This window comes from Photobacterium angustum (genome assembly GCF_002954615.1).
Taxonomy (GTDB): domain Bacteria; phylum Pseudomonadota; class Gammaproteobacteria; order Enterobacterales; family Vibrionaceae; genus Photobacterium; species Photobacterium angustum_A.
Genome location: NZ_MSCJ01000001.1, coordinates 2,018,501 through 2,076,171 on the forward strand (window position 1 = coordinate 2,018,501; position 57,671 = coordinate 2,076,171).

Below are 57,671 nucleotides of genomic sequence, written 5' to 3' on the forward strand. Positions count from 1 at the left end.
AGTAGCAAGCAATACTCCCCACCAGCCCAACTTTCAAAATAGACTTAATTAATTCAACCCAACTTTGCATACCAAACATCCGCTTTATTCCACTGAGCGGATTCATTTTTGATAATTTAGGCATAGCTGCTTGAGTGGAAAAGCGAACGCCACCTACACCAGCAGCCCCAATAAAAGCGGCAACAAACAAAAAAATAAGTACTAAAAATAAAGGCGCGAGAATATAAACAATCGCATCTAAAATAATGACAAATAAACGATCAAGATCGAATATATCGTCGCGTGTTAAGCTAAACATTGCCGTCATAATATGACTCAGTGCTTTACTTAGCCCTTCTCCAAACCACATTAACCCAACAGCACCAGACACTAATACCGCAACAGACGCTAATTCTCTTGAGCGCGGAACTTGACCTTTCTCTCGCGCCTGCTCAAGCCGTCTGGGCGTGGCGTCTTCGGTACGTTCTTGACCATCAGAATCAGACATACTGATTTACTCCCAGTCTTAACTTAACAATCAATTCGGATCAAACTACACACTTGATCTAAGCCAACTTGCCATATTGCTTCATATTGAGGCACGATGCCGAGTACAATAAACCAGCTAATAGCAAGACCGAGTAATAACGCAAATGAGAAACCTAACGAGAAAATATTTAGCTGTGGTGCTGCTCGAGTCATTACGCCAAACGACAAGTTCACCGTTAGCAGAGCAATCACCCCCGCTAGCGCCATATTCACGCCCGCTTTAAACATATGCCCAAACCAACCTGCAAGCTGATAATAATCTTTTGGCTGCAGCATAGCCTCACCTATCGGCAAGGTTTTAAAGCTCAAAACAACAGCATTTAACATCTCTAAATGCCCATCTGTTGCTAAGAACAATAAAATGGCCAAAAACATATAAAACTGTCCCAATACGGGCGTATTTTGACCATTCGCAGGATCAACCATTGAAGCAAAACCTAAGCTCGATTGCATACCTAATATTTGCCCAAGTAAGACAAATATTTGAGTAATAAACTGTGTTACTAATCCCATTGCTACACCAATGATTAATTGTTGCGTGGTAACAATAAATCCAGCTAAAGAAAGTAACTCAATATCTTGTGGGACTTTAGGTAAAACAGGCAAGACCGCAAATGTAATCGCTAAGGCTAAATATAAGCGAATTTTAGGCGATACAAAACGTGCCCCAAAAAACGTCATCGCCATCATCATTGATGAGATACGTGTAAAAGGCCAAAAATAATTCGCTATCCAATCAAGTAAAAGATTTGCGGTGTAATGCATAATCGACGGCTGCTCGTTTGCTAATAAAGCAACTGTGGAATTTGATCAATAATGCGATAGAAATAATCCATCAGCATTTGCGTCATCATATGACCAAAAAACATCAGTGCGAGTAACGTCACCACTAAACGGGGTAAGAAACTCAATGTTTGTTCATTGATTGAGGTTGCCGCTTGAAATACCGCAACAACTAAACCAATTAACAGTCCTGGAATAACAATTGCGCATACCATGATAAGTACCATGTATAACGCTTCTTGAAATATCTCAACAAAAGCTTCTGGCGTCATAAAAGCATCCTTTTTATCCGATGTTTATTCACATTAGGTGCCAAAACTACCTGCCAGTGTGGATAAGATCAGGTTCCAACCATCAACTAAAACAAACAACATTAACTTAAACGGTAACGATACAATCATAGGTGAAAGCATCATCATACCCATCGCCATTAAGATCGATGCAACAACCAAATCAATAATTAAAAATGGTAAAAACAGCATAAAGCCGATTTGAAACGCCGTTTTAAGCTCTGAAGTAATAAACGCAGGGATCAATACCGTTAGCGGCACCGTCTGCGGATCATCAGCTGTTGAGCCAGACATATTCACAAACGTTTCTAAATCTTTTACCCGGGTTTGTTTAAGCATAAATTGGCGCATCGGATCTTCAGCTTTTACTAACGCTTCTTTCGCCGTTATTTGCTCATTAATATAAGGCTGAACAGCATCTGCATTGATCTTATCAATCACAGGAGACATCACAAAAAACGTTAAGAACATCGCTATACCGATGATCACTTGGTTAGAAGGTGTTTGCTGTAAACCCATGGCTTGACGCAGGATCGACATTACCACCACGATACGGGTGAAAGAGGTCATTAAAATAACCATCGCTGGCAAAAAGCCTAACGCGGTCATTAACGCTAAAATTTGCAGGGTGACGGAATAATCTTCACTACCATCAGGGTTTACTGTCACCGATAATGCCGGTATTCCCCCACCATTACGGGCTGCTTGTAAATGACCTGATGTCGTTTCTGCACTCATTGCTGTCGCCGTCGTACTATTAGCCACATTCGCTTCAACCGCATGCGCTATATTGATTGACGATAACAACACAGAGATAGCAAGAAAAACTATCAAAGTGACAAGGGTGAATTTATTTTTTAACATTATTTTTCATTAGCTTGCTAAGCTGAGAAGCAAAATCTCTGCTTGGCGATTCGTCCATGTTTAAAGGCTTATCCAATTTACTCAGCAAAGAAATATTATGTTGAGTAATACCCACCAACATTTGCTCTTCACCTACTTGCAATAGCACGACTCTTTCTCGTTGCCCGACAGCCAGCTGTGTAATTACTTTTAAACCCGAGTCATTACCACTGATCCCAGCCACTCGCATACGTTTTAATAACCAAGCTAAGAAAACAATAATCGCAATCACAAGCAGTAAAGAAGCCAGAGTGGTTGCAATATTTAAGTCAGGCGCTTGCCTTAATGGTGGCGGCGCTTTTTCAATCGTTTTCTCAACAACGGCTGTTTGTGCAAAACAGGATAACGTGAAAAATAATAGCGATAATGCTGTAACTATCTGGCCTACAATCCTTTTCATGACCAGCCTTAACGTAACTTTTTAATACGCTCAGTTTGGCTGATCACATCAGTCAAACGAATACCAAACTTGTCATTGACCACAACCACTTCACCATGTGCGATAAGGGTTCCATTGACCATCACATCTAATGATTCACCCGCAATACGATCAAGCTCAACCACTGAACCTTGGTTTAATTGTAATAGGTTACGAATACTGATTTGCGTACGTCCGACTTCCATCGAAATGGTAACCGGAATATCCATAATAGTATCAAGCTTACGACGTTCATCATCGGTGATCGGTACCGTTTCATCAGTCAGCTCTTCTAGTGGTGCTGGTTGCACATCATCCGCTTGCTCTGCTAATGCTGCAGCCCAATCATCTGCCATTTGTTGATCATTATTATTTGACATTGTCATCGTCCTTTTCTTATTCGTTACTATCGCTATTAATATTAAGTAATGCCGTGCCTAGCTCATCACGGTCGAGAAACGCCAAATCAGTTTTCACCATGTCGGGACGTTGTAGTTTCTCACTAATTTTCAATGCTACATTGTCACCAGAGCGCCCCATTTTGGCGTGATAAGTCGGTAAATCTTCAACAAAAATGGTCGCTTGCTCAGGCATATCAATAGGGATCACATCACCAACTTGTAGCTCCATCAAATCACGTAACGATAAATCCACATCCAGTAATTTGGCGCGAAGATTAACGGGCACATCCATGATTTCATCACGCAATGCTTTACTCCAACGCACGTCAGTGTCCATCTTGTCACTTTGCACACCCGCATCGAGTAACTCACGGATTGGTTCAACCATCGAATATGGCATGACGACATGAAAATCACCGCCGCCACCATCAACTTCAATATGAAATGAGCTCACTACTATCACTTCTGTTGGGCTCACAATATTAGCCATGGTCGGGTTTACTTCTGAATCTAAATATTCAAACTCAACCCCCATCACCGGAGACCATGCTTCACGGTAATCTTCAAACACTAGCTTAAGCAGCATTTGTACAATGCGACGTTCGGTTGGGGTAAATTCACGACCTTCAATTTTGGCGTGAAAGCGACCATCGCCACCAAAGAAGTTTTCTACCAGAATAAAAACGAGACGCGCTTCCATCGTAATAAGCGCGGTTCCTTTTAATGGGCGAAAGCGCACCATATTTAAGCTTGTTGGTACATACAGTGTATTTTGATACTCACCAAATTTAATCATCTGTACGCCGTTGATCGACACTTCCGCCGTTTTACGTAGCATATTAAACAGGCTGATACGCATATGGCGCGCAAAACGCTCATTGATAAGCTCAAGTGTCGGCATCCGACCACGAACAATGCGGTCTTGTGATGAAAAATCAAAAGTAGCAACATCATTCGCTACATCGTTATCATGAAGTTCATCTTCTGGCTCATCGACACCATGAAGTAGCGCATCAATTTCATCTTGGGTTAATAAATCACTCACTGTAAACCTACTGCATTACAAAACCAGTAAAAAGAACCCGCTCAACTGCAGGTGTTCCAGCCACTTTAACCATTGTTGCTTTCACAGCTTCAAGCGCTTGTTGGCGTAACTGATCACGGCCATTAGGGCTACGTAACTGCTCAACGGTTGCGACACCGAATGCTTGAAGAAGAGTACTTTCAATTAACGGTATGTGCTGTTTCGCCAAGGCTTCATTTTTATCGCCACGTACCATTAATTGCACTTTAATTTGAACCACTCTATCTCGTGTATCACCCGTAACATTGAAAGTAAAAGGTTGAGGTAATACAACATAGTAAGCTGACATTACAGGTGCTGATGACGCTGTATTTTCTTGAACTGTTGCAGCCACTTGTGGCGACTCTTTAGCGTCATCACCATTTAGCAACCAAAAGCCAATGCCTGCCGCCAATATTACAATTACGGCTACTGCACTTATTAACATCAGCTTTTTCTTGCCCATCGCCATTTTTATTCCTTTTTGTCTTTATTTTCATTAATTAAATTATTAGCAATTGTTAATTACGCATAGTAATCAACCCGATCTTTATTTTTTGTTACAAACATCTCAATCGTATCAAGATGTTTATCTGAATTAGTCTCATTAGTGCCTGCAAAAGATTCATCATGGGCAGTGCCTGATGATTGCCCCCCAGAATGCTGCTGTGAGAACTGCTGCGCAAATTGACTTGAACTATCTTGCTGTACAGAGCCTTGCGCTAACTGTAAGCCTTGTTGCTGCATCATCTCACGTAGCCTTGGCATTGCTTGTTCAACCATATCGCGTGTTTGGCTGTTATTAACGGTAAATTGCACTGAAGCTTGATCTTGATTCAAGGCTAATTTTATTTGAATTTTGCCGAGTTCTGGCGGATCTAATCGGATATCAATTTGCTTTAAATTCTTTGCCATCATCATATTAATGCGCTCAGAAACTTGTTCTCCCGCCTGCTCTTTTGTCAGCAATAAAGGCGACTGAACCTGCGTATTCGCATGTTGTAAGTCCATTTTCATCGCATTGGCTTGTTGGTTACCCATGAGTGCCGATAATGGTTGTGAAGAGATACTGTCTTGCTCTTTTTCCTGACCATCAACCAGGGTTTTTCTAACCGATTCCATCATTCCATTGGTTGCGATCAATTCAGAATTTTTTTCACCAGAAAGAAACGCATTCACCACATTATTTTCAGCTTTTACGCCAGATAACGTTGATTTTAATTCTGGATCGGTTGTGGACTGGGAAAGCAGCGCCGCCTCATCACTTGTTTCCGCTTTCACTCCAGAGGTTACAGCATGCCAGCCCATTTTTAGCTCACTCGGTTTCACATCCGCCTGTAGTACTTTCTCTTTTTCAGTTAGCTCATTTTGCTTGATTGACGCTATTTCAGAGCTATCTAATACAAATTTGTCACCTGAGAATTCAGGTTTCACATCTAAAGACTCATCAGATGATGTCATTTGCTCTGACTGTGGCGGCAAAGCTTTGCCCCCTTCTGAAGATTGTTGACTAAATTGCTGATTTGATTGATTCAAACGTTGAAGAAAATCCGCGCCTTCAAACATCACTTTTTCAACATCATCAATATTTTCGCCATCGTCAACATTATCAACACTGGCGATATCCTCACTATCAGCAATAGATACAACTTCATCTGAAACAACCTCACCTGAAACAGCGTTATCAGGGACTAACTCAGCGTTAGATTCAGTCTCGATAGCTAAATCATCAGAGACAATGTTCGCTTCTTCTCCAGTTTCAACATCTGTCGATTTTTGTGTTTTTTGTTCTATTTTTAAATCGCTTACCGATGTTTTCTCTGTTGATGCCGCTTGTAACTGAGAATCAAACGAAGCATCTTTATCACCTTCGTTTTTTTCTACTGTTTTAGTATTTGAAGATCCCGCAGGCGTGGCTTTTACGTGCGGTGTTGATAAGGGATTTAATAGATTCATAGCCAATTCAAACCTAGTACTGGGCGTGGAGAAAATAAAACGTAACCATTTGATCTTCCGACGACAAAAAGAGATAAGTAGGAGTAATGCAAAAACTAAACCAGTTACTCATCAATAAGGTTATTGTTGTAACCTTCGCGCAAACTGCAACGTAACAAATTCATCCATCATTTTTTGCTCTTGCTTATCAAGCCACTGTTTATGCTCGCGTTCGCGTTTTTCCACCAGCCATTCAACCGAGCGTCTTTTTTGCTGCATTTCTTGCCAGTGCTGAGAGCACTTTTGAATTTGTTCTTCAAAGTACCCTCCTGCTTGCTTTTGCTTTTCTAATGTTTGATCCAGTTGCGTTAAAAATTTCTGTAAATGACTATATTGGCTTGCTGTTAAGCCTTGTTGACCTCTTACAGATAACTGATTGAGATAATCCAATCGATATTTTTCAATCTGTGCTAACTGTTGTAAGTAATTTTGTTGCTCAATACGGGCTTGGTTTAGCGCTAAACTTGCTTGATGCTCTTGCTCTTTCGCTTGCTCGATGATTAATCCTAGCGCGTTAGACATACTTAATTTCCTTATCCATGATCACCTGCAATTAACCACCTAATGTTGAGCGCAACATATTGACGCACATCTCATAGGGCACTGACTCTTTCATTTCTTGTTGCAGATAAGCGTCTAATTTCGGTTTAAAACTAAAAGCTTGATCAATCGTATTATCGGTACCAGGTTTATAAGCACCAATGGAGACTAAATCTTGATTTTTACGGCATATAGAAAGAATTTGACGTACCGCTTTTGACATCAACATGTGCTCTTCACTCACAATCGCAGGCATAACACGACTCACCGAACGTTCAACATCGATCGCAGGATAATGTCCAGCGTCTGCCATCTCACGAGATAACACAATATGGCCATCTAAAATCGCACGAGAGGCATCTGCAATAGGATCTTGCAAGTCATCACCTTCACTAAGAACGGTAAAGAAAGCCGTTATAGAGCCTTGATTTTCATTACCATTACCCGCGCGTTCCACCAGCGCAGGTAACTTTGCAAATACCGAAGGTGGATAACCTTTGGTTGCTGGCGGCTCACCAACAGACAATGCGATTTCACGTTGTGCTTGTGCAAAACGGGTCAGTGAATCCATCAGGAGTAATACGTCAAAGCCCTGATCGCGGAAATACTCAGCAATCGTCAATGATGTTTGGCAACCTTTTAAGCGCATTAATGGTGAAGCATCAGCTGGTGCCGCCACCACCACAGATCGCGCACGGCCTTCAGGCCCTAGGCTTTCTTCAATAAACTCTTTAACTTCACGACCACGCTCACCAATAAGGCCAACCACAACAATCTGAGCACTGGTGCCACGAGTCATCATGCCTAAAGTCACAGACTTACCAACACCCGAGCCTGCAAACAGACCAATACGCTGGCCTTTACCTACCGTCAAACAGCCATTGATAGCTTTAATACCCACATCAAGCGGCTCTTTGATTGGTTTACGGGCGAGAGGATTGATAGGAGTGGCATTAAATGAAGCTCGATGCTCGGTAAAAATAGGTCCTAAGCCATCGAGCGGATTACCAACTCCATCAATAACCCGACCTAATAATTCTGGACCAACGGGTAGACCACTATTGTGCAGAATTGGCGTGACTTTAGCGCCTGGCATCACCCCAAGCAGCTGTTCACTTGGCATGAGAAACAAGGTTTCACCTGAAAAGCCAACCACTTCAGCTTCAAGTTCACCATTTAATGTTTCTACTTTACACAAACTACCAACAGGAGCGCGGCAACCTATTGCTTCAAGTGTTAAACCTACAACTCGCACTAAACGTCCAGAAGCAACAGGCTTACACCCCGTCCCTTCCGTTTTATACTGACTTAACCGTTCGGCTAGTGAGGCTGTCATTTAGATTGATCTCGAATGCTACTATTAACCGCTTCAAAGCTACTTAAAGAGTGACGAATGCGATCTTCGATAAAATAATCAACCGAAGTATCATGGCTATTTAATTGCAGATCACCACGATTTAAACTTGGCTCAGCAATAAGTTTCCATTTACGCTCTAACAAGTCATCATCACTAAAATTTTGTTTTACTAAGGCTACATCTTCAGGATGCAGATTCATCGTAATATCACGATTTGCAACAGGTAACGTCGCCACCACTTCACGAATCGTATTTAAAATCACTTGTGGGTTCGTTTTCACTTCCACTCGGATCAACTCTTTCGCTAAACCTAAAGCAAGTTGCATCACCTGCTCTTCAACGTCGCGATCAACTTGTGCAATTGGCGCTAATAACTTTTCAGCCACTGACGCCAAATGATTCACTTGTTCTGTTATTTGTTGTTGGGCTTGCTCTAGCCCCTGTTGTAACCCTTGCTCTTTGCCTTCAACAATACCAGATTCAAGCCCTTCAGCGTGGCCGGTTTTAAACCCTTCACTGTGTCCAGCTTGTCGTCCTTGTTCTATTCCTTCGTCATACGCCGATTGCTGCATCGCTTCTAAATCAGCAGCCGTTAATGGCGGAGGCCCCGCTTCTTCTTCAGGCTCGAATTCTTCAATAACAGGACGAGGCTGGTAATTAAAAGCGTTGTCACTTTGCTCTGGACGCTCTTCTGAATAATCAGGGTATGCCCAACGTTCTAATTCTTGCGCTTGATGATCTGAAACTCGATAAAAGCCACGTCGACGTTCATCACTCATAACGACCACCTGCTAGTTCAACAATTGGGATAATTTTATAGGTACTCATCTGCACCGCCACCGCCGCCACCAAGCATAATTTCACCTGTATCAGAAAGACGACGAGCAATGGTTAGAATTTCTTTTTGCGCCGCTTCTACATCAGCAACACGAATCGGCCCCATTGCTTCTAATTCTTCACGTAGCATTTCTGAAGCACGCTTGGACATATTGGCGAAGAACTTATCACGCAGCATATCATCAGCACCTTTTAGTGCTTTTTGTAAGAGATCTTGTGGTACATCACGGAGCAAGGTTTGAATACCGCGATCATCGACTTCTGTTAAGTTATCAAATACGAACATTAAGTCTTGGATCTGAGTAGCGGTATCTTCATCCGTTTCACGGATCTGATCCATCAACAAACCTTCAACATTATTATCGAGGTAGTTCATGATCTCAGCTGCGGCTTTCAAGCCGCCAATTTTAGCCGCTTGCGCACCTGCTTGACCGGCAAACTGTTTCTCCATGATATCGTTCAATTCATGCAATGCTGCTGGTTGTACTTCTTCTAAGTTCGCAATACGCATCATCAGATCTAAACGTACACGCTCAGGAAATTGCGCTAATATTTCCGCAGATTGTTCCGGCTCTAAGTACGATAAAACAATGGTTTGGATCTGCGGGTGCTCATTAAGAATAATGCTCGCTACTTGACGAGGATCCATCCATTTCAGCGAATCTAAGCCACGAGAGCCACTGCCCATCAGGATTTGATCAACAAGGTTATTCGCTTTGTCTTCACCTAACGCAGCAACTAATGTGTTACGTACGAAATCTTCGCTGCCCATGCCAATGCTGGTGTATTTTTGAATATCTTCGAGAAACAATCGGTGTACACCGGAAACTTTCTCTTGGCTAAGATCTGTCATACTCGCCATCGCACCACCCACACGCTGCACCTGTTTAGGTTCAAGGTGACGAATAATACTGGCGGCATCTTGCTCACTAAGGCTAAGCAGTAAAATTGCGGCTTTTTCTGTCCCGCTTAGCGTACTTGGATCAAATTTATTTTCACTTATAGCAACATCATTAGCCATCTTCATTCACCCAACTTTTAACCACTTGTGCTGCGAGATCAGGTTCATTATCCACCAATGCTCGGACGGCTTTCAGTAAGTCTTCATCTTTATGTAAATTTGGTAAATCTAAGCTACTAGAGCTCAATTCAAATCCTTCACCACCATCCAACTCTGCGCCAATAAGCCCAACAGAATCCGCTGAGTTTGCCATAACTGGCATACCATTTTCGTCTAATGGCGTGCCATCTGGCGCTTGGTTTGGATACAACAGCTTACGCATTGCTGGGCGTACTAATACCATGATCACCACAATAATAACGAGCGCCGCTGCAATCCAACGTACCCAGCTACTAAAGTTCGGGTTTTCCCAAATAGGAAGATCAGCAGCTAATTCAGATTCTGGTAACGCAAAAGGAACAGAAAGCACTTCAAGTAAATCCCCTCGCGCTTCTGAAAAACCAATACCGCCCATTAGCAAACGACGAATTTTAGCAATTTCCGCTTCTGAAACAGGTACGCGAGTCACATCACCCGTTTTAGGATCCGTGATGGTCTTATAATCTACCGCTACAGATACCGTTTGACGGTCAATAACCCCCGTTTGTGCACGCTTATGACTAATCGTGGTATCTAATTCATAGTTACGGGTAGATTCTCTATGTACCGAGCCATCACTACCGTTTGTACCCGACTGCATGTCTTTCACATTCTGAGGAATAGCCGATTCAACAGGCGGCTGATTACTTAATGCGCCAGGAATACCGGCAACTTGGTTACCACCATTAATATCTTCCAGCGTAAATTCACTGCGTGTTGCCGCCGTTGATGGATCATAGCGCTTACGGGTTTCTTCTAACGCCGAGAAGTCCATTGCAACATCAACTTGCGATGTATAATTACCCAGCCCTAAAACAGGCATTAAGATAGCATCAATTTTTTCGCGTAATGCTTGTTCCTGTTTACGCTCTAATTCGTATTCTTTACGTTTCGCTGTTGTACTAGGGTCTTCAGTACCAGAGCTCAATAACCGGCCATGTTGATCGGTTACCGTGACTCGCGTTGGACGAAGCCCAGGTACCGCTGTTGCCACCATATCAACAATGGAATCCACTTCTTGTTGGCCTAATGAACCACCAGAAGATAAGGTTAAAAAGACTGTTGCCGTCGCTTCTTGGTTATGACGAACAAACACACTTTGTTTTGGTGTCGCCAGTAAAACCTGCGCTTTTCGTACTTGGCTAATTTGTTCAATGGCACGGGCTAATTGACGTTCACGGCTGAGCTTTAAACGCTCACTTTCCATTCGTTGTGATACACCAAATCCCATGTCTTGCAATAAAATATCATCGCCTTCTACCGTCTGAGCATTTAATCCAGTACGGGTTAAATCCAACTTAATCGCGCTGTATTCATCAGCAGGAACACGGATTGTATTGCCATCTAATTGATATTCAATTTTCTTTTGATCAAAGTGATCGAGGATTGGAATTAATTCTTCGGTTTCATAAGTGCCTAATGGGCGCATCTCAGGCTCTTTGATCCACATTGTTACCAACACAATTAGCGCGACACAAATTGCCACCGATAGCACTAGAATAACTTGACGTAATAAATCCAAGTTACCCAAAATACTATCAGTCGAAGAGGCTTTCTTCTCTGAAATATCAGCACCTTGCCCCGCCCCCACATCATCATGTAATACAGGTGCGGAGCCATTGCCCGATACCGCTAAAGGTTGATTAATGTTTTCTTCTGCCACGACTTTTACCCATAAACTGCAAGAATAACGGTGTTACTTTCCATACTTTAAAAAGTCAGGCTTATACCGGCATATTCATTAATTCTTTGTACGCTTGTACCATTTTATTGCGAACTTGTACGGTTGCTTCAAACGCCACACTAGACTTATTTCTTGCAATCATGACATCGGCTAATGAAACGCTACGGTCACCTTGATCGAAACGCGTTGCCAACTCACTTGATTGCCCTTGTAGCTGGTTCACTGATTGCAATGCATCACTCAAAAGGTTGCCAAAATCAGAGCTCACCTGTTGGGCTGTTGCAGGGGAAGTGGTGTTTTGAGCATCCAGTCTCATTGCTTGCATTTCTGCTTGTAATCCGTTTACTTTCATTCCGTGATTCTCTCTATCAATGTATTTATTTTAACCGCTCACTACGCAGGAATTTCAATACCTGCATCACGCATTTTCGCCAATTTATAACGCAAAGTTCGAGGGCTGATCCCTAACTGCTCTGCCACATCTTTACGGCTGCCTTCACAGGCGATTAAAGTATCTAAAATAATGCTAAATTCTTGTTCACGTAACTCACTACCCAGCCCTTCCCCCGTTGCCGTCGGTTTAGGACGAACTGCCACTACGCAAGGTTCAGGCTCTGGCACACTTTGAGGTATTTCCGTATCTAGCCAATCAAAATGTTCTAATAAAATATCTTGCTGTTGAATGTGGTTGTTATCGCAAAGAATTAACGCGCGTTGAATAACGTTATCTAATTCTCGCACATTCCCAGGCCACGGGTATTGCACTAATTTATCTTGTGCAGCTTGGCTTATACTTGGTACCACATTTCCTTGTTTGATACTGTGTCGCTCTGCAAATAATGTCGCTAAAGGCAGAATATCGCCCTGACGTTCAGCTAAAGCAGGCCAAGCAATTGGGAAGACATTAAGTCGGTAGTACAAATCTTCACGAAAATGCCCTTCTGCCACATAAGTTTTAAGTTCACGGTTACTGGTCGCAAGAATACGTACATCTAACTTAATGCTTTTGCGACCACCTAGACGTTCAACTTCACGTTCTTGCAATACACGCAATAATTTTGCCTGTAAGCCTAAATCCATTTCACTGATTTCATCAAGCAATAAGGTGCCACCTTGCGCTTGCTCAAATTTACCCGGACAGGCTTGAATCGCCCCCGTAAATGCACCTTTTTCATAGCCAAATAAAGTTGCTTCAAGCATGTTTTCAGGAATGGCAGCGCAGTTAATGGCAATAAAGGGCCCATCTTTACGCTCGGAATTATCATGGATATAACGAGACAGTACTTCTTTCCCTGAACCACTCGGCCCTAGCACCATCACATTCGCTTCCGTTTTTGCTACCTTATCAGCAAGTGCTAATAACTTGATACTTTTCGGATCAGCAACAACGGTTTTACTGCTTTGTTTTTTTATCGGCGCATAACGCCCGACCATGTTTAACAGCACTTCAGGGGCAAAGGGTTTTGCCATATAATCAATCGCACCTTCACGCATCGCCGCGACTGCATCTTCAATATTGGCGTAAGCCGTCATTAATAATACTGGGATTTTAGGCCAATTTAATTTAATACTGCGAAGTAATGCTAATCCATCCATCCCTGCCATTTGTACATCAGAGACAACGATATCAACCGTTTCCGACTTCATGATCACTAAAGCATGCTCTGCGCTTTCCGCTTCAATCCATTGATAGCCAGCTAACGCTAACGTATCAACCAACGCTTCACGTAATCCTTCGTCATCTTCGACTACTAGGACTCTCGTTTGATTCATCTCTTCTCTCCATGAGTATGCTCTGGCACTTTAATGCTCACGATGCGGCTAACTGTGATTACATATTCTGCTGTGAGGCAGTAGGAAGGGTTAAAGTAAAGCATGTCCCTTTACCTAACTCTGATGTTAAAGACAACTTGCCACGATGTGCGAGTGCCACCATTTGAACAACGGCTAATCCCAACCCTGTACCTTGTTTTCGAGTGGTAAAGAAAGGCTCTAAGACTTTAGTTTGGAGCTCTGTCGCAATACCGGGACCATTATCAGTGACAGATAACAAAATTTCGTCACCTACGGCATAACAAGACACTGCAACAGTACAGCCTTTACCTGACATTTGGATAGCGTTTGTAATTAGGTTACTGATAGCGCTCGCCAGTGCATTTTCATTGCCTAAAATCGCCAGTGATTCATCATCGCAGTCAATACTAAAATCAACATTTTGGCTCATCACTAGCGCTTCAACCATGTTTTCCATGCTATTAAGTAAACTTTCTAATGAAAAACAATTAACCACTTTATTATCACCACCTTTTGCAAACAGCAGCATATCATTAACTTGTTTTTCAAGATCTTGAAGGCGATCAACAAGTTTACCTTGGAAACGTTCACGGGTTGTTGCTGGCAAATTAGGCGCCGATAAATTAGCGGCGTATAGCATCGCACTCGATAATGGCGTTCTAACTTGGTGCGCTAAGGATGCAACCATTTTGCCTAAGGACGACAGTCGCTGCATTTCACTTAACCGTGATTGCAATTGGCGCGTTTCTGTCATGTCTGTAATTACAATTAACTGTCCAGCAGAAGAGGCTGAAATAGCTAATTTTACCTTCGCTCCAGAGCGCAGTGAAATTTCGTGTCCATCATCTTCCTGAGGCTGAAAACAACGCTGGATGACATCTACCCAGCGTTCGCCTTCAAGTGGCTCGCCTAGTAAACGTAATGCTTCATTATTGGTTTCACAAATAATGCCTTTAGGATCGAGTAAAATGACACCAACAGGCATCACTTCCAGCACTTGTTGATAACGTTCAACTTGTTGTTCTAATGCCCCAATCACAACCGCTTTATCATCCATGCATGAAACCTAATAACAAAAAAATCCAATGTAATTTATAAAAAAGCAATTTACATGCCACATATTATTCTTTTAAATCATGTAATTACAAATTAATTATGACAAAAAAAGAATGTCAAAAAAATGACATCGCGTTAGAGTTTTATGGAATTGACTAAAAAGATACAGATTGGCAGCAGTTTTTTGAGAGGTTGTTGCTAAAAATAAATTAAAAGAAAGGGATTATTAGCCCGTTCTATTGAAAGTGATGAATTAACAACCTGCTATTAAGATTGCTATAAGGAATAAAAAAGCCGACGTCAAATTAATGGCATCGGCTTTATATGAATTAATGACGCTCTATTAGCCTTCTTTATTCAGACCATATTTACGCATTTTTTCTACTAACGTGGTACGTCGCATACCGAGCATATCAGCAGCCCTTGCAACAACACCTGACTGAGCATCTAACGCTTGCTTAATCATATCAACTTCAAGATCAGCCAGCATTTCTTTTAGGTTCAATCCTTCAGGAGGAAGCTCACTATTTACACCTGCTTGCTCATCTTCATACGATGAAAACATACTTGCTAACGCTTCTTGCTCTAATTCCTCAACACTTGGTTGAGAACTTTCTGGCGTAAAGTCAGGAAGCTGGCTGTAGCGATACTTAATCGGCAGATGATTAGTATCCACCATTTCACCTGGATACAAGATACACAAACGCTCAACAAGGTTTGCAAGCTCACGTACGTTACCCGGCCAGTTATGCTCCATTAATGAGTTAATCGCACGCGGTGTGAAGTGAATACGTTTCGCACCTTCAGCTTCCATACGTGTAAGCAACTCTTGAAGTAATAAAGGCAAATCTTCGATACGTTCACGCAATGCGGGCATATCAATAGGAAAAACATTAAGGCGATAGTACAAATCTTCACGGAATAAATTCTCATGGATCATTTTGTCTAAATCGCGGTGTGTTGCTGCAACGATGCGTACATTGGTTTTAATGGTTTGACTACCACCAACACGTTCAAAACTGCGTTCTTGCAAAACGCGTAGTAGCTTAACTTGCATCGACATCGGCATATCACCGATTTCATCAAGAAATAACGTACCACCTTCTGCTAATTCAAAACGGCCTTTACGTGCAGAAATCGCACCTGTAAATGCCCCTTTTTCATGACCAAACAATTCACTTTCGAGTAAATCTGGCGGGATAGCACCACAGTTAACAGGAACAAACGGACCTTTACCACGCGAAGAGTGATAATGAACATTACGCGCGACAACTTCTTTACCAGTACCAGATTCGCCTAATATCAGCACACTTGCATCACAAGCAGCCACTTGCTCCATAAGGTGACGGATCTGACTAATTGCAGCACTACTACCAACCATGCTACGGAATAACGTATTTTTACGCCCTAGCTGAGGAACTTGGTAAGCGCGTTTACCCATGTATTCTTGGCAATGACGGAAAGCATCAACGAGTTGGTTATAATGCAAAGGTAATTCTAGATCGCCAACATAATTCGCTAAACCAGAAAGATGAGCACGGTGATTTCCAAGCGATACAACAGGAATATGGGCATGAATTTTTAATGTATCTACGATATGAGATAAATTTTTATTTATTTCAATATTACCCAATAAACATGCACCCCATGACTGCTGCCATAATGAAGCATCAATATCTTGTGACGAGATGATTTCACACTGTTCACCGACAAACCCCAGAATTACACTGAGATCATGACGTTGCTGTTGATCGTCTTCAATAACGAGTGTCTTTGCTAAACCTTGCATAGAATGGATATAGCCTGCCTTCATAAAATGATGTAATTATTGGCTTATTTGATGGAAATGCGAACCACTACCAATATTATTGGCATCTATTGTAATTAAACCATAGGATAAGGCAATATTTGATAACGGAAAGGTGTGATACCAATACAAGGATATATAAAATAATAGGACGAATATTGCTCATTTACAGCTATTCATCCTATATTTGAAGAGTTATTACCATTTATTATAGTGTTGTCCTGCTTATATGCATTTTAACACTTAACTCTATGAATTAACTCGCTTCACTTAAATGATGATACTCAGTTGGGATTTGATCCCACGCTGATTTAATTTCACGTAGCATACCAATCACATCATCAATTGGCTTAGTTTGGTTTTCGGCATTCGCTCGGCTGATCTCAGTTGCCATAAACTCATATAGCGCATCAAGGTTCTTAGCAATATCACCACCTTCTTCCATTGATAAGCAGTCACGCAGGCTTAATACGATATCTAATGCTTTGCTTAAACGCTCACATTTAACCGCAACATTGCCTTGCTCCATTGCCGCTTTTCCTTGAATTAAACGCTCAATCGCCCCTGCATACAGCATTTGAATAATACGGTGAGGAGAAGCACTGGCTAATTGTGCGTTTACTGAAACTTTTTTATATGCCTGAAGAGAGCCACGCATGATGTAATCCCTTATTTAATAAGTGAAATCAACAAAACCAAGAAGACTACGAACCGTTTTGTTGAATATTGCTGTACAGTGATAACGATTTTTTGCTCTTTTTAGAGCGGACTAATCGCTCACCAATAATATCTTTGTGTTTCTGAATTAAGCTTTTTAATGCTTTAGTACGTGCCACTACATCATCAAAAACGGGGCGAGTTAAGTTAGGTTGGTCTAAGATCTGCTCGACTTCTTGATGACGTAATGACACTAAGTTTTCTAACTGTTTCGGAAAGTCATCGTTATATTCATCAGCAGTTAATAGTTGCTCTATTTGCTGCTCTAGTTGCGTTAACTGTTCCATATTTATCCTTAATCAAATGACACCAATAAACTCAACATACTATTAAGCTGATTATTCATTTGGCCTATCGCTTCATCCATCGCTAAAAACTGTTTATAAGTGCGATCTTCATAAGCTTTCATACGTTTATCAAGTTGCATCATGTCATCATCTAATGACTTCTGACGCTCTTTTAATGTGTCTTCTTTTACCGATAAAGCACCGTCGGTTTTATCGGTAAAAGTGTCTAATAACTTATCGGCTTTGGCTAAAAATCCCGTGTCTTCTTGGCCGAAAAACTGCCCAATAACATTAAAGTTTTCGCTAATAATGTCATCAAGTTTATCGCTATCATCTTCCAGCTCTAACGTGCCATCACGTTGTACGGAGATACCAAAATCAGATAACTGATACAATTTGCCGTTTACTTCAATCGGCTCGTTCATCAAGCCGCGCATTTGGCTAAGTACTGAACGGGTTAAACTGTCACCATTCAATGCGCCAGCTCGGTTTGGATCATCTGGCTCTTTATCTGGATCAAATCCCGTTAAACGATCGGTCGTTGAAATTAAACCGTTGTAGGCATCAACAAAAGATTTTAGTGAGTCTTTGGTACTCTTTTCATTATTTTCGATGGTGATTTTTACAGACTTAACATCAACATCATCGGTTTCAGCGTTACCTGAACCTGACGTTCCCGTCAGCTTTTTCAGATCTAACGTCACACCTTCAATCACATCTTCAAAGGTATTATTACTGCTGGTCACGGTAGTAAAGTTATCAATCTTAATGCGTGCATCTTGCGCTTCTTGCATTTGATCAACTTTACTGTCTGTCATCCCTTCTTTGTAGGCCAGTGATGCTAATTGCCCCGTCATACCAGACGTATCAATTTCAATTTTATTTTCAACACCAGTATCTTTAGATGAGAAAACGATTTTAGAGCCGCCCTCTTCACCAGTATTGATCACCGTCGCCGTTAAACCTGGGTTATCTTCTGCATTGTTAATCGCATCAACAATAGAAGATAAATCATCGTTATCTTCATTAATGTTTAAGGTCATCGACTTATCGCCAACCTTAATCACTATTTCACCACTACCGAGTGAGGCTTCAGGGTCGCCGCTAAATAACTCTTGCCCCATTAACTTGTGAGACTGCGCCATTTGCTCTACGTTAATGGTATAAGTACCATTTTTCGCTTTCGCATCCGCTTTAACCGATACGTAATCACTATTATCGGAGGTTGCTTTTTGGCTAGAGAAAGCATCGTCTTTACCAAACTTCTCCAACATGGTTTGAATGCTACTCATAGACGATTTAACTTGCCCATAAGCACTAAGCGAGACATTAACCTTTTTTTGTTGGTCAGTAATACGATCCGCTTTAGGCTTTCGTTCCGCCGCTACTAATTGTTGCGTCATGCCTGCGACATCTAAACCCGATGCCATACCCGCAGCACTTAACCCCATCGTAAATACCTCTTAGACTATTTTGCTCAGCGAGCTCAGGGCATGCTTGGCTAAATTTTTGTTTAACTCTAGCAATTCCTGTGCCGGAACTTGACGAATAACTTCACCACTTGCTTTATCTACAATAGTGGCAATTTGCTCACCGGTTTCTTCATCTTGATAGAAGCGTAAGCTGCGGTTAAATTGTTGTAAAACCATCTCGATCTGCTTAATTCTCTCTTGATCGGAACGGCTATCTTGCAAAGATGAATTAAGGGGATCGTCAACGTCAGTTCGGTTAACAGCATTTACGTGTTCAGTGGGCGGCAAATCATTGCCTAGCGATGTTTGAGACTCTGAAGCGGCGTTTGACGAGGTTGTTTGAGTGGTCGATTTACCACTGTTCTCTTTTACTAATGAGTGAGAAAGTGTGTTGTGAGGTATTGAAGTAGGATTGATCGCCATAGTCATTTTCCTCTAGCGATATAGCCAAAATACAATAATGCCCCGCTAAAACTAACGGGGCATCAATAAGACAGATTAACCTAGTAGGCTAAGTGCTGCTTGTGGGATTTGCTTAGCTTGAGCAAGAATTGAAGTACCTGCTTGCTGTAGGATCTGACCTTTGGTCATGTTGATAGTTTCAGAGGCGAAATCAACATCTTTGATACGGCTGTTAGACGCATTAACGTTTTCGTTGATGTTAGCCAAGTTGCTCATAGTATGGTTCATACGGTTTTGGAATGCACCAATTTCCGCACGCTTTTCATCCACTTGCTCCATAGCGGCATCAAGTACATTAATCGCGTTTTGTGCGCCTTCTGCTGTTGATAGATCTAAGCTTGCTACAGATTCAGTTGTTGTAGCAGCGCCAATATTCATTGCCTGTGTTTCTGCAGTTCCATCAAATTTAGTTGTCGAATACTCAATAGACGCAACAGATGTATCAACTTTCATTCCTGAAAAGTCAACACTAAATGCTTTTTCAGTTACAGCTGCAACACCACCAGTTGTAATAGATGTTCCTGTTTTTGTAGCGTCACCAGCTAAAGCTTGAGTACCAGTACCATCAGCGCCAGCAATTGTTGCTGTTGTACCTGCGTTTGTACCTGCTACTGTTGCCTCAATTGCAACTTCGCTACCATCTGCTGATGAGATGCTAAAGCCATCACCACTACCATTTGCAGTTAAGGTAATATTCCCTGAACCATCAAATACTGTTTCTAACTTCGCTTGAAGTGTTGCTTGGTCTGCAACATCTGCACTAGCCAAAGAAATACTTTGCCCACCAATATTGAAATCTACGGTTTCACCACCATTCATTGCTAAACCACTAACAGTAGATGTACCAGCTGTTGCCGCAGTTGTTTCACGTGTTGTTTCAGTAACAGCAATATCACTTACACCATCAATATTATTTAATTTATTTTGTAAATCATCTGCTGTCATATCCTTTGTGATATCGACAGATTGGCTATTACCATTAATATTTAGTGAAAATGTTTCATTGCCTGTAGATGAACCATTTTTTAGTTCAACAGCACTAGGGCCTGCATCTAAGTTTTTATAGTCACGACCAAGTGCATGCGATGATACATCCATCAAACCTAGCTCTTGAGTTTCATTGGCGTTAGCACCAATTTGGAATGACTTAGAACCAAATGAACCATCAAGCAGGTTCTGACCACCGAAGCTTGTGGTATCAGCAATACGGTTCATTTCGCTTTGTAGCTGACCCATTTCTTTCTGCATTGCTTCACGGTCTTTATCTGAGTTTGAACCGTTCGCAGACTGTAGCGCAAGCTCACGCATACGCTCCATGATTGTGGTTGACTCTTGCATTGCACCTTCAGCAGTCTGTGCCATTGAAACACCGTCGTTGGCGTTACGCATTGCTACGTTCAAACCGTTAGTTTGGTTTGTTAGACGGTTAGAGATTTGAAGACCTGCTGCATCATCTTTCGCAGAGTTAATACGAAGACCAGATGATAGTTTTTGCATGCTGTCGGCAACGCTACTGCTAGCACTGTTTAGGTTACGCTGGGCAGTCATTGCTGTTACGTTGGTATTAATTGTAATAGCCATAAGGTGACACTCCTTGGTATGATCTTTCCCAGACGTGTTGCCGGGTTAAAAGAGGTTTTTCTAACTTGTGCTAAGGTTAACGGCACGTTTTTTCGAAGCTTTAGATTTTTTTTAAAAAAACTTCAATTAAAAGCAAAAAAAACACAAAATCATTAATTATCAATAAATTAAAAACACTCAACATTAATAACCCATCTCTTTAACCACGTTCTTTAGATCACAAAAAAAACGGCAAATAATTGCCGTTTTCAATATCACGCATGTTATTAGCAATCATTTATAAGTAGTTAAATAACGATAATTGCTTAGTTTTGCTGAACGCAGATTGTGATGCTTGCAATGCCATCATTTGTTGGTTCATTTCCATTATCGCTTTACTGTAATCCAAATCTTCTAAACCACTTTGTGCGCTATTTAAGGTCAGTTCAAAATCGAGATGCTGTTCTTGCTGCCTTTCCACTTGCTGCATAATAGTGCCCACTTCTGAACGGCGCTGACTAACATGCATGAAACTACTATCAATATCATCAATTACCCGCTGTAACGTCGCTTCAGCCGCCGCTGACGAGGTTGGTTTTTCAGCGTTATCTATCGCATCTTGTAATGAATCAAAAATATTGATTTTCTGCGCAGGGTTAAGGGTTAATTTATCGCCGACTTCAACATCATCAAGGGTAATCGATACGCTACTACCATCCGCTGCCGTGTACTGGATCCCTTTTTCTGGATCGTAATCCTGATCTGCAACCACTTCTTTTCCATCAAGACTTAAATTGTATTGCATGACTGTTTTTTCACTGCCATCAGGCTGCGTGACGACCGCCTCACTAAAAGCAATGTCAATCGGTTGAGCTTTAGTAAAATCAGAGGTTGTTGCACTGAGTACATGTAATTTTGACCCACTACTTAAATCACTAAAGTCGGGGCGAAAGTCACCATACGGATTAGGAATTGATGTAAAGAGTTGATCGCCAGGTAAACTGGTTTTCACTTCAACTGACTTATCTATTTGGGCATAGCGCGATTGGCTATCACCTTGATAATTCATTTTACCATCAGTGCCTTTTACAAACGGTTGGGTATCCATTTGATTACCCGCAAACACATAGTTCCCTGATTCGTCGCGGCTATTGGCAAGCTCTAACAAACCATCACGCAAACTGGTTAATTCATCTTTAAAAGCAGTGCGATCATTTGATGCCATCGCACCGTTGATCATCCGAAGTACTTTTTGCTTGGTGGCATCAAGGTTATCTTCCACGCCAGCAATAGAGCTTTCCATCACCCCTAAGCGATTATTCGCCATGGTGATCGCGCTTTTATATTGATCTATTTGAGTTAACTGTTGGCGATAGTTTTGAATCGTCACCGAAGACACAGGATCATCACCTGCGGTTTCAACCCGTTTACCTGTCGATAATTGGTTATTACTCTCGTTTACTTCACCTTGCTTACGCATTAGGTTCGAGGTCAAACTTTGATACTGACTGGCAGTAGAAACACGATTAATCATTATTTACTCCTACTTATACTGCGCGCATTAAGGTATCAAAGGTTTCTTTTGCTACCGACATGATGCGTGATGATGCCATGTATGACTGTTGAAACTTCATCAAGTTTGCCGCTTCTTCGTCAAGGTTAACCCCTGATAGATTAGAAACACGCTCAGAAGCGGCATCAAAATCTAATTGATTCACTTCGGCTGTTTTATCCGCATTACTTTTCATCATACCGATGTCGGTTGCCAAGCCTTCGAATAAATCAATCACACTTGATTTACCCTCGTTCATGGTTTTTTCATGCTGAATTTGCTGCATCGCTAAAAAGTTGCTGTTGCCGCCTACCGCACTGCTTCTTCCTAAACTCACTGTAAAGTTATCACCGGCCTGACCATTATCGGTGAGTGAGAATGTAGGGGTTGCTTGACCAGCAAAGGTAATTTCTTTATTGGCGTTCGTTAGTGGATAAGCTAACGCTTGAACAGGAGTACCGCTGCCATCATCAAGATCAACTAAGGTATTTGTTTGAGTGTTTTTAACCGTTAATTTATCTGAGTTTTTTATCTCTAAAGTGAAAGTATCACCAACCGCAGCTCCTGCTCCAAGTGTCGCGACACTCACTTGGCTACCATCACTGGCAACCATAGTTAAAGTATTACCTGTTGTAGTGAGTGGGTAATCAAGATCTGTCACTTCTGCGCCAGTATCATCAATCAGTTTCACCACATTGCCTAAATCATCAGCCATGCTGATTTTATCCCCAGTGGCATTTAAACTAAGGGTATATTTGCCTTGGGCAGCTTCCGCCGCTGCACCTTTGATCGCATCAAATTGTGCAGCACCAGTATTGCTTGTGCCATCGGTTGCCGTTAAATCTGCACTATTGATAATATCTATTTGATAATTACCCGCGACAGCATCTGGTGTGTTATCTGTGACGGTAGTTAATGCCGCTGTTCCCGCATTATTTGGGTTAGCCTCTATCAGTGCGGTTTGACGGTGCCCTGCTAAGCCACGAGGATCTGACATCTCTACGCTAATGTTTGCCGCACCGCGACGCATAGGTTGAATAACGACGGTTTCGCTTTGCCCTGTAGCTGGAGGATTACCCATAACAGCATTCATGGTTAGCGTTAAACCATCAACATTCACTTCAACCGGTAATGTATCTGTTGAAGAAATAAGTGCGCTACCATCAGGCTTTTTCATTTCATTGCCTGAAGGATCAAACAATGTAAAGCTGTAATCAGTTCCATCAAATTCTGTGGTTAATTCATAATCACCAGTTTTCAGCGCGTTTACATCATCGATTTTTACATCAATGTCTGTTTGACTACCTAACGGCTTTAATACTCGCTCTTTGACTAAAGTAGGGCTATTAACATCACTAAATAAGGCGCTGCCTGTTGCACCTGTTAAATCTGTACCAGATTGCTGTAAATCATTTATTTGCTTTGAGAAGCCAATCGCCATCCGCCCCATTTCATCTAGGCTTTTATCTATTACATCATCACGAATAGATAGCATGGCACCTAACCCACCACCAATATCATCACTTTTAATTGGCTTAGCTTGGTTACCATTGATTAAGGCTATTTGTTTATCTTCTAAATCAGGATCGCCATTGACCATTTTTAATTGTGACGATTCAACGCCAGAGACCAAGGTATCACCACTACCAATAATGACTTTATCTGCAAGGCTGCCTTTATCCGCCAGTACTGTCACTTTGGTATATTTGGCTAATTCATTGATTAGGCCACGCTGTTTATCCAGCAAGTCATGGTTTTGATCGCCATCAGGCATTTCTTGCAAACTGGTATTGATAGCGGCAATTTCTTGCCCTAATGCGTTTACACGATCAAGTGTCACACCCAATTGCTCATTCACATCACGGCGAATATTGGTCAACATTTCATGGGAGCTATTAAAACTTTTTGCCGCTTGATCGGCATGGTCTAACACGGTTTGACGAGAGCCAAGATCGTTAGGGTGATCTGACAATGAACGTACCGAGTTATAAAAATCATTCATGCTATTAACCGTGTTAACAGCACTTTTTGAGGTGAAGTCATCCAACATCATCATATGTTGTTGACGAACATCTGAAGCTTCAAGCTGGGTGGTAGAGAGTGTTAATTCACGGGCAGCAAACTGATCGTAAGCACGATTAACGCTATCAATATAGGCACCGCTGCCGTAATAGTTACCGCCGCTCCATTGTGCATCGGCCGCTTTTTGATCGACAACCTGACGGCTATAACCTGCGGTATGCACGTTACTAATATTATGGCTGGTTACATCAAGTTGCTTTTGCGATGTACGCAAACCACTGATACCAAGCTGCATTAAATCCGACGCCATATTGATTCCCTAACTCATTAACAACGTGATGTTTTTATATCAATCTTAATGACGCTTATTCATATAAAGCGCACATTACGATAGCTTCTTTGCAAAAATCGAACCAATTAAAAATAATAATGGTATTTTTAATTAAACTATTATTTTTGAGTATTTAATGATGGTAATAAATCGCTATTTGTTTATAATTTAAAAGCTCAACCCAAATTAAAATAAAACATTAAGGATAGTGATTATGAACTTATTAGTATCAGGATTAATTGGTTACGCATTAAAAGAAGTTGTTGTACCACTAGTGAGTGATCATTTTGACGATAAAAAAACAGAAGAAAAGCAAGTACCTGAAAAAGAAGTAGAAAATGCTTTATTTGAAAGTAACGACCTAATAAAAATGGTATCAAACATTATTGATATTGTTGTATAACTCTATATTTAAGATACTAAAAAACTTCCATCAAATATTATTTGATAGAATATAAATGTTTTATTTTAATTCGCTTTTATTTATATATCCCTTCTTTTTACATTAATGTTTTCACCTTTTTCATTACTGCTAATACTTTATTACTGTAATTAGGATCGGTGGCATATCCTGCTTTATGTATTTCACGAATAAATTGATTCGGCTCACCACTGTGTTTTAACGCAGTTGAATAACGTGGGTTCTGTTGTAAGAACTTCACAAAATCTTGAAAGCTATCTTGATAAGAACCATAAGATCGAAACGCCGCATTTTCTTGTACAGCAACACCGTTATGATATTCCAATGTTCGCGTGGCAACCTTTTGCCCACTCCAACGTGGATCAGCTTTGATATTAAATAGGTTGTTACTTGTTCCTGCCGCATTTTTGATCACTTTTTTACCCCAGCCTGTTTCTAACGCCGCTTGCGCTATCAACATTGCGGGATCGGTTCCCAAAGCGCGTGCCGCTTTAGTCGCATACGGTGCCATATGATCAACAAATGCTTGTGGCGTTTCAAAACGATCAGGTTCAGGTTGTCGTAATGGTGGCTGAACATCAGCTGTTTGTAATCGCTGCTTATATTTTTCTAATACCTGTTGTGCCGCAACACTGTTGTGATCTTCTCGTTGCGGTAGTTTTAATGGCTGGGATTTATTATCGATTGGGCGAATCTGCAGTGGATCCGTATTGTCTTTTTTCGGGAATAAATCTGTTGTTGGTGTATGCGGCTTTTGCTCGTTATCTTCGCCACCCAATTGCTTAACAATCATATCAGCCAAGCCCAAACTTCCAGTGGTGCTTAGCTGAGATGACATCTGCTCATCATGCATTTGCTGATAAAACTTGCTGTTATTGCTGCTCATTAAATCAGATTCAAACGCTTCGTTCGCTTCGCGCATTGACTTAAATAACATCTGAGTAAAGATAGACTCAAACTGATTAGCCGCCTGACGCAATGATCCCTTTGAATCTTCGCCAATACCCGCACGTAGACGGTCTAGGTTACTAATATCATGGACAAAACCGGGATCAATTTGCTTCATATTACAATCCTTGTTAATTACTTTTTACTTAAATCATCAGTGTTAAATAATGATTAACTGTCCTTCAATGGCACCCGCTTGTTTCAGCGCTTGCAAAATTGCCATTAGATCTGATGGCGCGGCGCCCACTTGATTCACCGCTCGAACAAGCTCATCTAACGACACGCCCGGCTCAAACTTAAACATGCGTGCATCAGATTGTTGTACGTTGATATTACTGTTCTCAACCACGGTCGTTTCACCACCAGCAAAAGCGTTGGGTTGACTCACCTGTGGGTTTTCTTTAATGGATACTGTCATGCCACCATGCGTAATTGCCGCAGGCTTTAACTTCACATGCTGGCCAATAACAATGGTACCAGTACGTGAGTTAACGATAATTTTGGCTGAGCCTTCTGCAGGATCAAACTCTAAGTTTTCAACTGTTGATAGGAACGCAACTCGCTGGCTAACATCGCGTGGTGCTCGCACTTTTATTGATGTTGCATCGACAGCTGATGCCATTTGAGGCCCTAAAAACTGATTAATAGAATCTGCCATACGTTGTGCCGTAGTAAAATCTGAATCATGCAGGTTAAAGGTTAAGTAATCACCGCGTCCAAATGGGTTTGGTACTTCTTGTTCAACCATTGCACCGTTAGAGATTCGACCTACCGTTGGCGTATTACCGATAACTTTAGAGCCATCTGCCCCTTCTGCACTAAAGCCACCAACGACCAATGTACCTTGAGCTATTGCATAAACCTTGCCATCTAAACCTTTTAAGAAAGTTTGCAATAACGTACCACCTCGTAAACTCTTGGCAGAACCAATAGAAGATACCGTAACATCAATGCTTTGACCTTGTTTGGTAAAAGGGGGCAAAGTGGCATTAACGGCAACAGCGGCAACGTTTTTGATCTTTGGCTTTGTACCTACCGGCAATTGAATGCCGAAATTTTGCAGCATGGCATTAAAGCTTTGATCGGTGAAAGGTGTTGTCTCGCCCGTACCAGGTAAACCAACGACTAAACCATAACCGACAAGTTGGTTACTACGAACTCCTGCAACGGAAGCAACATCTTTGATACGTGCCGCATCAACAGTGCCAGATAATAAAATTAATCCAGTAATAATAATTGCGCGAAAATTCAATGGATTCTCCTGTCCCTGACGCTATGTTTTGACAAAAATTGGCTGATTAGAAAGCAACGTTAAAGAAACGTGATAACCAATTTTGCTCTTGAATATCTTGGCGATCACCTGTACCTGAGTATTGGATCCGCGCATTAGAAATACGTGTTGATGCAATAGTATTATCTTGGCTAATATCGTCAGGTCTAATATGTCCGCTAACCCGAATATATTCTTCGCCAGTGTTAAGCATTAGCCATTTTTCACCACGTACAACCAAGTTACCGTTATTTAAAACCTCAACCACTTCAACTGAAATAGAACCTTTAATACTGTTACTTTGATCGGCAGAAGTAGAGCCTGCAAATGTGTTATTGTTCGACATGCCATAAGACAAGCTATAATCACGAATGGTGACGGGTTTACCCCCTAGCTCTATTGGCTTCATATTTAAATCGGTAGATTTATCTAAATCTGAGCTTGCACTCTTTTTCGCTGCGGTTTTTTCTTCTAATAAAATTGTGACGATATCACCAATACCACGAGGCTTAGTGTCGTCATACAGATCTTGTACTTGTGATTGATTAAACAAAGAGCCTGTTGCTGTTGCGTAATGCTCAGGTTTATCTTGTGGACGAACAGGATTCCAAGCGGGATCGCCCGCTTCTGGATCTTCGCGTTTACGGATCCGATCAATAAGCCCTTTCGACTCTTTCTCTTTACCTTCTACCGCATCAACATTGGTGGTGGCTTTTTCAATATCACTGCCAGCAACATCAGGTGGTGTAGATACACAGCCTGTTAATGCCAAACTTAATAGAAGTAATGATCTTTTCATCCACTGACGATTCATTTTATTTACCTGAGCGCAATTCATTCATTACCACCAATCATTACAATTGCTGGTTAACGTAACTCAACATCTGATCAACAGTTGAAATCACTTTCGAGTTCATCTCATAAACACGTTGTGCTTCAATCATATTCACAAGCTCTTCCGTTACGTTTACGTTGGACGTTTCAAGCATAGATTGGCGAATAGAGCCGTATCCTTCTAAGCCCGGTGTCCCTTCTTGAGGATCGCCGCTAGCGCCTGTTGGTAAGAATAAGTTCTGACCGATAGGCTCCATACCGCCTGGGTTAATAAAGTCGACGGTGGTAATTTGCCCTAACACTTGGTTTTCTTGCTCACCACGAATACGGGCAGAAACTTCACCATCAGTACCAACAGTAATGCCTACCGCATCTTCAGGTACCACAATCTCAGGCTGTACAGGATAGCCACTACCACTGGTAACTAATTGACCTTCAGAGTTAATCGTGAACTGACCATTACGGGTATAACCTATGTTGCCATCAGGTAATAGCACTTGGAAAAAGCCATCACCTTCGATCATCATATCCATAGCGTTATTAGTGGTTTGAGTATTACCTTGGGTAAAGACTTTTTGTGTCGCAACCACTTTTGAACCCGCTCCCAACATTAAACCTGTTGGTAGTGTTGTATCTTGGGTTGACTGGCCACCCGGTTGATTAATATTTTGATAAAAGAGATCTTCAAAAACCGCGCGACCTTTTTTAAACCCAACAGTTGAGGCGTTAGCCAAGTTGTTAGAGATAGTCGAGATATTTGTCTGCTGCGCGTCAAGACCGGTTTTACTTACCCATAGTGCTGGATGCATTGTTCTGTCCTTTTAATTAGCCAATACGCATAAGAGAAGAAGAGGCTTTATCCATTTCTTCTGCGGTTTTCATCAGTTTTACTTGCATTTCAAAGTGGCGCTGAAGATCAATCATGCTGGTCATTTCAGAAACCGCATTCACGTTACTGCCTTCAAGCATACCTTTCGCCAGTGTTACACTGGCATCTGCATCAAGCGGAATACGCTCGCCGATGGATTTAAATAAACCATCAGTATCTTTAAACAGCGCTTGGTTATCAGGTTTAACCAATTTAATACGATCAACAACTGCAATTGCATCAGGCGGCGCACCTTGTGGTAAAACAGACACCGTACCGTCTTTACCAATTTCAATTTTACTGATCGGAAGTGGGATAAAAATAGGACTGTCGTTTTGGCCTAACACCAATTGACCATTACTGTTTTGTAACATGCCTGTTTGATCAATTTTCAAATGTCCAGCACGGGTGTAAGCTTCTTGGCCTTTTACATCCATAACAGCAAGCCAACCATCGCCTTCTACTGCAACGTCTAAATCCCGCCCTGTATTGATCACTGAGCCTTGTGCAAAATCATTACCTGGACGTTCAGCCATTGAAAACACACGGCTAGGTAGACCTTCACCATAGGCTTGCATACTACGCGCCTGTTGTAAGTCTGCACGAAAGCCTGTTGTACTGACATTCGCCAAGTTATTGGCATGTACTTGCATACCATACATATCTTGTTTTGCGCCACTCATGGCAAGATACAGAGCACGATCCATTTTTTTGACACTCCTATTATCTAACAGCATCAATAAAGCAAAAACTACGCCAATTATATTTATTGTTTAATAACAGTGTATTGAGAGAAAAAGAGAAGGAAGATAATACAGGAGGGAAAAAAATTGCCGCTTCAACGAAAAGGTAAAACGGCAATAGGACTGTAAAGGATAAACCTTAACGAATTTGTAGAATATTCTGTTGTAGCTGGTTATTCACATCTAGTGCACGAGAGCTCGCTTGGAAGTTACGTTGCGCGGTGATCAAATCCACCAGCTCTTGGGTCATATCAATATTTGATTGTTCAAGCGTTCCGCTTTTAACAGAGCCAAATGAGCCTTGAGATGCATCACCCCAAATCGCCTGACCTGATTCTTGGGTGGTATTCCAAAGCGTACCACCTAACTGTGCTAACCCTTGCTCATTAGAAACGCGCGCTAAGGCAACACGTCCTACAACGATATCTTTACCATTTGAATAAGACGCCAAAATATTGCCTTCAGGATCGATATCAACTTTCGATAAATAGCCTGTTGTCGCGCCGTCTACATCTTGGAATTTACGCACTTCAAACGCTGAAGCATATTGAGTGGGATCATCATAGTTCATGGTTAATGATTGTGTAGGATCAGCACCACCGACATCAATACCAGCAGAAGCAAATGTCTCCATTTGAATATTTAATGGGCTTGCTGGTGTTGGTGGTATTGCAGGTGTTGCTGTTGGATCACCAGGGTCTCCTGGATAAGGCTGACCATTTTGATCAAATCGCATACGATAACCTGTCACCACTGGAGCAGTAGGATCTGTATTATCAATAACTTGATAAGCAGGAGGTATTTTTGTCGGATCTGGTTTTAATAATCGCTCTTCGCCACTGTTATTAGTAACAGTTTGGTGTACTTCCCATGTATTAGCATTGGTTGGAACGGCATTAGGATCATATTTAGCGACATAATAAGTCGTCATTTTATACGGTTTACCTAATGAATCGTAAATCGTTGATGACGTAGATTTATTGAAAGAATCTGGGTCTTTAAAATCAAATGAATTGCTTTTTGGTGCTGTTTCTTTATTGGGTAAATTCAAAGACACTTTGATCGTGCCTGACTTTGTTGGCTGACCAAACACATCATCAATTTTCATCGATTTTGCTTCATAAGAAGCCACGGTATTTGAATCTTTATTGACAGGGTAACCTAATAAGAACTTACCTTCAGAGTTAACTAACTCATTTTCATTATTTAAATGAAATGCACCATTACGGGTAAGGTTGTTATTCGCAGGTTCATTTTTATTATCTGCCACAGCAAAAAAACCCGAACCAGAGACACGTAAATCTAACGGGTTATTGGTGTAAATACTGGAACCTTCGTGGAACTGCTGAGCAACTGTTGAGGTTTGTACGCCCCCACCCGTTGTGGTTTTTGCATTAGAGAAAATCGAATTAGAATAGACATCACCAAATTCAGCACGTGATTCTTTAAAACCAAAGGTGTTGGCATTGGCTATGTTATTACTGGTGGTATTTAGATCTTTTTGAGCTGCACCTAAACCGCTCAACGCAATGTTCATACTCATATTCGATTATCCTTTTTGTGTTGCTTTGCCAATTTGTAGAACATCAGCCAACTGAACTGGCTTATCGAAGCCAGCAAGATTTAACATCACCTGACCGTCGTTATTCCCTAATAAAACGCTATTCACGTTTGCGTGTGTAAGCACTTCAAAATTCTGGCTTTCGCCTTTTACATTGCCTGACACAGAAAACTTATACATTCCTTGCGGCATAATGTTGCCATCATCATCTTTGCCATCCCATGTAAAGGGATGTTCACCGGCTGATTTAGCACCAAGACTCATGGTTTTGACCAATTCACCTTGTTCATTTTCAACGCGCAACATAGCGTTATCAACGCTTTGCGTTAAACGCGTCATGCCAGACATTTCGCCTTCACTACTGCGCATTGCGGTTGAATTAGGAATAAGTACATCTTGTCCAACAAGAGAAGAAGCTTGTAGTGCTTGATTTGATGTCATTGCACTATTTAATGAGCCAAACTGCTCATTCATTTTGTTAATGCCATCAACGGTGGCGAATGATGCCATTTGCGCGATCATTTGATCATTACTCACAGGTTTAAACGGATCTTGCTGTGCTAATTGTTTGGTTAGCAATGATAAGAAATCATCTTGCTTCAGCTGATTTTTTCCTGTGACTTCTTGCTCTTGTTCGACTTTCTTATCTTGCATGCTTTTTAGCTGGTCAAGGTAAGAAAGATTGCTGTTTCCTGCACCATTAATTGTGCTCATAATGACAACTCCTTACCTTATTTACCCATCTGCAAGGTTTTCATTAGCATCTGCTTACTCGCATCGGCTACCTGAACATTATTTTGATATGAGCGAGATGCCGAAATCATATTCGCCATTTCTTCCATCACATTAACGTTGGGCTTATAAATAAAGCCTTCAGCATTTGCCATCGGATGCTCTGGATTGTATTCAGCTGATAACGGCTTATCACTTTCAACAATGCCTTTAACTTGCACAGGCACGCTGCTACTTTGGTGATAAGACGCAGAATTTAATGCAGCGGCAAAAATAGGATGGCGGGCTTTATAAGTTTCTTCTGCTGAGCTACTGACACTATTGGCGTTAGCAAGATTACTTGATGTGGTATTTAAACGTACGGATTCAGCACTCATTGCCGATCCCGTTACATTAAAAACATTAAATAAACTCATTATTATTCCCCTTTCAATGCCTTGCTCAGGTTCTTAAATTTCGAACCTAAAAAATCCAGCGATGCTTGATATTCAATACTATTTTGCATAAACAAGTTTTGCTCTAGTTGTGCATCCACCGTGTTGCCATCCCCTGTATCCGGCTGTGTTGGCACGCGATATTTTTGCTCGCCACTGACTTGTGTAGAGGCATTAATGTGCCGCCCATTTGTTCGGCTTAGGCCAATATCTGCCCCAGATGTTGCCGCTTTAAGCGCTCGACTGAAGTCTAAATCTTTTGCTTTATAGCCCGGAGTATTGGCATTAGAGATATTACTCGCAAGGGTTTCTGCACGTTTTTCACGTACACCAACAGTATACTGATGAACCCCTAATGCTTTATCGAACGAAATGGACATATCTTGCCTCCACAATTACTTAGCAGTAATAAAGCAAAGACAGTGCCAATTTTAAGAATTGAGAAATTAAGAAGATGGTTGGTTACTAGAGAGGATAATAATTAACTAAAAAGCGCTACACGCAATATTAACAAGCGGTAGCGCTTCTTCAATTAACGGAGTTTATAAATGATGCCTGGGTTACAACGGATCATTTCAAATTTTTCCGTTAACCCTGTTAGCGACTCTGATGCCCCTAAGAACAAATAGCCGCCAGGGTTTAAGCTTGCCGCTAATTGATTTAATACTTTCGATTTCATTTCTGGTGAGAAATAAATCAAAACATTACGACAGAAAATGATGTCAAACTTTCCCAGCAATGCATAACTATCTTTAAGATTTTGCGGCCTAAAATTAACCATTTGTTTAACTTTATTGTTAACTCGCATACGGCCATCACCATTGTCTTCAAAAAACATACGGCGACGTTCCGGCGATAGCCCTCGGCTTAAAGCAAGATTGTCATACACACCTGCTCGGCATGTTTCCAGCATCGTCTGTGAGATATCGGTTGCTGTAATTTGAATAGATGGCAGTAAACCAGGGCGCTTAGCTTGGGTTTCCAACACAGTCATCGCCATCGAATACGGTTCTTGACCTGATGAACTTGCCGCAGACCAAATTTTGATCGGTTTTTTATTTGCTGCAAGTTCTGGCAAAATTTTGTCAGATAAAACAGTAAAAGGATAACCGTCACGAAACCACAATGTTTCATTGGTTGTCATTGCATCAACGGCGGCAATACGTAGTTCACGATTACGACCAGATAATACATTCTGCAACAAGTCTGAAAGCGACGATAAAGAAAAACGATTCACTAACGGGCTTAAACGACTGCGTACTAAATATTGCTTGCTATCGCCTAATACGATGCCACATTGTGACTCAAGAAAACGGCAAAATTCACGATATTCTTGGTCATTTACAGTTACTGCTGTCATTTACAACTCTTCTTTGTCAGTACGTTCAGCATTAAATGCTCAATAATTTATTATAATTTTTAACGGTTACGCCGATTCGATTGCTCTATCAGGCATTGCCCCTTTAACAGCTCGACCCAATTCGTCTGGGTTAAATTTAGGAATAAAGGCATTTGCTCCTACACGTTCAACCATGGCTTGGTTAAACACACCGCTTAATGATGTATGTAAAATAACATGTAAGTCTTTTAATTTAGGATCATTTCGTATTTCAGCGGTTAATGTGTACCCGTCCATCTCTGGCATTTCAATATCAGAAATAATCAATGCTAGTTGATCATAAATAGAACCTTGGGCAGCCATTTCACGCAATTTAATAATCGCTTCTTTACCATCTTTTACGAGTACACATTCACAACCAATCGCTTCTATCGCTCGTTGTACCTGCTTACGCGCCACAGTTGAATCATCGGCAACAAGAACACGACGCACTACTGGGCCATTTTCAACCAACTCTTCGAGCACAGTTCCTGTGATATTGGTATTAACTGGGGAGATCTCATCGAGAATTTTTTCAACATCTAAAATCTCAACTAATTCACCGTCTATTTCCGTCACAGCTGTCAAATAATTACTTCGACCAGCCCCTTGAGGAGGAGGAAGAATCGATTCCCAATTCATGTTAATAATGCGTTCAACAGAAGACACAAGGAAGCCTTGAATAGAGCGATTAAATTCCGAAATAATAATAAAGCAGTTAGTTAAATCGGTTATCGGACGCCCACCGGTAGCTAAGCTCATATCAATAACAGAAATTGTTTGTCCTCGAATATGAGCAACACCTTTAATCAATGGATGTAAATTCGGCATTGATGTTAACTGGGGACATTGCAGAACTTCTTTAACTTTAAAAACGTTAATACCATAACGTTGACGTCGATTAAGACGAAATGTCAGCAGCTCTAAACGGTTTTGCCCGACTAATTGTGTCCGCTGGTTAACTGAATCTAAAATACCTGTCATTGGATAAACTCCCTGTCGTGTTATAAATCGCGCTCGCGAACACACTTTATCCACTCACGATCACATCTGATAAATAATCAAGATATTAGAATATCTAGCTATAACTTGGAATGTTATAGTAATTCTAACCATGACCAAAGAGCATTTACCGTGACAAGCCACAGAGATCAAAAACTCTTGCCAATTTTTATCGGCCTTTTGCTATTTTTCTTTAGTACAAATATCTTCGCTTCCGATTATAACGTGCTAGATTCCGTGGAAAAAGCCGCTGAAAACCTAATAAAACAGCAAGTTACCTTACCAGAAAAAGGGAAATTAAAAGTTACAGCAGCAGAGCTTGATAACCGTCTTCGCTTTTCTACTTGTTCGGCACCACTTGAAGCCACTCTCCCCGGCAAACAAAACTTAAGTGGTAATGTTACTGTACTTGTTAAATGCCCTACCGAAAACTGGCAGCTTTATGTCCCTGTAAACGTGCAATTAACACTACCTAAAGTTGTTGCTAGTGTTGCTCTTGGTCGAGGCATGGTTATTACTCGAGATAAACTTTCCATTCAAATGGTTGAAAGTCGTTTTCAACGAGGCAATAGCTTTGAAGATCCTAATGAAATCATAGGATCAAAAGTTAAACGCTCAGTAAAATTAGGAGAAATGATCCAAGCCCGTGATATTTGTTTAGTATGTCGTAACGACACTGTCATTATCCGTGCCGGAACAGGCGGACTAAATATAGTAACAGAAGGTAAAGCGCTGTCTGACGGGGCTATCGGTGAAGAGATCCGAGTTCAGAATAGAACATCAAGACGCATGATTGATGCTATTATTACCGCAGTTGGTGAAGTAACCGTAAAGTATTAGTCAGAAAAGTTTATTGCGCATGATGATAAATAAATCATTTTATCTTCATAATATTTACTAAAGTCTGTTCACACTTTGCCGATAGCTAGGTATCACAGTTAATTATCAAGGTAAAACATTATGGCAAGTATTGATCACCTACGTGGTGGACAACCTGTAAATACCACACGTGTTGGCCAACAAAAAACAACCACAACGGAAGAGCAAACTACCACGTCAAACATTGCTAAAGAGCAACATGACGAAGTATCTTTAAGCTCTCAAGGTAAAGCTGTGGGACAAATTCATCAACAATTAGCAACAGAGCCAAGCTTTGATGCTGGAAAAGTGGCAGAGATCAAACAAGCAATTGCAAATGGCTCATATACTATTGATGCCGATAAACTTGCATCAAATATGTTAAAGTTCGAAGACGAGCTTAATGGGCTTTAAGATAACATTTGCATACTAAAATTGAGATCAGCGTAATGAAACAGACACTTGGTCAACTGCTTGAAGTTCAACAAACCACCTTATTGTCTTTAATCGATCTTCTCAAACAAGAAAGAGTGGCAATCACTCGCCGCAAGGCATTAGAAATTGAACAAATTGCCAAAGAGAAGTTAGATCTGATCTACAAAGTCCAACAACACGATTATTTATTGTCTTCCCATGAAGAGCGCGAACAGTTAACGCAGATCGACGAATACCAAACACAAGTGAATACGATTCAAGATCTAGTTAAAGAATGCCAACAATTTAATGATATCAATGGCGAAGTATTACAGCGCGCTCACCTCAGCTTTCATAAGCTAAATAATTTATTCCAGCAAAGTCGTGGGCGGCACCAAATGACCTACAATTGTGATGGTATCGCACAAAATGTTCGTTCATTAGGCACCAACCTAAAAGCGTAATCGTTAAAACATAACTTCTTGTTTATTTGGTACATGAAACACTTCACCGTGTTGCTTCATTCGTTCCATCAAACCAATATTTAACTCCATTTCAGTGACATAACTGTCACCGACAGGATAGCTGCGAATAATTTTTGCCCCACGAATAACGCCATCTACTGCTCCATCTGTACTTTCATATCCTAACTGCTGATCATCAAGCGATGTGGTTGCACTAATGCGTAATCCATAAATTTGCTCTGATAATTCGCGGTAAGCATCTAACTTAGAAGCGCGCATTGCACGAATACTTTTTTCTTCTTTGGTTCGCCCTTTTTGCTCACTAATTGAAGCATACCCTACAGCTTGGATCACATCTTTACTTTTAGTTAAGTCTGGGCCCGGAACCGTTGAACTGCCTGATGTTGTATTAGTACAACCTGACAGTAATAACATCGCAGCAGCTAAAGCCACATAATATTTCATTGTTACTTCCTTACGGCTTTAAAATTACATTATTATCAGGACGGTTACGCACATCTGTACGCATAATTACCCCATTTCGTAACTGAATTTTATTCATAAAATCCAAATCTCGACCAATACGCTCTGCCGGAAGAAAACCCTGTGCTGTAGCAATAACCACATTTGAGCGCATACCGATAATTCGAGCATTAATGAGCACACCACCACTTTGACGCAGCATTGTGCCTGTTAGTACATAATCAACAGGTTGCTGTGACGCTAATTCTTTCCAGTTACGACTAATACTAAAATCGCCACTACGCGTCACTTTAATTACCCCTGTTGACTTATAGTCAACCACTGTAAAACCACGCTGCTGCATTTGGTACATGAAGTTTTCACTCACCACATTACCTAACCAGTTGGTTTCTGTCATATCTTGTAAATCGACAAATGAGGTGACTGCTAATGGCGTGCTCGCCGTTAAATATTGATTCGACATTACCAATTGATTAGCTAATCCTTCAATAAAATAATCAACGGTATGTCTTGGCGTGTCTGATAAAGAATAGGCGCCTGATGAGTATTTCTCTTTACCGTTATAAACCGGAGGTGCGGCACAAGCAGTCATCGCTAACGACAACACAATTACAATCCACTTATTCATTACTTACCCGCCCTCAAATATTGTTTTCTTTATATCGTATGAACATTTAAATTCTTTAATACAAGAGCCTAATTGGGAACACTCTTTGCATTCACTTTTTCATCGAACTATTAAAAAGCAAAAAACATACCTAAATGGGCTTTTATGAATAAAAATTTTTTACGCAGCTTAAGTGCACTTTGTTTGTTTTTTTCATGCTATAGCTCAGCCCAATGGGTTGAAGTAACAGGTGAAGCTGTCATTTTAGAAAGTGAAGAAACAGCACGTGTTAATGCACTAGAAGATGCGGTATATCAAGCAATGAAACATGCAGGCGGTGAAATAGCGACACTTCCGTCATTAAAACCTTATTTCGCAGAGCCTAAACAGCAATACCGTTTTAGTGGTAATGAAATCCGTAACGTAACGGTTCTTGAACAAAAAAAAGCAGGCGGCAAAATGTATGTCACCAGCCGTGTCGATATTTACCCATCGGCAAAAAGTTGCCACAAGACCCAGTATAAAAAAGGCATTCTATTAGGCAGTTTTTCAATTGCTGAGCCACAACAAGCAGCCATGGGTAGCGTTTATAAAATAGGCACTGATTTCGCTTCAATACTCGGAAAGCAAATTCAAAAACGTTCACAAAGCTTTATTGTTACTGGTAAAACAACCGTCCCTTTCAGTGCAACTCAAGCATCAGCAATGACGATGCTGGCTGAAGATCACGATGCGCAATATTTAATTGGTGGTGAAATAACAGATTTGACCGCTACCCTTGATGAAAAATTAGTTAAGAAAGATCAAGTCAATCGCCAGTTTGCGGTTTCACTGGAAATAATGGACGGTAAAACAGGAGAGATCATCTACCAAAATAGCTACCGTGAAATTGGGTTATGGCCGTTTTCTCGCTCAAGCCATGTAGATACCAAATCAGCACGTTTTTGGGTTTCACCTTATGGACAGAGTATTCAACGGATCAGCCAAAATATGATGCTCGATATTGAAAGTGCGCTCTCTTGCCGAGCCAGCCTCCCAGAAGTCATCAACATCCATAATAATGTTGCGCAAATGAACGTTGGTCGTGTTCATGGTGTAAAACAAGGTGATAAATTAAAACTTTGGCATAGTGCTGGGTTTATTGACCAAAAAGGTATACCACGGAATCGGATGGTTGATACAAAAATTAGCTTAACCGTTGGTCGCGTTTATGAAAAGTCAGCAGAACTTATTGTTAATCAACCAGAATTAGCAGCAAGCATTCAACCTGGTGATTTACTAACCAAGCAGACGCGACGTTAAGAGTATTCCCTTATATTTTTAAAAATATACCGTATAATACTCAAATGCTTCCTTAGCTCAGATGGATAGAGCGTCCCCCTCCTAAGGGGAAGGCCACTGGTTCGACTCCAGTAGGGAGCGCCATATTTTTCAAAGGCTTAGCGATTTTTTATTGCTAAGCCTTTTTTATATCCATACGATTTAGTGTCGTAACAATACAATATAGATTCTGTATTGATAACTTCATATCATCAAAAATTTAATATCACTATAAATTGCTCTTCTTTAATTAATCTACTTTATAAGTTGTGATTAGCCTTATTTATTCAGGCTAATAAACTGATTCACCCATTATCACCAAAAGAGTTTTTAATGTTTTAAATCAATGAAATAGATTTATTTACCTTAGTATTTGAAACATAATGTTACAATATTTGAACATTGTTTTTTATTGTTTTGTGTTTATACTGCCAGCACTTCATAACTCTCATGTTATGCGCTTGTTTAGGACATTATTATGAAAATGAAATTAGCATCTCTTATTGTATCTGCCGCTCTTCTTGCCCCTGCAGCAGCTATGGCTAACACACCGGTTCAGCTTTCAGTACCTGGCGTAAACCTACCAGCAGGTAACGTTACAGGTGTTCGCTTAAATGCTTTATATGGGCATACCGCTTCTGTAACAGGTGTAAACTTCTCATTATTAGGTCTTTCAGATATTGATACATTCAAAGGTCTAAACTTTGGCCTAGCATTTGGTGTGAACCGTACTCGTTCGATGATGACAGGTCTTGAATTCGGTCTTGCGAACTGGAATGACGGTAATGCTAAAGGTGCTGATTTTGGTGCTGTAAACTATACTGCAGGCAACTTTACAGGTGCACAGTTCGGTACGTTTAACTACGCAGGAACACTAAATGGTCTACAGTTTGGCTTAGTTAACGCAACCGATCATATTAATAAAGGTATTCAGATCGGTCTGATTAACTATGATAAGTCTGGCACTTTCGTAAGTAATAGCTTACCTGTATTCCCTATTGTAAATGCGCGATTCTAAGATTTCGCTATAACTATAAAGAGCCTCGCCATTGTGCGAGGCTTTCTTTTTAAATAAATTTAGATGTAAAAAAATCTCGCACAAGGCGAGGTTTAAAATTTGGTGGAGCTAAGCGGGATCGAACCGCTGACCTCTTCGCTGCCAGCGAAGCGCTCTCCCAGCTGAGCTATAGCCCCAAAACAGGAATACAATAAAATCTCACTGCATCAGTGTCAACATAACTATAAAGATATAACTATATTTGTGAATTAACTCAAGATATGCGCCTAATAAACATCAAATAATCACTCCTATATCATTTACTTACCATTGACACCTCTAGTAATAAAGTACGGTTAAATATCTTTAATGGTGACGACTAACCTTAAGGATTATTTTCATGAAGCTTCAACTGACCTCTCTTTTACTCGCAACAGCAATTTGTGCGCCATCCGTTTACGCTGATACTCCAGTACAACTTTCTGTTCCAACAATTAACTTGCCAGCTGGTGATGTATCAGGTGTTCGAGTAAGTGCACTTTATGGTCGAAGCCATAATGTGAAAGGGTTAAATTTTTCCGTTCTTGGTCTTTCTGATATTGACAACTTTACAGGTATTAACCTTGGTTTGTTCTATGGTGCAAACCGCACTCGGACAAGTATGAAAGGGTTTGAATTAGGTTTAGCAAACTTTAATGGCGGAACAGCAAAAGGTGCTGATGTAGGTCTTTTAAACTATACGGAAAGTAATTTCACAGGTGCGCAATTGGGACTCTTTAATTATTCTGGTAGCTTAAATGGACTTCAATTGGGCTTTATGAATGCAACGAATCACATCAATAAAGGTATTCAAATCGGTTTAATCAACTTCGACCGTTCTGGTACTTTCGTCAGCAAAGATCTTCCTGTTTTCCCAATTGTGAACGCAAGGTTCTAACTACCAGATATAAAAAAACGGAGCATTAATGCTCCGTTTTTTTATTTAATGTTTAACAAGCTTATGCGTTTGCTTCACGCTCTGCAATAAATGCTAATGCCATTTTGATACGAGCTACAACACGCTCTTTACCAATAAGCTGCATAACAGCATCAACAGAAGGTGACTGACCTTGACCTGTAACAGCTACACGTAAAGGCATACCCACTTTACCCATACCTAGCTCAAGTTCTTCACACACTTGGGCAATAACGGCATGAAGATTTTCTGTTGTCCACTCATCAAGTGCTTCAACTTTAGCAAGTGCAAGCGCTAACGCTTCTTTCGCAACAGGACGTAAGTGTTTTTTCGCCGCACCAGCTTCAAACTCACTAAAGTCTTGGTAGAAGTAACGAGATTGTTCAGCAAGTTCGATCAATGTATTACAACGCTCACCCACTAACGTGATCACATCTGTAATAGCAGGACCATTTTCAATAGAAATTTCTTTCTGATCTAAGTGCCATTGTAGGTACTTAGCAACATATTCAGGCTCAGCTGTTTTGATGTAATGGTTGTTTAGCCATAATAGCTTGTCAGTATTAAATGCAGATGCTGACTTACTTACTGACTCTAGGCTAAATAGATCAATCATCTCTTGTAGTGAGAAAATCTCTTGATCGCCATGAGACCAACCTAGACGAACTAAGTAGTTCAGTAGTGCTTGTGGCAGGTAACCATCATCACGGTATTGCATTACACCTACAGCGCCATGACGCTTAGATAATTTCGCGCCATCATCACCTAGAATCATTGCACAGTGTGCAAACTCAGGTACAGGTGCACCTAGTGCTTTATAGATATTAATTTGACGAGGCGTATTGTTAATGTGGTCTTCACCGCGAACAACTTGAGTAATACCCATATCCCAGTCATCGATAACCACACAGAAATTGTATGTTGGGCTACCATCTGTACGACGAATGATAAGATCATCAAGCTCACTGTTCGCAATTTCGATGTGACCACGGATTTTATCATCAAAAACTACCGTCCCTTCTTTAGGGTTACGGAAGCGAATACAGAATGGTGAATCTTCTGTCGCAGCGGCATTAGCTGCAACAATTTTAGGGTGGTTTGCATCGTAGCGAGGTTTAATGCCAGCTGCCATTTGCTCTTCACGGATTTCGTCAAGAAGCTCTTTCGGGCAGTAACACTTGTACGCTTTGTCTTCTGCTAGTAGTTGATCAACCACTTCGTTGTAACGATCAAAACGCTTAGTTTGGTAGTAAGGACCTTCATCCCAGTTAAGCTCTAGCCACTCCATACCTTCCATAATCGCGTCGATAGCTTCTTGAGTTGAACGCTCTAGATCCGTATCTTCAATACGAAGTACAAACTCGCCGCCCATATGTTTAGCGTATAACCATGAGTAAAGTGCAGTACGAGCACCGCCTACGTGCAAAAAGCCAGTTGGACTTGGTGCAAAACGAGTTTTAACCGTCATTGGAATTACCTTATGAATGAAGGACTACACAGTAAGGACTACTGTGTCTTATCTAATGAGGAGTATTTTAGCACTGTGGGGTAAATCTACAATAATCAAATAAAATGGTATAAACCCATTCATAGATCTATACCATTAAAAACTATCCGCTATAAGATGGTTTTACCACCATTGCTATCACAGAAGTACTGCGGAACAAAGACATCTTGCTCTTGTCCACGACGGTCAATGTAAACACAGCGATAGATTGAAACACTTTGCGCACCATTACCACCATTCATACCTCCACTACCACCACAGCTTTCTGCATGAGCCAATGAAGATAAAACAGATAAAGTAAAAAACGAAATAAATAAAAATACTTTCATTACTTCTCCCATAAAGTGAGTTAAATCACAATAATTATAGAAATGGGAAAAAGTCTTATCTTCTTTTCTAGTGTTTTTTTTTCTTTATTCTTAAAAAAAAGAAAAGCCAGTATCCTAAGATACTGGCTTTAATTTAACTAATTTAAGTTACTAATTACTTTACAGAGAAAGGAATTGTTAGAGTAACTTTGATATCAGACTCATCTTGGAATGCGTTAGTGTAACCAGTCCAGTTTGGAGCATCTGAATCGTTGTAGTATTTGGTGTAGTGCATACCTAGGTTAGCACCTTTAAGCGCACCACCTTGAATAGCATAGCTTGTAAATACACTTGCTGCGTATTCTTTAAGCTCTTTGTAATCTGCAACTTCAGCACCTAGACCAAATGCGCCACTGATACCAGCGTTTAGACCTGGAGCACCGATGTCCGAGAAGTCACGAGATACAGATGCGAAACCTGCAAATTCGCCATTATGGTTGAAGTCAGAACGGTTGTTCCACCAAATCTCGTAAGCACCGTTTGATTGACCGTATCCTTGAGTTGGACGGTATGCGAACCAGTTACCATCTTCACCAGCGTCAGTGTATGTTGCTTCAACACGCATAGAGTAAGGACCAGCAGCCCAAGATGTTAACATTGCCAATTGGTAACCGTAATCATCTTCGTACTGCTTGCTATCTTTAACTACGTAAAGCTGTGGAGAGTAGTAGAAACCACCTTCAGTTGTTGCTTTAAATTTGAAGTGTGCAATTGAACGCTCATCAAGGTTTGCGTATGCAGTGTCAATACTCATACCGTTACCAAAGCCGTAACGAAGACCTACAGAGTAAAGTGTTGAACCTTCGCCATCAGCATATGAACGCATTTCATCAGTATACTTGTACCATGGAGCTTTATATTGGTCAGCAACAACTAAACCAAGCGCTAGGTCACCAAAGTTTGCACCGATTTCACCACCTAGGTATGTACCAGGAGCGAATGACCAGTTAACACCTAGAGCACTAGGTACAGAAGGCTGGAAGTAACCTAACTTAGCGTTTGCGTTAGCACCAAGCTTGAATTTAAGAGCAGCAGTTGAAACAGAAACGCCACCTTTTTCTTTTTTATCCCAATGTGCTTCATCCCATGTGCGATCCCATGGTAGGAAGTTCATCTCATGGCCAGTACCGCCATCGTTAAACATATCCCACGTAGAGTAAACAACAAGGTCTAAACCAACTACATCTGCAACATAACCAGAGTTAAAACCAAGATTCATAAATACAGAACCGTGGTTAAGGTTAGTTTCTTTTGGAGTATTGTTACCAGCAGCGTCTACATTACCACGCTCACGATCGCGGAACCAAAAGTTCACATTACCGCTGATAGTTGATTCATTGAAGAATGCGATTTCTTCTTGGATAACTGGAGAAGAAACATTCATTTCTTCTGCAGTAGCTGGCATTGCTACTGCACCTAACATTGCTGCTGATAAAGCAGAAACTTTAAAAAACTTTGATTCCATGGAATAACTCCTAAAAGATATAAGCTGTTTACCTGTAACCTGAAAGGTTGGCCGCCGAAGGCTACAAGTAAATCTCCCATATGTTAGCCGAATCAATTCGACCAATTCATATTTTTTGTTCAAAATTGAACTTTATGTAACTTCGTTATTAAGACTACTTTCGCAGCGCAAAACATCAATAAGAACTTACTTTCTTGTGTTAAAAATTTGATTCAGTGCAAAGTTTCCGGCCTATAGTGATCCAGTTCAAATGTTTTCACAAACAGGAATAAATCAATCACAAACAATAACTTATATGAATAACAGCATATATATGTGACCCTGATCTTGTTTTCTTTATTATTGAAACACCTGTATTTTTTTGGAAACAAACTGTTAACATAAATATTTATTATTAATTAGAAAACATCTATAACTCGTATTGATCACACAGTTATATACACTGTTTCATTTAATTCATAAAAAAAAGCCGCCCAAAATGGAGCGACTTTTTTTGTAACAAGATTTATCAACCTTATAAAAAGGTATTAAGCCATCAGATCAACGAGCTTTTGTTCATCCCAGATCTCAATACCTAGCTCTTGCGCTTTCGTTAATTTAGAACCCGCAGCTTCACCTGCCACTAATAAATCAGTTTTCTTCGAAACACTGCCTGTGACTTTTGCACCTAATTTTTGTAATGCTGCTTTCGCATCAGAGCGAGTTAATTGAGATAAAGATCCAGTTAGTACGACCACTTTACCATCAAGCGGTAATTCGACATCCTCATCAATTTTTTCAATTTCAGGCCAATGTATCCCAACTTCTTGTAACTCATTCACAACGACCATGTTGTGCTCTTCACGAAAGAAATTAAAAATATGCGCAGCAACAATACCGCCCACATCCGGCACTTCAATTAACTGCTCTTTCGTTGCTTGGCTAATTGATTCTAATGTCTCAAAGTAATTTGCTAGGTTTGCGGCAGTAGCTTCACCTACTTCACGGATACCTAGTGAGTAAATAAAACGAGGTAATGTTGTCAGTTTTGAAGCATTTAGCGCATCAACCAGTTTTTGAGCTGATTTAGGTCCCATTCGCTCAAGTACCGTCACTTCTCCTGCACTGAATTTAAACAAATCAGCAGGCGTTGTTACCATTTCACGATCAACAAGTTGCTCAATCACCTTTTCGCCACAACCATCAACATCTAATGCTTTACGTGATACGAAGTGTTTTAAAGCTTCTTTTCGCTGTGCTTGACAGAAGAGTCCACCAGTACAACGTGCGACGGCTTCGCCTTCAATACGTTCAACCTTTGACTGACAAACAGGGCACTCTGTTGGAAATACAATCGCTTGTGCATTTTCAGGTCGACGAGACTCAACCACTGAAGCGATTTGTGGAATAACATCACCAGCACGACGAATAATAACAGTATCGCCAATCATTACGCCTAAACGCGCCACTTCATCGGCATTATGTAGTGTCGCATTACTGACTGTTACGCCGCCCACAAAAACAGGTTCAAGTTTAGCAACGGGTGTAATTGCACCTGTACGTCCAACCTGAAACTCTACATTGTTTAGGATTGTCATCTCTTCTTGGGCTGGGAATTTATAAGCAATTGCCCAACGAGGTGCTCTAGCAACAAAGCCAAGCTGTTGCTGTGTATCAACATCATCAACCTTAATCACCACACCATCAATTTCATAGCCTAGTGATTGGCGTTTTTCACCAATACTCTGATGATAACTAATCACATCTTCAATACTGTCAACTTTGCGAATTTCTGGGCACATTGGAAGCCCCCATGCTTTTAACTGACACAGGCGTTCATATTGCGTATTGGCAAGTTCACGTCCATCGACAACACCGACAGCATAGGCATAAAAGCTTAATGGTCGCGTCGCGGTAATTTTAGGATCTAGCTGACGTAAGCTACCAGCAGCTGCATTTCGTGGATTTGCAAATGCCTTATCACCTTTTTTAAGCGCTTTGGCATTTAATGCTTCAAACCCTTTTTTAGGCATAAAGACTTCACCGCGAACTTCTAATCGTTCAGGCCAATCGTCACCTTGAAGCTTTAAGGGAATAGCGCGGATAGTACGCACATTATGAGTGATATTTTCACCTGTTGCGCCGTCACCACGGGTTGCTGCTTGTACTAACACACCATTTTCATACATTAGGCTCACAGCAAGACCGTCTAATTTAGGCTCACAGCAGTAACTAAGTGTTGCTCCTGAACGCAAGCGATCTTGTAAACGTTTTTGAAATGCACGTAAATCATCATCATTAAACGCATTGTCTAACGAAAGCATCGCGATCTCATGTTTAACTTGAGTAAACCCCTCTAACGCAGCACCACCAACACGCTGGCTTGGAGAATCAACCGTTACCCATTCAGGATGATCAGCTTCGATCTTTAATAATTGCTGCATCATACGATCATATTCAGCATCAGGGATTTCTGGATTATCTTCAACGTAATAACGATGACCGTGGTAATCGAGTTGCTGTCGTAGCGTTAATAATTGTTGCTGAAGGTCAATACTCATTTTTTTCTACCTGACAAATCTTGATAGTTTCTGCCAAACAACGCCTATCGATAATAAAACGATTGAGACGGTTGCCTAAATTTAAATAAAAAACAGGCCCCTTAAAGGAGCCTGCTCATTAATGACTTCATCTTTTTAAAGATTAAGCATTATTATATTTCACTGATTTTTCTCGATATTGCGTAATTCGATTTGGCGTGATCATTACACGATCTTGATCGAGAACATCTGCATTTAACTCATCAGCAATTTGCTGTGCTGTTTGTAGCATTAAGTTAAAGTTACTTGCTGCTTTACCGTAACAAGGCAACATTAAGAAAAAGCCGATACCTGGTGTTTCAAAATGTTGGTAGTTAGTTTCAGGGAAAGAGCCTGGATTTAGCAAGTTAGTTACTGAGAAAATAACAGGTTCCGTGCCAGCTAAATCAGCATGACGATGGAACACTGAATTCTCACCAAAAATTAAACCATGACGCTCTAAACATGCAAACAGTGACGGTCCACGTAAAATCTTACCGCTGCGCGCATGAACGCATAGCGATATATAAGTTGGTGGTAATGGCTCTGGCTCTAGCTCTGGCTCTGGCTCTGGCTCTGGCTCTGGCTCTGGCTCTGGCTCTGGCTCTGGCTCTGGCATGAAGCTAATGCTTGGTTCTTGCTTGGTTTGAATAGAGGGCTCAGCAACTTGTACTACCTCTTCTTCAGCAACAGGCGTTGCTACTTCAACTTGTGCTGGCTCTTCAGCAGGAACAAATTGTGCTTGAGGCTCAACAACAGATTTTTCAACCGGTTGTTCAATAATTTCAGGCTCAACCACAGGAGTTTCGACAACAGCCGACTGTGTTTGCTGAACAACAGGCTCGGCCGCTACAGGCTGCTGAACAGTTTCTTGAACTGGAGTATATACTGGCTGCTGTGGTTGCTGAATGATTTCAGGCTGTACTACCGATTCAGTCACTGGCGGTTGCGTTTCTACAACAGGTGCTACAGTTGCTGTAACCTGAGGCTGTATAGCAGGCTCAACAGGAATGCTATTAGGTTGAACAGCCGATTGTTGAACATTTACAGGTTGTGCTGGCTGCGCAGATGTTTGTGGTGATACTTGTTGAGGTTTTTCAACTGTCGTAGCTTGTGGTTGAACAGTTGTTACTTTAGCAGGTACATCATCATTATCTGTTGCTGACATTTTAGGGAGATCATCATCACCTTCATCAGCCGAGACATTACCTAACAATGGATCTTGCTGTGGGCGTTCACCAAAACTAAAACCTGGCTCTTTGCGCTTTGTTGGTTTTGTCTTTTCAACCACTTCCTGTGGCTTACTTATAACACGCGCTTCACTAACACTCTCTTCAACGTCACCTTGAACATCAAGTGCCGTTTCATCGATTTTACCTACTGGCTTTTCACCAAACTTGGCCGGTTTTTCTTTTCGACTTGTCCATAGACCATGAAAAAGAAGCGCTGTGATCGCAAGCGCACCAACAATAATAAGAACTAGACGCAATTCCTGCATACGAATACTCTGAAATTAACTCGTTATCCCTAGACGGGGTTAATAATAGTAAAAAATCAACTAGGCAGACAAAATCTCTAGCTAGAATTTCTTGCCGATGACTTACTGTACCAAAACTCAAATGATAATGAGAAGTTGAATATCGCTATTCAGTCAAGATAGTCTTTACAACGTGAGTTTTGTACACTTTTACATCATTTTTCATTATGAATGATGAGATTTAATGGTTTGTCAAAACTGTGACAACCATATTTTCATTTGATTCCATCCTATATAGCCCGTTAACATACTCTTATATAGTCTCTCTATCATCCCTCATCAAAATAAATTTGAGAGATTCGATTAAGGAAACCACATGTCGCAACTGCATGCTATAAAATCAACAACCAGCGGCGCTGGATACTTTTTTAAAGGGTTACAACTGGTCACTCAACCAGGAACGCGTCGTTTTGTAATTATCCCATTACTTATCAATATCCTATTACTAGGTGGTGCATTTGCAACCTTACTTACTCAGTTGAATGGGTGGATTGATGGTTGGTTAAGTTACCTGCCAAGCTGGCTTGAATGGCTATCTTATGTGTTATGGCCGTTACTTGCCATTGCTGCATTAGTCACGTTTTCTTATTTCTTCAGTACCATTGCTAACTGGATTGCAGCACCATTTAATGGACTATTGGCTGAATATTTAGAAGCTAAACTCACAGGTAAAAATCCACCTGATGATAGTTTTAAAGCGTTAATTAAAGATCTACCTCGCACCATGGGCAGAGAGTGGACCAAATTGAAGTATTACTTACCAAAAGCGATCGGCTTATTGATCCTCATGTGGATCCCTGCTATCGGGCAAACGCTTGGTCCTATTTTATGGTTTTTATTTAGTGCTTGGATGATGACAATTCAATATGTTGATTACCCATTTGATAACCACAAAGTGCCATTCATTGATATGCGAGATGCACTTAAAGAACATCGTGGGCAAGCATTAAGTTTTGGCGCTGTTGTCATGTTTTTCACTATGACCCCTATTATTAACTTACTTGTCATGCCTGTGGCCGTTTGTGGCGCGACAGCAATGTGGGTTGATCATTACCGCGAGCAATTCAAACGCTATTAAGATCAACGATAAATATTCACCAAAGAGCACTTATTCTAGTGCTCTTTTCTTTTCTACCAAACTTGCTGCAAACACCATTGTTTACCGTTATTTGAGTAAAACATATTTGTAAATTAGTCACTTGACGCTTTTCATCCCACTATATATCTTTAGTTCAATATAATTCACACATTGATAACAATAAGATATAACCATTAATTACTTTTCAAATAACTTATCCAGTATATTCTTAATTTATATTACTTTTAACGTGTCACGAAGGAACGAAGCATGAGCAAGATTTATGAAGATAACTCACTAACTATTGGTAATACTCCACTAGTACGTCTTAACCGTGTAAGTAACGGTAAAGTGTTAGCTAAAGTAGAAGCTCGTAACCCAAGCTTTAGTGTTAAATGTCGTATTGGCGCTAACATGATTTGGGATGCTGAGAAAAAAGGCCTTTTAAAAGAAGGTGTTGAACTTGTAGAGCCAACGAGTGGTAATACCGGTGTTGCACTTGCTTTTGTTGCTGCGGCACGTGGCTATAAACTAACATTAACCATGCCTGAGAGCATGAGTCTTGAACGTCGTAAGCTATTAAAAGCATTAGGTGCAAATCTTGTGCTAACTGAAGCGCCTAAAGGCATGAAGGGCGCAATTGATAAAGCAGAAGAAATTGTAAATTCAGATCCAAGTAAATACCTACTGCTACAGCAATTTAATAACCCAGCAAACCCAGAAATCCACGAAAAAACCACAGGTCCTGAAATTTGGGATGCAACGGATGGTGAAATTGATGTGTTTATCTCAGGCGTAGGTACTGGCGGTACACTTACAGGTGTTAGCCGTTTTATTAAACAGCAAAAAGGCAAAGCAATTACTACAATTGCAGTTGAGCCTCTAGAGTCACCAGTAATTACCCAAACATTAAATGGCGACACGGTACAACCAGCTCCACACAAAATCCAAGGTATTGGTGCTGGTTTTATTCCTGGTAACTTAGATTTATCATTAATTGATGAAGTTGAAAAAGTAAGCTCAGATGATGCAATTGAAATGGCGCGTCGCCTAATGGATGAAGAAGGTATTCTTGCTGGTATTTCATCAGGTGCTGCCGTTGTTGCTGCAAATAACATCGCAGCTCGCCCAGAATTTGCAGATAAAAATATTGTTGTGATACTGCCTAGTTCAGGTGAACGTTACCTATCAACTGCACTATTTGCAGGCATTTTCACAGAAAAAGAAACACAACAGTGATCACACTTTATAATCTTTAATAGGTATATCGCTATGAAAAAAGCCCCTTTGTGGGCTTTTTTGTTGCATTTTGAACTGAGCTTTAATATAAAACTCGCACGCTTTATTTTTAGCTCCGAAATAAAGGAGCTAAAATGCACTTTAATCGCTAACAAGCAAGTTTCTGATAAAACTTTGACTTGGATTAAAGCTAAGACATTATGCTATTAGGTAGTTTATACTGCAGCAGCACGAGCAAGATATCTATATTATGCTTGTCATTAATAAAGTAATTATTAAATAAAATACTATATCTATCGGGGTGAATTATGTATCAGAAGCAAGTTGAAATCACAGCACCAAATGGTCTACACACTCGTCCAGCGGCTCAGTTCGTTAAAGAAGCAAAATCATTTGATGCAGATGTGACTGTAACTGCTAATGGCAAAAGCGCTAGCGCAAAAAGCCTATTCAAGCTTCAAACTCTTGGCTTAATCAAAGGTGCACAAATCACTATCGCTGGTGAAGGCGCACAAGCTCAAGAAGCTGTTGATGCTCTAATTCAACTGAAAGAAGATCACGACGGTTCACCAGTTGCAATGTTCCGCGAGATCTAAGCTACGTTTATATACAAACGGGTTTTCAGTTTTTAGTTAATTTAAGGTAAGGCTATGATTTCAGGTATCTTGGCATCTCCAGGTATTGCTTTTGCAAAAGCACTACTCCTGCAAGAAGAAGAGGTTGTTCTAAACAAAGCACCAATCTCTGCAGACCAAATCGATAACGAAATTCAACGTTTCTTCGACGCACGAAAGAAATCGTCTGAGCAGCTAGAAGTAATCAAAGAAAAAGCACGTGTCACCTTTGGTGAAGAGAAGGAAGCGATCTTTGAAGGTCACATCATGTTGCTTGAAGATGAGGAGCTTGAAGAGGAAATCATAGCCCTTATTAAAGATAAAATGTCTGCTGACTTTGCAATCTACTCTGTTATCGAAGAGCAAGCACAAACACTTGAGTCTTTAGATGATGAGTACTTAAAAGAACGTGCAAGTGATATCCGCGATATCGGTAGCCGTTTTGTTAAGAATGCATTAGGCATTAACGTAATCAACCTAAGTGCTATCAGCGAAGAAGTTATCCTTGTTGCTAACGATCTTACACCGTCTGAAACAGCACAGATTAACCTTGATTATGTTCGTGGTTTTATCACTGATATCGGTGGTCGCACATCACACACTTCAATCATGGCACGCTCGCTTGAGATCCCAGCGATTGTTGGTACAAACGATATCACATCAAAAGTTAAATCTGGCGATATGCTAGTACTTGATGCAATCAATAATCAGGTTGTAATCAATCCAACGGATGATGAATTAAACAAATTTAAAGCTATCAGCGACGCGCACAAAGCAGAGCAAGAAGAACTAGCGAAGCTAAAAGATCTTCCTGCAATTACGCTTGATGGTAAGCAAGTAGAAGTTTGCGGTAACGTAGGTACAGTGAAAGACTGTGACGGCGTAAACCGTAATGGTGGTGAAGGTGTAGGTCTATACCGTACTGAATTCTTGTTCATGGATCGCGATTCTCTACCGACAGAAGAAGAGCAATACCAAGCATACAAAGAAGTTGCAGAAGCAATGCACGGTGAGCCAGTGATTATCCGTACTATGGATATCGGTGGTGATAAAGATCTTCCATACCTAGATCTGCCAAAAGAAATGAACCCATTCTTGGGTTGGCGTGCAATCCGTATCAGCCTTGACCGTCGTGAAATTTTACGTGATCAGTTCCGTGCTATTCTTCGTGCATCTGCACACGGTAAGATCCGTATCATGTTCCCAATGATTATTTCGGTTGAAGAAGTACGTACACTTAAAGCTGCAATTGAAGAGTTTAAAGTTGAATTAACGGCTGAAGGTTTAGCTTTTGACACTGACATCGAGATCGGTGTGATGGTTGAAACGCCAGCAGCTGCAGCAATTGCACACCACTTAGCGAAAGAAGTTTCTTTCTTTAGTATTGGTACCAACGACTTAACCCAGTATACTCTAGCAGTTGACCGTGGTAATGAGCTAATCTCTCACCTTTACAACCCACTATCGCCTGCTGTACTTACTGTGATCAAGCAAGTTATTGATGCTTCTCACGTTGAAGGTAAGTGGACAGGTATGTGTGGTGAGCTTGCCGGCGACGAACGTGCTACCCTACTTCTTTTAGGTATGGGTCTTGACGAATTCAGTATGAGTGCGATTTCTATCCCTCGCATCAAGAAAGTTATCCGTAACGCTAACTTTGCTGATGTAAAAGCAATGGCAGAGTATGCATTAACTCTACCAACGGCTGCTGAAATCGAAGAGCACGTAGAAAAATTCATCGCAGAAAAGACCATCTGCTAATATAGCTGCAGATAATATAACAACGCTTAGGAGCATCGATATGGGTCTGTTTGACAAATTGAAGAAACTGGTTTCTGACGACAGCAGTGAAGCTGGTGCAATTGAAATCATCGCACCACTTTCTGGCGAAATCGTTAACATCGAAGATGTGCCAGATGTAGTATTTGCTGAGAAAATTGTTGGTGACGGTATTGCTATCAAACCAGCTGGCAACAAAATGGTTGCACCAGTAAACGGTACTATTGGTAAGATCTTTGAAACGAACCACGCTTTCTCTATTGAGTCTGACGATGGCATCGAACTTTTCGTTCACTTCGGTATTGATACTGTTGAACTAAAAGGCGAAGGTTTTACTCGCATCGCTGAAGAAGGCCAAACTGTTAAAGTTGGCGACACTATCATCGAATTCGATCTTGCACTATTAGAAGAGAAAGCGAAGTCAACTCTGACTCCAGTTGTTATCTCTAACATGGACGAGATCAAAGAGCTAACTAAGCTTTCTGGCGCTGTAAACGTTGGTGAAACACCAGTACTACGCGTTAAGAAATAAGCTAAGTTCTATAGCTGATAAAAAAGCGCTACTTCGGTAGCGCTTTTTGTTTATCTGAACATTAAAAAAGCATGCTAAAACATTGTTCATCGCATGCTTATATCAACTGTTCTTTTAGAGATTAAAGGCTGTTCAACATCGCCATCGATGGAGCAAAGAAATAAGCCCCAGTAACAGGTTTTGAGAAACGTAACATTTGGTCTGTTTTACCATCTGTTTCACCAAACATACTTTCAAGCTGTGCATCAAAGTGATGCTGACGATGACAGTAAGCAATGAATAGTAAGCCATGATCTGATGTTACAGAGCCATATGGCAAGCTGTGACGCAGAATCTTTAAGCCTTTACCATCTTCCTTAATATCAACGCGACCAACGTGTGACGCAGCTGGCACATCTTCTAGTTCAATAGAATCAGGTTTCGTTCGACCAATCACTTTTTCTTGTGCTTTTACGTTTAGACGATGCCATGCTGGTAGGTTATGAACATAACGCTGTACCATAACGTAGCTACCACCCGCAAAATCACCTTCTTTTATCACCCCCACGTTAGCACGATCTTCTGCTGTTTGTGGATTCTCTGTGCCGTCAATGAAATCTGTCATGTCACGGTGGTCGAGGTATTGGAAACCATACGTTTCATCTAACACTTCTACGTCTTGAGACAATTTTTCTAAGAAAACACGAAATGCGTAAAAGTTAAGATCATGACGATTAGAATGGATATGCAGTAAGACATCACCACCTGTTGCTGGTGCAATAGTCTCACCTTCACCTAACTGACGGAACTCTGTTAATTCAGCTGGGCTTTGTTGACCTAAAGACTCCCAAAATGCCTTACCGAAGGCAACACTTGCATGTAACTTTGCGTCTTGCTGCTCAGTATTGAGATCCGCAAGTAACTGATGAATTGACTGGCATTGAGCAATAACATTTTGCTTATTACCAACAACATTCATCACCACATAAAGGGCAAAGGCGCCACGATCTGGAACGATTGCTGGTTGGGCAATACTCATAGGTGTCTTCTCCTAACAGGATGTTTAGTCAAAAATGAAAAGTAATTATAACGATATAAAGACGTAAATCACTTGATCTTAATGCATAAGTAGAAGGTTTTACTCTTTTCCAACGAAATCGGGTGTTTTGATACCGACTAGATACCAAAACGCCTTCTAAGAAGAAGGCGTTATTGAAGAAGAAAAAGATCAACGAACGATATTAATACATTATGCCGTCATTATTTCAATTTGGAGTTTAACGCGCTCTTCTAAGTCGGTATTCTCACTTTCAAATAGTATTGGCATATTAAGCCCCGTAGATAAGGTTTTGGCTAAAATAGTACGCCAACCACCATCATCTAATCGCTCTTGGATCTGAAAAGCAATTTTCACTTCATCTGGGGAAACGTCAAGTAGTTGAGCACGGCCAACCACTTCACGGCACAAATTATGTTGGCTTTGACTTAACCCATTAAAAAATATCGTTTCTTCACCAGGCAGTAATGAAAGTGAGGTATTCACTGTATGCTTCGAATGACAGTAACTGCTCAATTCAAAGCTAACATCAAGTAACCAGTCTGCCATCGCTAATGGGCTCAGTAACGTGCTTAACAGCAATTGTCCTCGACTTAAATCATTCATTACAGCTCCCCTTTACAGGCTAGTCTGCAAATATATCTTTAACTCGAGAGCTTCTTAGAAGGTACAACCCAAGCCATGCAGTTAACAGTAATGTGGTTGCCCGTATCCAGCTAAACTCACCATGACTGATAACCAAATGATATATTTGCATTAGAAAATCAAAACTATATGCAGCAAGTAACACTCTTTTCCCTTGCCGCCACAGAAAATGTATTAATTTATTATTCTTATTTCGTTGACCTGATAGCCACATCAATAATATTGCGGGGCTACCTATCGCCATTCCTATGTATAAAACATCTCTTATTGGATAAATAAGCTCAAGTAATTCACCGCCTTGAGTACGGCTAACACCAGCCATAATGAAAACTAACCAAGCTTTGGCGTTAAATAACAAAACGAACCACAACATGATATTAATTTTTAATTGTCCATGCTGATCATAAGCATCTATCGGATATAACAAGCCATTTCCCTCAAATAGGTATCCAATGAAATTCAGATCAGAGCTTAATAAACATCTCTATGGTTCACAAACGACTCTAATCTATTCATTTAAATTTTGAACAATAAGGATAAAGTTTTGTGCAGAACCGCACTTTTCCATTTTTTATATTGCCGCTATCGTCACACTTTTTGATCTAAAAAAAACAAAAACACTGTTTTTTAAACTCAGATCACAGACAGGAAAAGGTATAGTTAAATACTTAAAAAACATAAAGTTACACATTAAAAACACCATTAACAAACCTTTTACCTATTTCTGAAAATTTCCTACACAATCAGTAAGATAGTTCATCAGATTTTCTTTCTATTTTATTGCTAGGACATCAACTCTCTTATTTATGGGATATAATCTACGCTTAAATGTTATTTTCAGGGAGCTGCACCATGGCGAGTAGAAAACAATCTGCCCCTTCACCAGAAACACAAGCTGAAGCTATACGCGTCGCAAAAGCCACACAAAAAGCAGGGCAAACAAAAGAGCAAACTCGACTGATTGCACAAGGAATCCAAAAAGGTATAGAGCAATATAAAAAGCAGCAAAAAGCCAAGGCTCGTGAGCAAGACAAACTGAAAAAAAAGGTTTCACGTAACAAGGCCTCCAATGATGCTAACAACGCTTCAGAAGTCATAACGGATACAACTGTCATCTACCAGCAGAGCAAGCTCGCTTGGGGGCTTTTGATTGCCTCATGGCTAGGGTTTATCACTTATCTACTCCTTCCGCGATTATAAAAAAGGAATTACATCGTGTTACTTCGCTTTACGCTATTACTGTTACTTTTCCTCACAGGCTGTAGCGATACAAAGACAACCTCATGGACGCGTTCGATAAATCAGCTTTGTGAAAATAAGCCCAATTGTGTCTCAACGATTGAAAAACGTGAGCAATTTAGCGTTAAGCCTTTTCTTTTAACTACGAAAGGTGAACATAGCTGGGAGGAAATAAAACAGGTAGCGCTTCAGTTACCCGGAGCAAAAATAGCAGATCAATCTGATCACTATTTTCATATAGAAGCCACCAGCAAAGTGTTTAGGTTTATCGATGATTTTGAAGTCGAAAAAAAGGCAGAGCAGTTACAAGTACGCTCTGCATCACGGGTTGGATATTCTGATTTTGGTGTGAATAGGAAGCGAGTAGAAGCATTCCGTAACCAATTAATGAAGCACGAACTGATTAAACAATAAAAAATAATTTGATAATAATTCTCATTTGCATGTATATTTCTAATATCATTCGAAATAGGATTAGCTATCATGGATAAGAAAACGTTTAAGCTCTTCACACTATTAGGACTGAGCGTTATTCTTGGTTTGCATTTTTTTGAAATCAACACAAACGAAAGTCAGGCATTCTCTATCACTTATTTTATGTTTGAATGGTTGCCGCTTTATCTTGCTTGGGGTGTGTTGTTTACGATTGGATATCGCCAGTGGAAGCGTAATCCCCCGCGGAAAAACAACAAAAGCCGCCCTTCTATAACGCACTAGCGCATTAAAAGGACGGCTTATTATTTCTTTATACCGAATATTGGCCTATTCGCTAATTTTCTTATCTTTACCTAGCGAAAGTAGCCAAATACAAATAGCTGCTACTACAG

The 57,671-nt window shown here is 40.7% G+C and carries 62 protein-coding genes and 2 tRNA genes (2 of these 64 running past the window's edge); 16 read left to right on the forward strand and 48 right to left on the reverse strand.

What is annotated here, in order from left to right; genetic code table 11:
- The 25 genes from flhB to flgK all read right to left on the reverse strand — a co-directional run.
- On the reverse strand, positions 1-487 hold the 5' portion of the coding sequence (flhB, locus tag BTO08_RS08750; protein WP_105060702.1) for a flagellar biosynthesis protein FlhB. Its footprint begins 644 nt before the window's first position; the window shows 487 of its 1,131 coding nt (coding positions 1-487); it begins with the start codon at positions 485-487; the stop codon falls past the left edge of the window.
- 23 nt (positions 488-510) lie between these two features.
- Positions 511-1,293 (reverse strand): flagellar biosynthetic protein FliR, encoded by a 783-nt coding sequence (fliR, locus tag BTO08_RS08755; RefSeq protein WP_005370316.1) that lies wholly within the window; start codon positions 1,291-1,293, stop codon positions 511-513.
- 20 nt (positions 1,294-1,313) lie between these two features.
- Positions 1,314-1,583, reverse strand: a complete 270-nt coding sequence (fliQ, locus tag BTO08_RS08760) for a flagellar biosynthesis protein FliQ (RefSeq protein ID WP_005370314.1) — start codon at positions 1,581-1,583, stop codon at positions 1,314-1,316.
- Between the two features lie 33 nt (positions 1,584-1,616).
- A complete protein-coding gene (gene fliP, locus BTO08_RS08765) occupies positions 1,617-2,465 on the reverse strand; it encodes a flagellar type III secretion system pore protein FliP (protein WP_105060703.1) in 849 nt (282 codons plus the stop codon).
- Positions 2,452-2,904, reverse strand: a complete 453-nt coding sequence (gene fliO, locus BTO08_RS08770; RefSeq protein ID WP_080890325.1) for a flagellar biosynthetic protein FliO — start codon at positions 2,902-2,904, stop codon at positions 2,452-2,454. Before fliO ends, fliP begins: the two co-directional genes overlap by 14 nt.
- Positions 2,905-2,912: 8 nt before the next feature.
- On the reverse strand, positions 2,913-3,302 hold the full coding sequence (fliN, locus tag BTO08_RS08775) for a flagellar motor switch protein FliN (RefSeq protein ID WP_006646786.1): 390 nt from the start codon (positions 3,300-3,302) through the stop codon (positions 2,913-2,915).
- Positions 3,303-3,318: 16 nt separating this feature from the next.
- The gene (gene fliM, locus BTO08_RS08780) at positions 3,319-4,368 is read right to left on the reverse strand and encodes a flagellar motor switch protein FliM (RefSeq protein ID WP_006646785.1); all 1,050 of its coding nucleotides are present in this window, start codon (positions 4,366-4,368) and stop codon (positions 3,319-3,321) included.
- 7 nt (positions 4,369-4,375) lie between these two features.
- Positions 4,376-4,858 (reverse strand): flagellar basal body-associated protein FliL, encoded by a 483-nt coding sequence (fliL, locus tag BTO08_RS08785; protein WP_105060704.1) that lies wholly within the window; start codon positions 4,856-4,858, stop codon positions 4,376-4,378.
- A 53-nt stretch (positions 4,859-4,911) separates the two neighbouring features.
- On the reverse strand, positions 4,912-6,342 hold the full coding sequence (locus tag BTO08_RS08790; protein WP_105060705.1) for a flagellar hook-length control protein FliK: 1,431 nt from the start codon (positions 6,340-6,342) through the stop codon (positions 4,912-4,914).
- 120 nt (positions 6,343-6,462) lie between these two features.
- A complete protein-coding gene (gene fliJ / locus BTO08_RS08795) occupies positions 6,463-6,903 on the reverse strand; it encodes a flagellar export protein FliJ (RefSeq protein WP_045148062.1) in 441 nt (146 codons plus the stop codon).
- Between the two features lie 31 nt (positions 6,904-6,934).
- Positions 6,935-8,257 (reverse strand): flagellar protein export ATPase FliI, encoded by a 1,323-nt coding sequence (gene fliI / locus BTO08_RS08800; RefSeq protein WP_005370306.1) that lies wholly within the window; start codon positions 8,255-8,257, stop codon positions 6,935-6,937.
- A complete protein-coding gene (gene fliH, locus BTO08_RS08805) occupies positions 8,254-9,057 on the reverse strand; it encodes a flagellar assembly protein FliH (RefSeq protein WP_105060706.1) in 804 nt (267 codons plus the stop codon). The genes fliI and fliH overlap by 4 nt, the downstream gene beginning before the upstream one ends.
- Before the next feature lie 35 nt (positions 9,058-9,092).
- The gene (gene fliG, locus BTO08_RS08810; protein WP_005370297.1) at positions 9,093-10,136 is read right to left on the reverse strand and encodes a flagellar motor switch protein FliG; all 1,044 of its coding nucleotides are present in this window, start codon (positions 10,134-10,136) and stop codon (positions 9,093-9,095) included.
- Complete coding sequence (gene fliF, locus BTO08_RS08815; RefSeq protein ID WP_105060707.1) at positions 10,129-11,877, reverse strand: flagellar basal-body MS-ring/collar protein FliF; 1,749 nt, start codon at positions 11,875-11,877, stop codon at positions 10,129-10,131. The genes fliG and fliF overlap by 8 nt, the downstream gene beginning before the upstream one ends.
- Positions 11,878-11,938: 61 nt before the next feature.
- The gene (fliE, locus tag BTO08_RS08820) at positions 11,939-12,250 is read right to left on the reverse strand and encodes a flagellar hook-basal body complex protein FliE (RefSeq protein WP_005370295.1); all 312 of its coding nucleotides are present in this window, start codon (positions 12,248-12,250) and stop codon (positions 11,939-11,941) included.
- A 41-nt stretch (positions 12,251-12,291) separates the two neighbouring features.
- A complete protein-coding gene (locus BTO08_RS08825) occupies positions 12,292-13,671 on the reverse strand; it encodes a sigma-54-dependent transcriptional regulator (protein WP_105060708.1) in 1,380 nt (459 codons plus the stop codon).
- 58 nt (positions 13,672-13,729) lie between these two features.
- Positions 13,730-14,749, reverse strand: a complete 1,020-nt coding sequence (locus BTO08_RS08830) for a sensor histidine kinase (RefSeq protein WP_105060709.1) — start codon at positions 14,747-14,749, stop codon at positions 13,730-13,732.
- 342 nt (positions 14,750-15,091) lie between these two features.
- Entirely contained in the window at positions 15,092-16,537 is a 1,446-nt protein-coding gene (locus BTO08_RS08835) for a sigma-54 dependent transcriptional regulator (protein WP_105060710.1), read from the reverse strand.
- 274 nt (positions 16,538-16,811) lie between these two features.
- Positions 16,812-17,213: a flagellar export chaperone FliS gene (gene fliS / locus BTO08_RS08840; protein WP_105060711.1), complete on the reverse strand. Its 402-nt coding sequence runs from the start codon at positions 17,211-17,213 to the stop codon at positions 16,812-16,814.
- A gap of 46 nt (positions 17,214-17,259) precedes the next feature.
- The gene (locus tag BTO08_RS08845) at positions 17,260-17,559 is read right to left on the reverse strand and encodes a flagellar biosynthesis protein FliS (RefSeq protein WP_105060712.1); all 300 of its coding nucleotides are present in this window, start codon (positions 17,557-17,559) and stop codon (positions 17,260-17,262) included.
- Between the two features lie 8 nt (positions 17,560-17,567).
- Positions 17,568-19,010: a flagellar filament capping protein FliD gene (gene fliD / locus BTO08_RS08850; RefSeq protein WP_105060713.1), complete on the reverse strand. Its 1,443-nt coding sequence runs from the start codon at positions 19,008-19,010 to the stop codon at positions 17,568-17,570.
- 12 nt (positions 19,011-19,022) lie between these two features.
- Positions 19,023-19,454, reverse strand: a complete 432-nt coding sequence (locus BTO08_RS08855; RefSeq protein WP_105060714.1) for a flagellar protein FlaG — start codon at positions 19,452-19,454, stop codon at positions 19,023-19,025.
- A gap of 75 nt (positions 19,455-19,529) precedes the next feature.
- Entirely contained in the window at positions 19,530-21,074 is a 1,545-nt protein-coding gene (locus tag BTO08_RS08860) for a flagellin (RefSeq protein WP_105060715.1), read from the reverse strand.
- Positions 21,075-21,351: 277 nt separating this feature from the next.
- The gene (gene flgL / locus BTO08_RS08865) at positions 21,352-22,587 is read right to left on the reverse strand and encodes a flagellar hook-associated protein FlgL (RefSeq protein ID WP_105060716.1); all 1,236 of its coding nucleotides are present in this window, start codon (positions 22,585-22,587) and stop codon (positions 21,352-21,354) included.
- Between the two features lie 13 nt (positions 22,588-22,600).
- A complete protein-coding gene (gene flgK, locus BTO08_RS08870; RefSeq protein ID WP_105060717.1) occupies positions 22,601-24,937 on the reverse strand; it encodes a flagellar hook-associated protein FlgK in 2,337 nt (778 codons plus the stop codon).
- Between the two features lie 235 nt (positions 24,938-25,172).
- Here flgK and BTO08_RS08875 point away from each other — a divergent pair, with 235 nt between their 5' ends.
- The gene (locus BTO08_RS08875) at positions 25,173-25,361 is read left to right on the forward strand and encodes a hypothetical protein (RefSeq protein ID WP_005370259.1); all 189 of its coding nucleotides are present in this window, start codon (positions 25,173-25,175) and stop codon (positions 25,359-25,361) included.
- A gap of 97 nt (positions 25,362-25,458) precedes the next feature.
- On the opposite strand, the gene flgJ is transcribed toward BTO08_RS08875, so the two are convergent.
- From flgJ to BTO08_RS08930, 11 genes are all read right to left on the reverse strand, one after another.
- Positions 25,459-26,445: a flagellar assembly peptidoglycan hydrolase FlgJ gene (flgJ, locus tag BTO08_RS08880; RefSeq protein WP_105060718.1), complete on the reverse strand. Its 987-nt coding sequence runs from the start codon at positions 26,443-26,445 to the stop codon at positions 25,459-25,461.
- Positions 26,446-26,487: 42 nt separating this feature from the next.
- Positions 26,488-27,579, reverse strand: coding sequence for a flagellar basal body P-ring protein FlgI (locus BTO08_RS08885; protein ID WP_006646763.1), 1,092 nt, complete (start codon positions 27,577-27,579; stop codon positions 26,488-26,490).
- Positions 27,580-27,625: 46 nt separating this feature from the next.
- On the reverse strand, positions 27,626-28,396 hold the full coding sequence (gene flgH, locus BTO08_RS08890) for a flagellar basal body L-ring protein FlgH (RefSeq protein WP_198038456.1): 771 nt from the start codon (positions 28,394-28,396) through the stop codon (positions 27,626-27,628).
- 55 nt (positions 28,397-28,451) lie between these two features.
- The gene (gene flgG, locus BTO08_RS08895; RefSeq protein WP_006646761.1) at positions 28,452-29,240 is read right to left on the reverse strand and encodes a flagellar basal-body rod protein FlgG; all 789 of its coding nucleotides are present in this window, start codon (positions 29,238-29,240) and stop codon (positions 28,452-28,454) included.
- A gap of 16 nt (positions 29,241-29,256) precedes the next feature.
- Positions 29,257-30,006, reverse strand: coding sequence for a flagellar basal-body rod protein FlgF (gene flgF, locus BTO08_RS08900; RefSeq protein WP_006646760.1), 750 nt, complete (start codon positions 30,004-30,006; stop codon positions 29,257-29,259).
- Positions 30,007-30,181: 175 nt separating this feature from the next.
- Entirely contained in the window at positions 30,182-31,585 is a 1,404-nt protein-coding gene (flgE, locus tag BTO08_RS08905) for a flagellar hook protein FlgE (protein ID WP_005370246.1), read from the reverse strand.
- 6 nt (positions 31,586-31,591) lie between these two features.
- Complete coding sequence (gene flgD, locus BTO08_RS08910) at positions 31,592-32,317, reverse strand: flagellar hook assembly protein FlgD (RefSeq protein WP_006646758.1); 726 nt, start codon at positions 32,315-32,317, stop codon at positions 31,592-31,594.
- 17 nt (positions 32,318-32,334) lie between these two features.
- Positions 32,335-32,751, reverse strand: coding sequence for a flagellar basal body rod protein FlgC (gene flgC / locus BTO08_RS08915; protein WP_045082774.1), 417 nt, complete (start codon positions 32,749-32,751; stop codon positions 32,335-32,337).
- Positions 32,752-32,753: 2 nt separating this feature from the next.
- Positions 32,754-33,149, reverse strand: coding sequence for a flagellar basal body rod protein FlgB (gene flgB, locus BTO08_RS08920; RefSeq protein ID WP_005370239.1), 396 nt, complete (start codon positions 33,147-33,149; stop codon positions 32,754-32,756).
- 152 nt (positions 33,150-33,301) lie between these two features.
- Complete coding sequence (locus BTO08_RS08925) at positions 33,302-34,129, reverse strand: CheR family methyltransferase (RefSeq protein ID WP_045148043.1); 828 nt, start codon at positions 34,127-34,129, stop codon at positions 33,302-33,304.
- Between the two features lie 66 nt (positions 34,130-34,195).
- Complete coding sequence (locus BTO08_RS08930; RefSeq protein ID WP_105060720.1) at positions 34,196-35,131, reverse strand: chemotaxis protein CheV; 936 nt, start codon at positions 35,129-35,131, stop codon at positions 34,196-34,198.
- A 150-nt stretch (positions 35,132-35,281) separates the two neighbouring features.
- On the opposite strand from BTO08_RS08930, the gene flgA reads away from it, so the two are divergent.
- The 3 genes from flgA (at position 35,282) to BTO08_RS08945 (ending at position 36,885) form a co-directional block, all read left to right on the forward strand.
- Positions 35,282-35,989 carry a flagellar basal body P-ring formation chaperone FlgA gene (gene flgA, locus BTO08_RS08935; protein ID WP_105060721.1) on the forward strand — a complete coding sequence of 236 codons (708 nt, stop codon included), beginning with the start codon at positions 35,282-35,284 and terminating at the stop codon, positions 35,987-35,989.
- Between the two features lie 120 nt (positions 35,990-36,109).
- Positions 36,110-36,421 (forward strand): flagellar biosynthesis anti-sigma factor FlgM, encoded by a 312-nt coding sequence (flgM, locus tag BTO08_RS08940; RefSeq protein WP_105060722.1) that lies wholly within the window; start codon positions 36,110-36,112, stop codon positions 36,419-36,421.
- Positions 36,422-36,456: 35 nt separating this feature from the next.
- Complete coding sequence (locus BTO08_RS08945) at positions 36,457-36,885, forward strand: flagella synthesis protein FlgN (protein WP_105060723.1); 429 nt, start codon at positions 36,457-36,459, stop codon at positions 36,883-36,885.
- A 3-nt stretch (positions 36,886-36,888) separates the two neighbouring features.
- Here BTO08_RS08945 and BTO08_RS08950 read toward each other — a convergent pair whose 3' ends face one another.
- Positions 36,889-37,350 carry an LPP20 family lipoprotein gene (locus BTO08_RS08950; RefSeq protein ID WP_105060724.1) on the reverse strand — a complete coding sequence of 154 codons (462 nt, stop codon included), beginning with the start codon at positions 37,348-37,350 and terminating at the stop codon, positions 36,889-36,891.
- Between the two features lie 10 nt (positions 37,351-37,360).
- Positions 37,361-37,996: a FlgO family outer membrane protein gene (locus BTO08_RS08955; protein WP_105060725.1), complete on the reverse strand. Its 636-nt coding sequence runs from the start codon at positions 37,994-37,996 to the stop codon at positions 37,361-37,363.
- A 144-nt stretch (positions 37,997-38,140) separates the two neighbouring features.
- On the opposite strand from BTO08_RS08955, the gene BTO08_RS08960 reads away from it, so the two are divergent.
- The 3 genes from BTO08_RS08960 to BTO08_RS08970 all read left to right on the forward strand — a co-directional run bounded on the left by BTO08_RS08960 (position 38,141) and on the right by BTO08_RS08970 (position 40,313).
- Entirely contained in the window at positions 38,141-39,277 is a 1,137-nt protein-coding gene (locus BTO08_RS08960) for a flagellar assembly protein FlgT (RefSeq protein ID WP_105060726.1), read from the forward strand.
- 46 nt (positions 39,278-39,323) lie between these two features.
- A tRNA-Arg gene (locus BTO08_RS08965) sits at positions 39,324-39,400 on the forward strand.
- Between the two features lie 373 nt (positions 39,401-39,773).
- Positions 39,774-40,313 (forward strand): hypothetical protein, encoded by a 540-nt coding sequence (locus BTO08_RS08970; protein WP_105060727.1) that lies wholly within the window; start codon positions 39,774-39,776, stop codon positions 40,311-40,313.
- Between the two features lie 100 nt (positions 40,314-40,413).
- Here BTO08_RS08970 and BTO08_RS08975 read toward each other — a convergent pair.
- Positions 40,414-40,489, reverse strand: a tRNA-Ala gene (locus BTO08_RS08975).
- Between the two features lie 203 nt (positions 40,490-40,692).
- Here BTO08_RS08975 and BTO08_RS08980 point away from each other — a divergent pair.
- A complete protein-coding gene (locus BTO08_RS08980; RefSeq protein WP_105060728.1) occupies positions 40,693-41,229 on the forward strand; it encodes an LA_2272 family surface repeat-containing protein in 537 nt (178 codons plus the stop codon).
- Positions 41,230-41,290: 61 nt separating this feature from the next.
- On the opposite strand, the gene gltX is transcribed toward BTO08_RS08980, so the two are convergent.
- The 5 genes from gltX to zipA all read right to left on the reverse strand — a co-directional run bounded on the left by gltX (position 41,291) and on the right by zipA (position 48,643).
- The gene (gene gltX, locus BTO08_RS08985; RefSeq protein WP_105060729.1) at positions 41,291-42,715 is read right to left on the reverse strand and encodes a glutamate--tRNA ligase; all 1,425 of its coding nucleotides are present in this window, start codon (positions 42,713-42,715) and stop codon (positions 41,291-41,293) included.
- A 149-nt stretch (positions 42,716-42,864) separates the two neighbouring features.
- Positions 42,865-43,083, reverse strand: a complete 219-nt coding sequence (locus BTO08_RS08990; RefSeq protein WP_105060730.1) for a hypothetical protein — start codon at positions 43,081-43,083, stop codon at positions 42,865-42,867.
- 154 nt (positions 43,084-43,237) lie between these two features.
- Positions 43,238-44,587 carry an OprD family outer membrane porin gene (locus BTO08_RS08995; RefSeq protein WP_105060731.1) on the reverse strand — a complete coding sequence of 450 codons (1,350 nt, stop codon included), beginning with the start codon at positions 44,585-44,587 and terminating at the stop codon, positions 43,238-43,240.
- Between the two features lie 527 nt (positions 44,588-45,114).
- A complete protein-coding gene (gene ligA / locus BTO08_RS09000) occupies positions 45,115-47,127 on the reverse strand; it encodes an NAD-dependent DNA ligase LigA (protein WP_105060732.1) in 2,013 nt (670 codons plus the stop codon).
- A gap of 142 nt (positions 47,128-47,269) precedes the next feature.
- A complete protein-coding gene (gene zipA, locus BTO08_RS09005) occupies positions 47,270-48,643 on the reverse strand; it encodes a cell division protein ZipA (protein WP_105060733.1) in 1,374 nt (457 codons plus the stop codon).
- 355 nt (positions 48,644-48,998) lie between these two features.
- Here zipA and cysZ point away from each other — a divergent pair, with 355 nt between their 5' ends.
- From cysZ to crr, 5 genes are all read left to right on the forward strand, one after another.
- A complete protein-coding gene (cysZ, locus tag BTO08_RS09010) occupies positions 48,999-49,760 on the forward strand; it encodes a sulfate transporter CysZ (protein ID WP_105060734.1) in 762 nt (253 codons plus the stop codon).
- Positions 49,761-50,030: 270 nt separating this feature from the next.
- The gene (cysK, locus tag BTO08_RS09015) at positions 50,031-50,999 is read left to right on the forward strand and encodes a cysteine synthase A (protein WP_105060735.1); all 969 of its coding nucleotides are present in this window, start codon (positions 50,031-50,033) and stop codon (positions 50,997-50,999) included.
- Positions 51,000-51,307: 308 nt separating this feature from the next.
- Positions 51,308-51,595: an HPr family phosphocarrier protein gene (locus BTO08_RS09020; RefSeq protein WP_005370199.1), complete on the forward strand. Its 288-nt coding sequence runs from the start codon at positions 51,308-51,310 to the stop codon at positions 51,593-51,595.
- A 54-nt stretch (positions 51,596-51,649) separates the two neighbouring features.
- Positions 51,650-53,374, forward strand: a complete 1,725-nt coding sequence (gene ptsI, locus BTO08_RS09025) for a phosphoenolpyruvate-protein phosphotransferase PtsI (RefSeq protein ID WP_105060736.1) — start codon at positions 51,650-51,652, stop codon at positions 53,372-53,374.
- 40 nt (positions 53,375-53,414) lie between these two features.
- On the forward strand, positions 53,415-53,924 hold the full coding sequence (gene crr / locus BTO08_RS09030; RefSeq protein ID WP_005370195.1) for a PTS glucose transporter subunit IIA: 510 nt from the start codon (positions 53,415-53,417) through the stop codon (positions 53,922-53,924).
- A 121-nt stretch (positions 53,925-54,045) separates the two neighbouring features.
- Here crr and BTO08_RS09035 read toward each other — a convergent pair whose 3' ends face one another.
- The 3 genes from BTO08_RS09035 to BTO08_RS09045 all read right to left on the reverse strand — a co-directional run bounded on the left by BTO08_RS09035 (position 54,046) and on the right by BTO08_RS09045 (position 56,032).
- On the reverse strand, positions 54,046-54,942 hold the full coding sequence (locus BTO08_RS09035; RefSeq protein ID WP_105060737.1) for a Dyp-type peroxidase: 897 nt from the start codon (positions 54,940-54,942) through the stop codon (positions 54,046-54,048).
- A 210-nt stretch (positions 54,943-55,152) separates the two neighbouring features.
- Complete coding sequence (locus BTO08_RS09040) at positions 55,153-55,566, reverse strand: hypothetical protein (protein WP_005370191.1); 414 nt, start codon at positions 55,564-55,566, stop codon at positions 55,153-55,155.
- Positions 55,567-55,585: 19 nt separating this feature from the next.
- Entirely contained in the window at positions 55,586-56,032 is a 447-nt protein-coding gene (locus BTO08_RS09045) for a DUF2919 domain-containing protein (RefSeq protein WP_105060738.1), read from the reverse strand.
- A gap of 425 nt (positions 56,033-56,457) precedes the next feature.
- Here BTO08_RS09045 and BTO08_RS09050 point away from each other — a divergent pair, with 425 nt between their 5' ends.
- The 3 genes from BTO08_RS09050 to BTO08_RS09060 all read left to right on the forward strand — a co-directional run bounded on the left by BTO08_RS09050 (position 56,458) and on the right by BTO08_RS09060 (position 57,561).
- Positions 56,458-56,805: a DUF2956 domain-containing protein gene (locus BTO08_RS09050; protein WP_105060739.1), complete on the forward strand. Its 348-nt coding sequence runs from the start codon at positions 56,458-56,460 to the stop codon at positions 56,803-56,805.
- A 15-nt stretch (positions 56,806-56,820) separates the two neighbouring features.
- The gene (locus tag BTO08_RS09055; protein WP_105060740.1) at positions 56,821-57,258 is read left to right on the forward strand and encodes a DUF1499 domain-containing protein; all 438 of its coding nucleotides are present in this window, start codon (positions 56,821-56,823) and stop codon (positions 57,256-57,258) included.
- 69 nt (positions 57,259-57,327) lie between these two features.
- Positions 57,328-57,561, forward strand: a complete 234-nt coding sequence (locus BTO08_RS09060; RefSeq protein WP_105060741.1) for a hypothetical protein — start codon at positions 57,328-57,330, stop codon at positions 57,559-57,561.
- 45 nt (positions 57,562-57,606) lie between these two features.
- On the opposite strand, the gene BTO08_RS09065 is transcribed toward BTO08_RS09060, so the two are convergent.
- Positions 57,607-57,671 carry the final stretch of a TIGR02808 family protein gene (locus BTO08_RS09065; protein WP_105060742.1) on the reverse strand. It continues 76 nt past the right edge of the window, so the window shows 65 of its 141 coding nt (coding positions 77-141); its start codon lies off the right edge, out of view — the gene reads right to left on this strand; it ends in the stop codon at positions 57,607-57,609.

What these genes read in the sequence shown, in the direction of transcription:
- fliR (WP_005370316.1), bottom strand. Translation starts at nt 1,293, where the DNA reads ATGCATTACACCGCAAATCTTTTACTTGATTGGATAGCGAATTATTTT.
- fliQ (WP_005370314.1), bottom strand. Translation starts at nt 1,583, where the DNA reads ATGACGCCAGAAGCTTTTGTTGAGATATTTCAAGAAGCGTTATACATG.
- fliP (WP_105060703.1), bottom strand. Translation starts at nt 2,465, where the DNA reads ATGTTAAAAAATAAATTCACCCTTGTCACTTTGATAGTTTTTCTTGCT.
- fliO (WP_080890325.1), bottom strand. Translation starts at nt 2,904, where the DNA reads ATGAAAAGGATTGTAGGCCAGATAGTTACAGCATTATCGCTATTATTT.
- fliN (WP_006646786.1), bottom strand. Translation starts at nt 3,302, where the DNA reads ATGTCAAATAATAATGATCAACAAATGGCAGATGATTGGGCTGCAGCA.
- fliL (WP_105060704.1), bottom strand. Translation starts at nt 4,858, where the DNA reads ATGGCGATGGGCAAGAAAAAGCTGATGTTAATAAGTGCAGTAGCCGTA.
- BTO08_RS08790 (WP_105060705.1), bottom strand. Translation starts at nt 6,342, where the DNA reads ATGAATCTATTAAATCCCTTATCAACACCGCACGTAAAAGCCACGCCT.
- fliJ (WP_045148062.1), bottom strand. Translation starts at nt 6,903, where the DNA reads ATGTCTAACGCGCTAGGATTAATCATCGAGCAAGCGAAAGAGCAAGAG.
- fliI (WP_005370306.1), bottom strand. Translation starts at nt 8,257, where the DNA reads ATGACAGCCTCACTAGCCGAACGGTTAAGTCAGTATAAAACGGAAGGG.
- fliH (WP_105060706.1), bottom strand. Translation starts at nt 9,057, where the DNA reads ATGAGTGATGAACGTCGACGTGGCTTTTATCGAGTTTCAGATCATCAA.
- fliG (WP_005370297.1), bottom strand. Translation starts at nt 10,136, where the DNA reads ATGGCTAATGATGTTGCTATAAGTGAAAATAAATTTGATCCAAGTACG.
- fliE (WP_005370295.1), bottom strand. Translation starts at nt 12,250, where the DNA reads ATGAAAGTAAACGGATTACAAGCAGAAATGCAAGCAATGAGACTGGAT.
- BTO08_RS08825 (WP_105060708.1), bottom strand. Translation starts at nt 13,671, where the DNA reads ATGAATCAAACGAGAGTCCTAGTAGTCGAAGATGACGAAGGATTACGT.
- BTO08_RS08830 (WP_105060709.1), bottom strand. Translation starts at nt 14,749, where the DNA reads ATGGATGATAAAGCGGTTGTGATTGGGGCATTAGAACAACAAGTTGAA.
- BTO08_RS08835 (WP_105060710.1), bottom strand. Translation starts at nt 16,537, where the DNA reads ATGCAAGGTTTAGCAAAGACACTCGTTATTGAAGACGATCAACAGCAA.
- fliS (WP_105060711.1), bottom strand. Translation starts at nt 17,213, where the DNA reads ATGCGTGGCTCTCTTCAGGCATATAAAAAAGTTTCAGTAAACGCACAA.
- BTO08_RS08845 (WP_105060712.1), bottom strand. Translation starts at nt 17,559, where the DNA reads ATGGAACAGTTAACGCAACTAGAGCAGCAAATAGAGCAACTATTAACT.
- fliD (WP_105060713.1), bottom strand. Translation starts at nt 19,010, where the DNA reads ATGGGGTTAAGTGCTGCGGGTATGGCATCGGGTTTAGATGTCGCAGGC.
- BTO08_RS08855 (WP_105060714.1), bottom strand. Translation starts at nt 19,454, where the DNA reads ATGGCGATCAATCCTACTTCAATACCTCACAACACACTTTCTCACTCA.
- BTO08_RS08860 (WP_105060715.1), bottom strand. Translation starts at nt 21,074, where the DNA reads ATGGCTATTACAATTAATACCAACGTAACAGCAATGACTGCCCAGCGT.
- flgL (WP_105060716.1), bottom strand. Translation starts at nt 22,587, where the DNA reads ATGATTAATCGTGTTTCTACTGCCAGTCAGTATCAAAGTTTGACCTCG.
- flgK (WP_105060717.1), bottom strand. Translation starts at nt 24,937, where the DNA reads ATGGCGTCGGATTTAATGCAGCTTGGTATCAGTGGTTTGCGTACATCG.
- BTO08_RS08875 (WP_005370259.1), top strand. Translation starts at nt 25,173, where the DNA reads ATGAACTTATTAGTATCAGGATTAATTGGTTACGCATTAAAAGAAGTT.
- flgJ (WP_105060718.1), bottom strand. Translation starts at nt 26,445, where the DNA reads ATGAAGCAAATTGATCCCGGTTTTGTCCATGATATTAGTAACCTAGAC.
- flgH (WP_198038456.1), bottom strand. Translation starts at nt 28,396, where the DNA reads ATGAAAAGATCATTACTTCTATTAAGTTTGGCATTAACAGGCTGTGTA.
- flgG (WP_006646761.1), bottom strand. Translation starts at nt 29,240, where the DNA reads ATGCATCCAGCACTATGGGTAAGTAAAACCGGTCTTGACGCGCAGCAG.
- flgF (WP_006646760.1), bottom strand. Translation starts at nt 30,006, where the DNA reads ATGGATCGTGCTCTGTATCTTGCCATGAGTGGCGCAAAACAAGATATG.
- flgE (WP_005370246.1), bottom strand. Translation starts at nt 31,585, where the DNA reads ATGAGTATGAACATTGCGTTGAGCGGTTTAGGTGCAGCTCAAAAAGAT.
- flgD (WP_006646758.1), bottom strand. Translation starts at nt 32,317, where the DNA reads ATGAGCACAATTAATGGTGCAGGAAACAGCAATCTTTCTTACCTTGAC.
- flgC (WP_045082774.1), bottom strand. Translation starts at nt 32,751, where the DNA reads ATGAGTTTATTTAATGTTTTTAATGTAACGGGATCGGCAATGAGTGCT.
- flgB (WP_005370239.1), bottom strand. Translation starts at nt 33,149, where the DNA reads ATGTCCATTTCGTTCGATAAAGCATTAGGGGTTCATCAGTATACTGTT.
- BTO08_RS08925 (WP_045148043.1), bottom strand. Translation starts at nt 34,129, where the DNA reads ATGACAGCAGTAACTGTAAATGACCAAGAATATCGTGAATTTTGCCGT.
- BTO08_RS08930 (WP_105060720.1), bottom strand. Translation starts at nt 35,131, where the DNA reads ATGACAGGTATTTTAGATTCAGTTAACCAGCGGACACAATTAGTCGGG.
- flgM (WP_105060722.1), top strand. Translation starts at nt 36,110, where the DNA reads ATGGCAAGTATTGATCACCTACGTGGTGGACAACCTGTAAATACCACA.
- BTO08_RS08945 (WP_105060723.1), top strand. Translation starts at nt 36,457, where the DNA reads ATGAAACAGACACTTGGTCAACTGCTTGAAGTTCAACAAACCACCTTA.
- BTO08_RS08950 (WP_105060724.1), bottom strand. Translation starts at nt 37,350, where the DNA reads ATGAAATATTATGTGGCTTTAGCTGCTGCGATGTTATTACTGTCAGGT.
- BTO08_RS08955 (WP_105060725.1), bottom strand. Translation starts at nt 37,996, where the DNA reads ATGAATAAGTGGATTGTAATTGTGTTGTCGTTAGCGATGACTGCTTGT.
- BTO08_RS08960 (WP_105060726.1), top strand. Translation starts at nt 38,141, where the DNA reads ATGAATAAAAATTTTTTACGCAGCTTAAGTGCACTTTGTTTGTTTTTT.
- BTO08_RS08970 (WP_105060727.1), top strand. Translation starts at nt 39,774, where the DNA reads ATGAAAATGAAATTAGCATCTCTTATTGTATCTGCCGCTCTTCTTGCC.
- BTO08_RS08980 (WP_105060728.1), top strand. Translation starts at nt 40,693, where the DNA reads ATGAAGCTTCAACTGACCTCTCTTTTACTCGCAACAGCAATTTGTGCG.
- gltX (WP_105060729.1), bottom strand. Translation starts at nt 42,715, where the DNA reads ATGACGGTTAAAACTCGTTTTGCACCAAGTCCAACTGGCTTTTTGCAC.
- BTO08_RS08990 (WP_105060730.1), bottom strand. Translation starts at nt 43,083, where the DNA reads ATGAAAGTATTTTTATTTATTTCGTTTTTTACTTTATCTGTTTTATCT.
- BTO08_RS08995 (WP_105060731.1), bottom strand. Translation starts at nt 44,587, where the DNA reads ATGGAATCAAAGTTTTTTAAAGTTTCTGCTTTATCAGCAGCAATGTTA.
- ligA (WP_105060732.1), bottom strand. Translation starts at nt 47,127, where the DNA reads ATGAGTATTGACCTTCAGCAACAATTATTAACGCTACGACAGCAACTC.
- zipA (WP_105060733.1), bottom strand. Translation starts at nt 48,643, where the DNA reads ATGCAGGAATTGCGTCTAGTTCTTATTATTGTTGGTGCGCTTGCGATC.
- cysZ (WP_105060734.1), top strand. Translation starts at nt 48,999, where the DNA reads ATGTCGCAACTGCATGCTATAAAATCAACAACCAGCGGCGCTGGATAC.
- cysK (WP_105060735.1), top strand. Translation starts at nt 50,031, where the DNA reads ATGAGCAAGATTTATGAAGATAACTCACTAACTATTGGTAATACTCCA.
- BTO08_RS09020 (WP_005370199.1), top strand. Translation starts at nt 51,308, where the DNA reads ATGTATCAGAAGCAAGTTGAAATCACAGCACCAAATGGTCTACACACT.
- ptsI (WP_105060736.1), top strand. Translation starts at nt 51,650, where the DNA reads ATGATTTCAGGTATCTTGGCATCTCCAGGTATTGCTTTTGCAAAAGCA.
- crr (WP_005370195.1), top strand. Translation starts at nt 53,415, where the DNA reads ATGGGTCTGTTTGACAAATTGAAGAAACTGGTTTCTGACGACAGCAGT.
- BTO08_RS09035 (WP_105060737.1), bottom strand. Translation starts at nt 54,942, where the DNA reads ATGAGTATTGCCCAACCAGCAATCGTTCCAGATCGTGGCGCCTTTGCC.
- BTO08_RS09040 (WP_005370191.1), bottom strand. Translation starts at nt 55,566, where the DNA reads ATGAATGATTTAAGTCGAGGACAATTGCTGTTAAGCACGTTACTGAGC.
- BTO08_RS09050 (WP_105060739.1), top strand. Translation starts at nt 56,458, where the DNA reads ATGGCGAGTAGAAAACAATCTGCCCCTTCACCAGAAACACAAGCTGAA.
- BTO08_RS09060 (WP_105060741.1), top strand. Translation starts at nt 57,328, where the DNA reads ATGGATAAGAAAACGTTTAAGCTCTTCACACTATTAGGACTGAGCGTT.